At 73.9% G+C, this 53,329-nt stretch carries 43 protein-coding genes and 1 pseudogene; 15 read left to right on the top strand and 29 right to left on the bottom strand.

All coding sequences use genetic code 11. The annotated features are described in order from the left end of the window. Nucleotides 1-195: 195 nt before the first annotated feature. Together ACFHW0_RS28435 and ACFHW0_RS28430 are read right to left on the bottom strand one after the other, a co-directional pair. Nucleotides 196-2,097 carry a PucR family transcriptional regulator gene (locus ACFHW0_RS28435; protein WP_416612539.1) on the bottom strand — a complete coding sequence of 634 codons (1,902 nt, stop codon included), beginning with the start codon at nt 2,095-2,097 and terminating at the stop codon, nt 196-198. Between the two features lie 118 nt (nt 2,098-2,215). Next, nucleotides 2,216-2,638 carry a MarR family winged helix-turn-helix transcriptional regulator gene (locus ACFHW0_RS28430; protein ID WP_416612537.1) on the bottom strand — a complete coding sequence of 141 codons (423 nt, stop codon included), beginning with the start codon at nt 2,636-2,638 and terminating at the stop codon, nt 2,216-2,218. Between the two features lie 87 nt (nt 2,639-2,725). On the opposite strand from ACFHW0_RS28430, the gene ACFHW0_RS28425 reads away from it, so the two are divergent. Further along, nucleotides 2,726-3,724 carry a quinone oxidoreductase family protein gene (locus tag ACFHW0_RS28425; protein ID WP_416612535.1) on the top strand — a complete coding sequence of 333 codons (999 nt, stop codon included), beginning with the start codon at nt 2,726-2,728 and terminating at the stop codon, nt 3,722-3,724. Between the two features lie 121 nt (nt 3,725-3,845). On the opposite strand, the gene argG is transcribed toward ACFHW0_RS28425, so the two are convergent. Together argG and ACFHW0_RS28415 are read right to left on the bottom strand one after the other, a co-directional pair. Beyond that, nucleotides 3,846-5,297 carry an argininosuccinate synthase gene (gene argG / locus ACFHW0_RS28420; RefSeq protein WP_416612533.1) on the bottom strand — a complete coding sequence of 484 codons (1,452 nt, stop codon included), beginning with the start codon at nt 5,295-5,297 and terminating at the stop codon, nt 3,846-3,848. Nucleotides 5,298-5,347: 50 nt separating this feature from the next. Continuing rightward, nucleotides 5,348-6,350: pseudogene (locus ACFHW0_RS28415) on the bottom strand (TrmH family RNA methyltransferase). On the opposite strand from ACFHW0_RS28415, the gene ACFHW0_RS28410 reads away from it, so the two are divergent. Beyond that, nucleotides 6,325-8,196, top strand: a complete 1,872-nt coding sequence (locus ACFHW0_RS28410; protein ID WP_416612543.1) for a thiamine pyrophosphate-requiring protein — start codon at nt 6,325-6,327, stop codon at nt 8,194-8,196. The pseudogene ACFHW0_RS28415 and the gene ACFHW0_RS28410 overlap by 26 nt on opposite strands. Before the next feature lie 17 nt (nt 8,197-8,213). On the opposite strand, the gene ACFHW0_RS28405 is transcribed toward ACFHW0_RS28410, so the two are convergent. The 5 genes from ACFHW0_RS28405 to ACFHW0_RS28385 all read right to left on the bottom strand — a co-directional run bounded on the left by ACFHW0_RS28405 (nt 8,214) and on the right by ACFHW0_RS28385 (nt 14,004). Then, nucleotides 8,214-8,777, bottom strand: a complete 564-nt coding sequence (locus tag ACFHW0_RS28405) for a dihydrofolate reductase family protein (RefSeq protein ID WP_416612531.1) — start codon at nt 8,775-8,777, stop codon at nt 8,214-8,216. 277 nt (nt 8,778-9,054) lie between these two features. Further along, entirely contained in the window at nt 9,055-11,271 is a 2,217-nt protein-coding gene (locus ACFHW0_RS28400) for a transglycosylase domain-containing protein (RefSeq protein WP_416612529.1), read from the bottom strand. 205 nt (nt 11,272-11,476) lie between these two features. Beyond that, nucleotides 11,477-12,271, bottom strand: coding sequence for a hypothetical protein (locus tag ACFHW0_RS28395; RefSeq protein WP_416612527.1), 795 nt, complete (start codon nt 12,269-12,271; stop codon nt 11,477-11,479). A 148-nt stretch (nt 12,272-12,419) separates the two neighbouring features. Beyond that, nucleotides 12,420-13,526: an SPFH domain-containing protein gene (locus ACFHW0_RS28390; RefSeq protein WP_358121672.1), complete on the bottom strand. Its 1,107-nt coding sequence runs from the start codon at nt 13,524-13,526 to the stop codon at nt 12,420-12,422. Nucleotides 13,527-13,530: 4 nt separating this feature from the next. Continuing rightward, entirely contained in the window at nt 13,531-14,004 is a 474-nt protein-coding gene (locus ACFHW0_RS28385) for an NfeD family protein (RefSeq protein WP_088999430.1), read from the bottom strand. Between the two features lie 111 nt (nt 14,005-14,115). On the opposite strand from ACFHW0_RS28385, the gene ACFHW0_RS28380 reads away from it, so the two are divergent. Continuing rightward, nucleotides 14,116-15,432 carry a serine hydrolase domain-containing protein gene (locus tag ACFHW0_RS28380; protein ID WP_416612524.1) on the top strand — a complete coding sequence of 439 codons (1,317 nt, stop codon included), beginning with the start codon at nt 14,116-14,118 and terminating at the stop codon, nt 15,430-15,432. 192 nt (nt 15,433-15,624) lie between these two features. Here the strand turns inward: ACFHW0_RS28380 and ACFHW0_RS28375 are convergent, their stop codons facing one another. Further along, nucleotides 15,625-16,434, bottom strand: a complete 810-nt coding sequence (locus ACFHW0_RS28375; protein ID WP_416612522.1) for a DUF3097 domain-containing protein — start codon at nt 16,432-16,434, stop codon at nt 15,625-15,627. A 249-nt stretch (nt 16,435-16,683) separates the two neighbouring features. On the opposite strand from ACFHW0_RS28375, the gene ACFHW0_RS28370 reads away from it, so the two are divergent. Beyond that, complete coding sequence (locus ACFHW0_RS28370) at nt 16,684-17,478, top strand: hypothetical protein (RefSeq protein WP_416612520.1); 795 nt, start codon at nt 16,684-16,686, stop codon at nt 17,476-17,478. A 90-nt stretch (nt 17,479-17,568) separates the two neighbouring features. Here ACFHW0_RS28370 and ACFHW0_RS28365 read toward each other — a convergent pair whose 3' ends face one another. From ACFHW0_RS28365 to ACFHW0_RS28320, 10 genes are all read right to left on the bottom strand, one after another. Continuing rightward, nucleotides 17,569-18,195 (bottom strand): hypothetical protein, encoded by a 627-nt coding sequence (locus ACFHW0_RS28365; protein ID WP_416612519.1) that lies wholly within the window; start codon nt 18,193-18,195, stop codon nt 17,569-17,571. Continuing rightward, complete coding sequence (locus ACFHW0_RS28360) at nt 18,192-19,418, bottom strand: MAB_1171c family putative transporter (RefSeq protein ID WP_416612517.1); 1,227 nt, start codon at nt 19,416-19,418, stop codon at nt 18,192-18,194. Before ACFHW0_RS28360 ends, ACFHW0_RS28365 begins: the two co-directional genes overlap by 4 nt. A 16-nt stretch (nt 19,419-19,434) precedes the next feature. Further along, nucleotides 19,435-19,992 (bottom strand): hypothetical protein, encoded by a 558-nt coding sequence (locus tag ACFHW0_RS28355; protein WP_416612515.1) that lies wholly within the window; start codon nt 19,990-19,992, stop codon nt 19,435-19,437. Continuing rightward, on the bottom strand, nt 19,985-20,527 hold the full coding sequence (locus tag ACFHW0_RS28350) for a hypothetical protein (protein WP_416612513.1): 543 nt from the start codon (nt 20,525-20,527) through the stop codon (nt 19,985-19,987). Before ACFHW0_RS28350 ends, ACFHW0_RS28355 begins: the two co-directional genes overlap by 8 nt. Nucleotides 20,528-20,714: 187 nt before the next feature. Continuing rightward, nucleotides 20,715-21,779, bottom strand: a complete 1,065-nt coding sequence (locus ACFHW0_RS28345) for a ferrochelatase (RefSeq protein ID WP_416612511.1) — start codon at nt 21,777-21,779, stop codon at nt 20,715-20,717. A 99-nt stretch (nt 21,780-21,878) separates the two neighbouring features. Next, a complete protein-coding gene (gene fabI, locus ACFHW0_RS28340; RefSeq protein WP_366642687.1) occupies nt 21,879-22,646 on the bottom strand; it encodes an enoyl-ACP reductase FabI in 768 nt (255 codons plus the stop codon). Between the two features lie 55 nt (nt 22,647-22,701). After that, a complete protein-coding gene (gene fabG, locus ACFHW0_RS28335; RefSeq protein WP_416612510.1) occupies nt 22,702-23,406 on the bottom strand; it encodes a 3-oxoacyl-ACP reductase FabG in 705 nt (234 codons plus the stop codon). 646 nt (nt 23,407-24,052) lie between these two features. Next, nucleotides 24,053-25,003 carry a VWA domain-containing protein gene (locus ACFHW0_RS28330; RefSeq protein ID WP_121400748.1) on the bottom strand — a complete coding sequence of 317 codons (951 nt, stop codon included), beginning with the start codon at nt 25,001-25,003 and terminating at the stop codon, nt 24,053-24,055. After that, nucleotides 25,000-26,004 carry a DUF58 domain-containing protein gene (locus ACFHW0_RS28325; RefSeq protein WP_416612507.1) on the bottom strand — a complete coding sequence of 335 codons (1,005 nt, stop codon included), beginning with the start codon at nt 26,002-26,004 and terminating at the stop codon, nt 25,000-25,002. The genes ACFHW0_RS28330 and ACFHW0_RS28325 overlap by 4 nt, the downstream gene beginning before the upstream one ends. Next, nucleotides 25,983-27,089 (bottom strand): AAA family ATPase, encoded by a 1,107-nt coding sequence (locus tag ACFHW0_RS28320; RefSeq protein ID WP_416612505.1) that lies wholly within the window; start codon nt 27,087-27,089, stop codon nt 25,983-25,985. The genes ACFHW0_RS28325 and ACFHW0_RS28320 overlap by 22 nt, the downstream gene beginning before the upstream one ends. Nucleotides 27,090-27,363: 274 nt before the next feature. Here ACFHW0_RS28320 and ACFHW0_RS28315 point away from each other — a divergent pair, with 274 nt between their 5' ends. The 3 genes from ACFHW0_RS28315 to ACFHW0_RS28305 are packed head-to-tail and all read left to right on the top strand — an operon-like array spanning nt 27,364 to nt 29,673. Then, entirely contained in the window at nt 27,364-27,594 is a 231-nt protein-coding gene (locus ACFHW0_RS28315) for a hypothetical protein (protein ID WP_416612503.1), read from the top strand. Nucleotides 27,595-27,616: 22 nt separating this feature from the next. Further along, nucleotides 27,617-28,156 carry a PH domain-containing protein gene (locus ACFHW0_RS28310; protein WP_416612501.1) on the top strand — a complete coding sequence of 180 codons (540 nt, stop codon included), beginning with the start codon at nt 27,617-27,619 and terminating at the stop codon, nt 28,154-28,156. After that, the gene (locus ACFHW0_RS28305; RefSeq protein ID WP_416612499.1) at nt 28,153-29,673 is read left to right on the top strand and encodes a PH domain-containing protein; all 1,521 of its coding nucleotides are present in this window, start codon (nt 28,153-28,155) and stop codon (nt 29,671-29,673) included. The genes ACFHW0_RS28310 and ACFHW0_RS28305 overlap by 4 nt, the downstream gene beginning before the upstream one ends. Before the next feature lie 15 nt (nt 29,674-29,688). On the opposite strand, the gene ACFHW0_RS28300 is transcribed toward ACFHW0_RS28305, so the two are convergent. After that, the gene (locus ACFHW0_RS28300; RefSeq protein WP_416612497.1) at nt 29,689-30,723 is read right to left on the bottom strand and encodes a phosphatase PAP2 family protein; all 1,035 of its coding nucleotides are present in this window, start codon (nt 30,721-30,723) and stop codon (nt 29,689-29,691) included. A 94-nt stretch (nt 30,724-30,817) separates the two neighbouring features. Here ACFHW0_RS28300 and ACFHW0_RS28295 point away from each other — a divergent pair, with 94 nt between their 5' ends. Together ACFHW0_RS28295 and ACFHW0_RS28290 are read left to right on the top strand one after the other, a co-directional pair. Further along, nucleotides 30,818-31,228, top strand: coding sequence for a thioesterase family protein (locus ACFHW0_RS28295; RefSeq protein ID WP_416612541.1), 411 nt, complete (start codon nt 30,818-30,820; stop codon nt 31,226-31,228). Next, the gene (locus ACFHW0_RS28290) at nt 31,225-32,052 is read left to right on the top strand and encodes an MBL fold metallo-hydrolase (RefSeq protein ID WP_416612495.1); all 828 of its coding nucleotides are present in this window, start codon (nt 31,225-31,227) and stop codon (nt 32,050-32,052) included. The genes ACFHW0_RS28295 and ACFHW0_RS28290 overlap by 4 nt, the downstream gene beginning before the upstream one ends. 25 nt (nt 32,053-32,077) lie before the next feature. Here ACFHW0_RS28290 and ACFHW0_RS28285 read toward each other — a convergent pair whose 3' ends face one another. Then, entirely contained in the window at nt 32,078-33,013 is a 936-nt protein-coding gene (locus ACFHW0_RS28285) for a PfkB family carbohydrate kinase (RefSeq protein WP_416612493.1), read from the bottom strand. Nucleotides 33,014-33,078: 65 nt separating this feature from the next. Here ACFHW0_RS28285 and ACFHW0_RS28280 point away from each other — a divergent pair, with 65 nt between their 5' ends. Continuing rightward, complete coding sequence (locus ACFHW0_RS28280) at nt 33,079-33,453, top strand: nuclear transport factor 2 family protein (protein ID WP_416612491.1); 375 nt, start codon at nt 33,079-33,081, stop codon at nt 33,451-33,453. A gap of 270 nt (nt 33,454-33,723) precedes the next feature. Next, nucleotides 33,724-34,842, top strand: coding sequence for a lytic polysaccharide monooxygenase (locus ACFHW0_RS28275; RefSeq protein ID WP_416612490.1), 1,119 nt, complete (start codon nt 33,724-33,726; stop codon nt 34,840-34,842). Between the two features lie 179 nt (nt 34,843-35,021). On the opposite strand, the gene asnB is transcribed toward ACFHW0_RS28275, so the two are convergent. Beyond that, nucleotides 35,022-36,983, bottom strand: coding sequence for an asparagine synthase (glutamine-hydrolyzing) (gene asnB, locus ACFHW0_RS28270; RefSeq protein WP_416612488.1), 1,962 nt, complete (start codon nt 36,981-36,983; stop codon nt 35,022-35,024). Nucleotides 36,984-37,209: 226 nt separating this feature from the next. Between asnB and ACFHW0_RS28265 the strand changes: the two genes are divergently transcribed. From ACFHW0_RS28265 to ACFHW0_RS28255, 3 genes are all read left to right on the top strand, one after another. Further along, nucleotides 37,210-38,691: an aminopeptidase P family protein gene (locus tag ACFHW0_RS28265; RefSeq protein WP_416612486.1), complete on the top strand. Its 1,482-nt coding sequence runs from the start codon at nt 37,210-37,212 to the stop codon at nt 38,689-38,691. A gap of 299 nt (nt 38,692-38,990) precedes the next feature. After that, nucleotides 38,991-40,688, top strand: a complete 1,698-nt coding sequence (locus tag ACFHW0_RS28260) for a right-handed parallel beta-helix repeat-containing protein (protein ID WP_416612484.1) — start codon at nt 38,991-38,993, stop codon at nt 40,686-40,688. Between the two features lie 307 nt (nt 40,689-40,995). Continuing rightward, entirely contained in the window at nt 40,996-42,639 is a 1,644-nt protein-coding gene (locus ACFHW0_RS28255; protein ID WP_416612482.1) for a hypothetical protein, read from the top strand. A gap of 114 nt (nt 42,640-42,753) precedes the next feature. Here ACFHW0_RS28255 and pulA read toward each other — a convergent pair whose 3' ends face one another. From pulA to ACFHW0_RS28235, 4 genes are all read right to left on the bottom strand, one after another. Next, nucleotides 42,754-48,252 carry a pullulanase-type alpha-1,6-glucosidase gene (gene pulA / locus ACFHW0_RS28250; RefSeq protein ID WP_416612480.1) on the bottom strand — a complete coding sequence of 1,833 codons (5,499 nt, stop codon included), beginning with the start codon at nt 48,250-48,252 and terminating at the stop codon, nt 42,754-42,756. Between the two features lie 150 nt (nt 48,253-48,402). Continuing rightward, entirely contained in the window at nt 48,403-49,095 is a 693-nt protein-coding gene (locus ACFHW0_RS28245; protein ID WP_416612478.1) for a cellulose binding domain-containing protein, read from the bottom strand. A gap of 133 nt (nt 49,096-49,228) precedes the next feature. Then, a complete protein-coding gene (locus ACFHW0_RS28240) occupies nt 49,229-49,618 on the bottom strand; it encodes a hypothetical protein (RefSeq protein WP_416612476.1) in 390 nt (129 codons plus the stop codon). Between the two features lie 37 nt (nt 49,619-49,655). Continuing rightward, on the bottom strand, nt 49,656-50,372 hold the full coding sequence (locus ACFHW0_RS28235) for a hypothetical protein (protein ID WP_416612475.1): 717 nt from the start codon (nt 50,370-50,372) through the stop codon (nt 49,656-49,658). A gap of 19 nt (nt 50,373-50,391) precedes the next feature. Here ACFHW0_RS28235 and ACFHW0_RS28230 point away from each other — a divergent pair, with 19 nt between their 5' ends. Continuing rightward, a complete protein-coding gene (locus ACFHW0_RS28230; RefSeq protein WP_416612473.1) occupies nt 50,392-50,574 on the top strand; it encodes a hypothetical protein in 183 nt (60 codons plus the stop codon). Nucleotides 50,575-50,586: 12 nt separating this feature from the next. Here the strand turns inward: ACFHW0_RS28230 and ACFHW0_RS28225 are convergent, their stop codons facing one another. Next, the gene (locus tag ACFHW0_RS28225; protein ID WP_416612471.1) at nt 50,587-52,257 is read right to left on the bottom strand and encodes a right-handed parallel beta-helix repeat-containing protein; all 1,671 of its coding nucleotides are present in this window, start codon (nt 52,255-52,257) and stop codon (nt 50,587-50,589) included. Nucleotides 52,258-52,331: 74 nt separating this feature from the next. Further along, a complete protein-coding gene (locus ACFHW0_RS28220) occupies nt 52,332-52,769 on the bottom strand; it encodes an ArsC/Spx/MgsR family protein (RefSeq protein WP_416612469.1) in 438 nt (145 codons plus the stop codon). Nucleotides 52,770-53,329: the final 560 nt, after the last annotated feature.

Genomic DNA, 53,329 nt, shown 5'->3' with positions numbered 1-53,329 from the left:
CGTCGCCCGAGACCTCTACCGACGCCTCGAAAACCCACCCCAGCCACTTGACGCGCCATAGGAGCGTCCCCCCACCACCCCACCCCCACCCACTCTGGCGTCGATCATGAGGTTGGCGGCGCGGTTCGGGCGATACCTCCCCGCCAACCTCATGATCGACAGCGGGCAGGAGCTGGCGGCGGGGGGCTGGCGGGGTCAGGGGGTGCGGATGGCGTCGAGGGCCAGCAGTGCGACGTGCAGGGAGAGGCAGGCCTCCACGGAGTCGAGGTCCACGTCCAGGACGCGGCGGATCCGGGCCAGCCGCTCGTAGAAGGCCGGTCGGGACAGGTGTGCCGCCCCGGCCGCCGCCGACTTGTTGCGGCCCTGCTCCAGGTACGCCCGCAGGGTGCCCAGCAGCTGCTCCCGCGGGTGCTGCGCGTCGTGGGTCAGCAGGGCGCCGAGTTCCCGCTCGACGAAGGTCTGCAACCGGGGCTCGTCGCGCAGCAGGTGCAGCAGTCCCGCCAGCCCGACGTGTGGCAGCCGGAAGACCGGCAGATCCCGCCGGTCCCGCCGGGCGGCGTCGGCGACCTGCCGGGCCTCGATCAGCGACCGACGCGCCTCCCGCAGGCCGGGCACGCCGGAACCGGCCGCGACGAGCAGTCCGCCGCCTGCCGGCCGGGCCACGCCGTTCGTCCGGCCGTTGGACCGGGCCGCTCCGTCACCGCGGACGGGGCCGCCCGGGCGGACCTGGCCGTCGGGACGCGCGGAGCCGCCCAGGCGGGGATGACCGTCCGGGCGGAGATGGCCGTCCGGACGGGCGGGGGTGTCCGGGCGGGTGCGGTGCAGCGCGGTGGCGAACGCGGCCAGCGACCGCTCCTCGGCCGCCGGCTCCGGCAGGGCGAGCAGCACGCCGACGGCGTGGTCGTCGATGGCGCTGGACAGCCCGGTCAGCTTCGCCTCGTGCAACGCCTGCCCGACCGCCTCGGCGAGATCACGCAGCCGTGCCGGGCCGGCCTCCGGACCGCCCGGGTGCCCCTGGTCCGGGGCCGGGCCGCCCTCCCCCGCCGGGTCGTCGGCCCGGTGCCGGACCACCACCCCGACCAGGTGCCGGCGCTCCAGCACCACGCCGAGCGCCCGGGCCCGCAGGGCGACCTCGTCCACCGGCAGGGAGTGGTCGAGCAGGGCGGTGAGCAGCGTCCGGTGGATCTGCCGCTCCAGACCCTCGGCGTCGCGCCGGATCAGCCGGCCCAGGGCCAGCGTCGAGGCGGCCCGCTCGACGAGGATGGTCAGCCGGGTGGGCGGGACCACGGGCGGCGCGGCGACGCCGACGGGCGCGCCGCCCTCCTCGGCGGGGTCGAACACGCGCCGGCCCGCCGCCAGGTCGCCCCCGCCGGGCCAGCGCAGCAGCAGCCGCCCCCAGTCCTGCCCCCGGGCGCCCACCGTGGTCACCAGCCACCCGTTGTCGCCGTCGTACGCGGTCCGCCCCGCCGGCCGGATCCGCCGCGAGTGCTGCTCCCAGCAGTCCAGCAGCAGCTCGGCGCTCTCCCCCGCCGGGTCGTACGCGAGCACCTGCCGGGAGAGGTTCTCCAGCACCACCGGACAGCCGGAGAGGTCGGCGGCCTGCCGCACCACCTCGCCGGGGCCGGCGCCCTCCACCGACAGCTCCGTGAAGCGCTGGTGGATCTCCTCTGTGGCCCGCAGCTCGGTCAGCTGGGCGTCGACGATCAGCGCGTGCACGGCCTCGGTGATCCGGACGAACGGGGTGGCCCGCCGCAGCTCGACCAGGGGCAGCCCGCGCCGCTCGGCGGCGGCGGCCATCACCCGGGGCACCCCGCTGACGTACCGGCGGCCCAGCTCGACGACCAGGCCGGAGACGCCCACGTCCGCCAGGTCGCCGATGAAGGCGCGCAGCCCGGCGTCGTCGGCGGGCAGCCCGATCCCGGTGGTGAGCACCAGCTCGCCACCGCCGAGCAGGGGGGCGATGTCGGGTACCTCGGTCACGTGCACCCAGCGCACCGGACGGTCGAGGCCGGCGTCCCCGGCGACCAGGCGGGGAGCGCCGTGGCGGACCGGGTCCAGCGCGAGAACCTCACGGACGGTAGGGAACACGGGCGACACGCTACCGTCCGTGACGTCGTTTCCGCACGGGCAGCCGCCCCGGTCCCAGTCCGGAGCGGGTGGCGCGCCCGCGTGAAGCGTTGTCTCCAGCGTGACGGGGTGCAGCCGGGGGTGCGGGTCAGCCCAGCGCCTTGCGCAGTAGCGCCGTCAACTGGTCCTGCTCGTCGGGTGAGAGTCGTCCGACCGCCGTGCGGGCGAAGGTGAAGGCCGCGGCGAACCGTTGGTTGACCTCGTCTCCCCGGGGGGTTCTCCCGACGAGTCGGGCGCGGCGGTCCCGGGGATCCGGCTCGCGGGCCACGAGGCCGAGCGCTTCGAGACGCACGACGATCTGGGTGATGTTGGAGGCATCGCAGCCCAGCTCCTCGGCCAGGGCGCCCATGCCCCGTCGCTCGTCGAGCCGCCCGAGCAGACATGCCTGCGCCGGGCTGAGCGACAGCTCGGCTGCCGCCGCCTCGTAGGCGCGGTCGTACACGTCGACCAGGTCGAACAGGACGGCCTCGGCCTCGGACGAGGTGGTCACGGGTCCGCTGGGCAGCGCCATGTTCCCCAGCCTAGATGATTTAGTTGATTCACTCAAATACCTGTGGTCCAATGATCCTTGATGCACTCAAGTAAACGAGGGGGACCGATGGAGAGCAGAGTCGAGCGCACCACGGGCGGCGCGATCGTGGCGTCGGAGATGAACGCGGTCGTCCTCGACCGGTTCGGCGGAGTCGACGAACTCTCGTCACGCCGGATACCGCTACCGCGGGTCGGCGACGACGACGTCCTCATCCGGGTGGAGTTCGCCGGGGTCGGGTCCTGGGACGCGGGCGAGCGGGAGGGGGAGTACGACGGCGTCTTCGGTGCCGCGTCGACCTTCCCCTATGTCCTCGGCTGGGACGCGGCGGGCACGGTGGCCGCGGTCGGCCGCAACGTCACGCGGTTCGGCGTGGGCGAGCGGGTCTACGCCGCGACGATGCCGGTGCCGCGTGGTGGCTCCTACGCCGAGTACGCCGTCGTCGAGGCGGAGTTCGTGGCTCGCGTGCCCGACCGGCTGCCGACCGGACAGGCCGGCGCGATGGCCTGGGACGCCCTGACCGCACTGAGCGGTCTCGATCTGCTCGGCCTGCGGCCGGACGAGACGCTCATGGTCTTCGGAGCCAGCGGGGGTATCGGGCACATGGCCGTGCAGCTGGCGCGACACAGCGGCATCCGGGTGCTGGCCGTGGCCTCCGGTGCCGACGGAGTCGCCCTGGCCCGGCGGCTGGGCGCCGATCACGCCGTCGACGGTCGCAGGGACGACGTGTTGGCTGCGGCGTCCGAGTTCGCACCGGGCGGGCTCGACGCTGCTCTGGTCACCGTGGGCGGCGAGGTCGCCGAACGTTCTCTGCGCGCGATCAGGAAGTCGGGACGGATCGCCTGGCCGAACGGTGTGCTGCCCGCGCCGGTGACGTCGCCGGGCGCGACGCTGTCCCACTACGACGGGGATCGGAGCCGCACCACCACCGATCGGCTGAACGCGATCATCGAGGCGAGCCCCTTCGAGGTCCACGTCGCCCGGACCTTCCCGTTGAAGCGGGCCGGGGACGCGCATCGCGCCCTGAACGATCACTACGTCGGGAAGCTGGCCCTCAGGGTCGGGTAGGACGCGAGCGACGCGGCCCGAGGGCCCCTTCCCGCCGAGGGGCCCTCGCGCCGCGTGACGCTCACCTGCCGGCGTCGCGGGGCCCTCCCGCCGAGGGCCCTCGGGCAACGTCCGGCGACGCTCAGTCGACGCCGAACTCCATCGCGGCGCGGTCGAGGGCCTCGTCGTCGGCGGAGGAGACGCCCCGGGAGGCGATGGCTTCCGCGCCGCCCTGCGGCATCGCACCGATCAGCCCGGTCGAGGCGGCCTGCGCGGCGCCGACCATCCGCTGCGGGGCCGCGCCGCCGACCATGCCGAGGGTCGCGTACTGCTCCAGCTTCGCCCGCGAGTCGGCGATGTCCAGGTTGCGCATGGTGAGCTGGCCGATCCGGTCCGACGGGCCGAACGCGGAGTCCTCCGTACGCTCCATCGACAGCTTGTCGGGGTGGTAGCTGAACGCCGGGCCGGTGGTGTCCAGGATCGAGTAGTCCTCGCCCCGACGCAGCCGCAACGTCACCTCGCCGGTGACCGCCGTGCCCACCCACCGCTGCAACGACTCGCGCAGCATCAGCGCCTGCGGGTCCAGCCAGCGCCCCTCGTACATCAGGCGGCCGAGGCGGCGGCCCTCGCTGTGGTAGTTCGCCAGGGTGTCCTCGTTGTGGATGGCGTTGACCAGCCGCTCGTACGCGGCGTGCAGCAGCGCCATGCCGGGCGCCTCGTAGATGCCCCGGCTCTTGGCCTCGATGATCCGGTTCTCGATCTGGTCCGACATGCCCAGGCCGTGCCGGCCGCCGATGGCGTTGGCCTCCAGCACCAGGTCGACCGGGCTGCCGAACTCCTTGCCGTTGATCGTCACCGGGCGGCCCTGGTCGAAGCCGATCGAGACGTCCTCGGTCGGGATCTCCACCGACGGGTCCCAGAACCGGACTCCCATGATCGGGTTGACCGTCTCGATGCCGGTGTCGAGGTGCTCGAGGGTCTTCGCCTCGTGCGTGGCGCCCCAGATGTTGGCGTCGGTGGAGTACGCCTTCTCGGTGCTGTCCCGGTAGGGCAGGCCGCGTTCGAGCAGCCACTCCGACATCTCCTTGCGCCCACCGAGTTCGGTGACGAAGTCGGTGTCGAGCCACGGCTTGTAGATGCGCAGCTGCGGGTTGGCCAGCAGGCCGTACCGGTAGAACCGCTCGATGTCGTTGCCCTTGAAGGTCGAGCCGTCGCCCCAGATCTGGACGTCGTCGGAGATCATCGCCCGGACCAGCAGGGTCCCGGTCACGGCCCGGCCCAGCGGGGTGGTGTTGAAGTACGCCCGCCCGCCCGAACGGATGTGGAAGGCCCCGCAGGTCAACGCCGCCAGGCCCTCCTCGACCAGGGCGGCGCGGCAGTCGACCAGCCGGGCGACCTCGGCGCCGTAGCTGAGCGCGCGACCGGGCACCGAGGCGATGTCCGGCTCGTCGTACTGGCCGATGTCGGCGGTGTAGGCGCAGGGAACGGCGCCCTTGTCGCGCATCCACGCGACCGCGACCGAGGTGTCGAGGCCGCCGGAGAAGGCGATGCCGACACGTTCGCCGATGGGCAGGGAGGTGAGAACCTTGGACACGGGGAAGATTATGCACCTGGCCGCATGGCCATGCAAATGGAACCCGCCCGTCACCACCTTCCCGGGCAGGACGCCTGGGCCGGGTCGTCGCGGCCCAGCTCCCAGCAGGCCACGGCGGTGGCGGCGGCGACGTTGAGCGAGTCGACGCCGCGGCGCATCGGGATCACCACGCGGACGTCGCTGGCGTCCATCGCCGCCCGGGTCAGGCCGGCGCCCTCGGCCCCCATGAGCAGCGCCGCGCGGGCCCGCTGCGCCGCGTCGAGCCGCTGGATCGGCACCGCGTCCGGGGCCGGGGTCATCGCCAGCACGGTGAAGCCGGCCGCGCGGACCTCGCCGAGCGCGTCCGGCCAGGGCTCCAGCTTCGCGTACGGGATCGCGAAGACCTCGCCCATGCTGACCCGGACGCTGCGCCGGTAGAGCGGGTCGGCGCAGGTCGGCGAGAGCAGCACGGCGTCCACGCCGAGCGCGGCCACCGCCCGGAAGATGGCCCCCAGGTTCGTGTGGTTGTTCACGTCCTCGAGGATCACCACCCGCCGCGCGGCGGCCAGCACCTCGGCGGCGGCCGGCAGCGGCTTGCGCCGGAACGACGCCAGCACGCCCCGGTGCACGTGGAAGCCCGTGGCCCGTTGCAGCACGTCCTGGGTGGCGGCGTAGACGGGGGCGTCGCCGGTGTCCAGGTCGGCGAGCTGGTCGACCCGCTTGGCGTCCACCAGGTACGACCGGGCCGGGTAGCCGGCGCGCAGCGCCCGGCGCAGCACCAGCTCGCCCTCGGCGATGAACAGGCCGTGCGGCGGTTCCCAGCGCGTACGCAGCTCGACGTCGGTCAGCGCGCGGTAGTCGGCGATCCGGTCGTCGTCGGGGTCGGTGATCGGGTGGATGGGCACCCGCCCGATTCTGCCGGACGTGCCGCAGCCGCCCCGGGCCGCCCGACGGCGGAGCGCCACGTGGCGTTTTGTCCGGGTGAGACGGGGAATGGCGGGCCGAAGCGGCGGACCGACGGAAGGACAGCCAGGTGAACGCACATCCCATGGGCACGCCGGGGCCGGCCCGCATCGACCACCCGGACGGACGGCGCGTCGACCTGGGCCCCCTGCCACGCGACGCCACCGTCGCGGACCACATCGTGCACCGGTTGGCCGGCTGGGGCGTCCGTCGCTACTTCGGCTATCCCGGCGACGGCATCAACGGCCTGACCTCGGCGCTGCAACGCACCGGGGAGCGGGCGCAGTTCGTCCAGGTCCGGCACGAGGAGACCGCCGGCTTCGCGGCCTCGGCGCACGTCAAGTACGGCGGCGGGCCGCTCGGCTGCGCGCTGGTGACCAGCGGTCCCGGCGCGATCCACCTGCTCAACGGCCTGTACGACGCCAAGCTGGACCACCAGCCGGTGATCGCCCTGGTCGGTCACACCGCGCTCACCGCCGAGGGCGGCGGCTACTACCAGGAGGTGGACCTGCTCGCCCTCTACAAGGACGTCGCGGCCGCCTTCCTGGCCCAGCTCGACCACCCCAGCCAGGTCCGCCACCTGGTCGACCGGGCCTGCCGCACGGCGCTGGCCCGGCGTACGGTCACGGCGCTGGTGCTGCCGTCCGACATCCAGGACGCGCCGGCCGTGCCGGAGCCACCGCACGCGCACGGCTACTACCGCACCAGCGACGTGCCCAGCAACGGCCCGACCGTGCCGACGGAGGCGGACCTGCGCCGGGCCGCCGAGGTGCTGGGCGGCGGCGAGCGGGTCGCCATGCTGGTGGGGCAGGGCGCGCTCGGCGCGGTGGACGAGGTCCGCGCGGTCGCCGACCGGCTCGGCGCGGGGGTGGCGGCGGCGCTGCTCGGGTTCGCCGCGGTGGACCACCGGGAGCCGTGGGTGACCGGCGCGATCGGCCTGCTCGGCACCCGGCCCAGCTGGCAGCTGATGAACGAGTGCGACCGGCTGCTGATCGTGGGCAGCAACATGCCGTACTCGGAGTTCTACCCGCCGCCGGGGCAGGCGCGGGCGGTACAGATCGACCGGGACGGCACGCAGTTGGGGCTGCGGTACCCGACCGAGGTGAACCTGACCGGGGACGCCGCCCCCACCCTGCGGGCCCTGCTGCGCGAGCTCGGCCCCGGCCCGGGACCGACCCGCTGGCGGGCCACGATCGGGAAGGCCACCACCGCCTGGCGCCGTACCCAGCGGGAACTGGCCGGGCAGGCCGCCGACCCGGTCAACCCGCAGCTGCTCTTCGCCACCCTCAGCGACCGGCTCCCCGACGACGTGATGATCTCGGTCGACTGCGGCACCACGACCGCCTGGTACGCCCGGCACCTCCAGGTCCGCCCCGGCATGCTGGCCAGCCTCTCCGGCACCCTGCTCTCGATGGGCGGCGCGATGCCGTACGCGCTGGCCGCCAAGTTCGCCCACCCGGACCGCCCGCTGGTGGCCCTGATCGGCGACGGCGCGATGCAGATGAACGGGGTCAACGAGCTGATCACGGTGGCCAAGTACTGGCGGAGCTGGTCGGACCCCCGCTTCGTGGTGCTCGTGCTCAACAACCGGGACCTGGCCTTCGTCAGCTGGGAGCAGCGCTCCAGCGAGGGGACGCCGATGTTCCCGGACAGCCAGCAGCTGCCCGACATCGGCTACCACCGGTGGGCGGAGGTGCTGGGCCTGCACGGCGAGCTGGTCGACGCGCCGGAGCAGGTGCCGGGCGTCTGGGAGCGGGCGCTGAGCGCGGACCGGCCCGTGGTCGTCAACGCGCTGGTCGACCCGGCCGAGCTGATGCTGCCGCCGCACTTCACCGCCGAGCAGGCCCGCAACACCGCCGCCGCCGTGCTGCGTGGCGACACCGACTGGGCGGGCATCATCCGGCGGGGCCTGCCCACGGCGGTCGCCACCCTCCGGCCGGGGCGCGGCCGGGACTGAGCCACGCCCGCCGGGGCTCAGTCCGCACGGCGGTAGCGCAGCAGCACCGACCTGCCGTCGAAGGTCCGCGACTCGACCAGGTGCAGCTTGATCCGCCCCGGGACCGAGAAGACCGGCTTGCCGCCGCCGAGCACCACCGGGTGGACGAAGATCTGGTACTCGTCGATCAGGCCGAGGTCGGTCAGCGCGCCGGCGGCCCCGGCACCGCCGTTGAGCAGCAGATCGCCGCCCGGCTGCTCCTTGAGCGCGGTGACCTCCTTGCCGAGGTCACCGCCGCCGACCACCTGCGCGCCGTGCTCGGCGGCGGTGAGGGTGCGCGAGACCACCACCTTCGGCGTACGCCGCCAGATGGGCGCGAACGCGAGGTCGTGCGGGTGATCGGAGATCGACTCGGCCTGCGGCCAGTAGGCGGCCATGAACTCCCAGACCCGGCGACCGTAGAGGAACGCGCCGGCCCGGTCGCACTGCGCCAGCGAGTACGCGGACAGCTCCGGGCCCATCTCCGGCCAGTCGAACTCGCCGTTCGGCCCCTCGATGAACCCGTCGAGCGACTGGTGCACTCCGTAGATGATCTTCCGCATGCCGCTGCTCCTCCTGGCCTCGCTCGCCCCTCGCCGGCGTTCTCGCCAAGTGGTCGGAGCGGCGTCGCCGGATCCGACAGCCCGGGACGACTTTCTCCGGCTCTGTTCCACGGCTTTCCCCCGGTGGTGCCGGCCGGATACATCCCCCGATCGTCCGCCGGGCGGTCCCATGGGTGGGGCAGCTCGACAGCGCGCGCTGGTCATCCCCGGAAGAGCGCCGGAAGCCGACGACCGCACCGGAGTGCGGGTCGACGGCCAGCGGCGGGGACGCCGGCGGTCAGCCGCGGCGCTCCAGCCAGCGTCGCAGGTCGGACAGGCGCTGGTCGTCCGCGGGCGACGGCCGCCGCTCCTCGGACGGGCGGCGCTGTTCGACCGGCGGACGCTCCACCGGGCGGCGCGGGTCGCCGACCAGTTCGCGGCTCGGCGCGGCGAAGGCCTTCTCCGGCTCGCCGGCGACGGCGGTGCCGATGACCCGGGCGACCGCGTCGATCACCCTCGCCTGCACCGCCGCGCCCACCGAGTCGGTCGGGTCGTCCGGGTTGGCGGCGATGCCGGCGACCGCCACCTGCGGGGTGAAGCCGACGAAGGTCTCGGTGGCGTTCTTCTCCGAGCTACCGGTCTTGCCGGCCACCGGCCGGCCGTCGAGGATCCGGTTCACCGAGGTGGCCGTGCCTCCGTTGCACTGCCCGGACGCGGACTGCTGGCCGACCGGGCAGCGGGCCGCGTCGGTGGCGGCCCGGGCCACGTCGACGTCGAGCACCCGGCGGCAGGACGGGTCGCCGACCGGCACCCGCTGGCCGTCGGCGGCGGTCACCGAGACCACCGGCAGCGGCGCGCAGTACGTGCCCTCGGCGGCCACCGTGGCGTACGCGTTGGCCAGGTCGAGCGGGGTGGTGGCGGTCACGCCCAGGGTGAACGAGCCCCAGTCGGCGGCGTCGTTCTCGGCGAAGGTGGCGTCGGCGTCGGCCCGGAAGGTGATGCCGAGACGCTTCGCCATCTCGACCACCTTCTCCTGCCCGACCTGTTCGGCCAGCCAGACGAAGTAGGTGTTCACCGAGCGGCCGAAGCCGTCCCACATCATCCGGTAGCCGTCCATCCACTCCGGGTTGGCGTTGGCCGGGCACCACCGGCCGTCGCAGCTGCCCTCCCCCTCGGCGGCGTACCGGGTGGGTAGCCGGCTGGGCGCGTCGAAGCCGGTGGCGAGGGGCTTGCCGGCCTCCAGGGCGGCGAGCATGGTGAAGAGCTTGAACGTCGAACCGGCCTGGTAGCCGTCCACGCTGTCGCCGCCGGAGACCAGCGGGTTGACGGTGTTGGGGCGGTTGGCCTGCCCGTCGGGGTTGGCGTCGAGGCTGTAGTGCCGGTTGACCGCCATCGCCAGCACCCGGCCGGTGCCCGGTTCGACGGCCGCGATCGGCAGGGCGCGCTCGTTGTCGTAGGAGTAGACGCCGGTGGCCTGCTTCTGCGCGGTGGCCTGGATCTGCGGGTCGAGCGAGGTCACCACCGAGTAGCCGCCGCGGCGCAGCGCCTGCTCGCGCTCCTCGACGGTGGCCCCGAACTCGGGCTGCGCGAGCCACCACTGCCGCAGGTAGTCGCAGAAGAAGCCCCAGTCGTCGTGGCCCTGGGCGACGGCGGTGCAGCCGTTGGGCTGGGCGGTGGGGCGCAGCGTGAGCTTCTCGGCCCTGGCCCGCGCGGCCTCCGCGGCGCCGATCGCGCCGGTGGCGACCATCGAGTCCAGCACGTAGCCCCGGCGCTCCAGCGCGGCCTCCGCGTCGCCGTCGATCGGGCTGTACGCCTCCGGCGACTGCACCAGGCCGGCGAGCAGGGCCGCCTCGCCGAGGGTCAGCTCCGCCGGGGACTTGGCGAAGTAGCGCTGGCTGGCCGCCGCGATGCCGTACGCCCCGGAGCCGAAGTACGCGATGTTCAGGTACCGGTTGAGGATCTCGTCCTTGCTCAGGCGCTGCTCCAGCGCCGTGGCGTACCGGATCTCCTGGATCTTGCGCCCGACGGTCTGCTCGGTGGCCGCGGCGCGCTCCTCGGCGGTGCGGCCGGGATCGGTCTTGAGCACGTTGCGGACGTACTGCATGGTCAGCGTGGAGCCGCCCTGCTGCCCGCCGCCGGAGACGTTCGACACCACGGCCCGCAGCAGCCCGCGCAGGTCGGCGCCGCCATGGTCGTAGAAGCGCCGGTCCTCGGCCGCCACGATCGCCTGCCGCATCACCGGGGCGATCTCGTCGAGCGGCACGTCGGTGCGGTTGACGTCGTAGAACGTGGTGATCAGCGTCTTGCCGTCGTTGGCGTAGAGGTAGGAGCGTTGCGGCGTGACCGGCGTGCGCAGCGCCTCGGGCAGCGCGGCGTACGACCCGACCGCGGCCTTCGCGGCGAACCCGAGCAGCAGGTTTCCCGGTAGCGCGGCGACCGCCAGGACGAGGCCGGCGAGCACGCCGGCGAGCAGCACGGTGAACAGCCGCGACAGCGGTGGGCGGGGTGGGGCCATGGTCCCCAGGGTTGCCACGCGACGGGCCGATCGACCACTCCCGTAGCCCGGTTGTCAGCAATTTCACCGCCCGTGACCAGCGACTTCCCATCCCACCCGCCCCCTCGGCCACCGCCCGCCCCGTGGGTACCACCCGCCCCGACCGCGTCCGCCCGGTCCGGCGGCGCCCGCCGGTTCCGGTGGCCGTCGGAGGCGGTGCGGCGGGTCAGGTGGGCAGTGGGCCGTTCGGGCCGGGAGCGGACGGGGCGGCGGCGAGGCTCGCGCTGGCGGCGTCGCGGGCGACGTCCCGGGGCACCAGGCGGCCCGAGCGGTAGCCGATGCCGAATCCGGCGATCAACACGAAGATCGCGCCGAAGGTCTGCAACGAGCCGATCAGCGCGCCGCCGACGCCCAGCAGCGGGGCGGCGATCATCAGCATGGCGCCGTCGCCGATGCTGAACGTGCCGGACCGGGCCACCGACCAGCCGGTCAGCAGCCAGCCCAGGCTGTAGCAGCTGGCGCCGACCAGCACGAGGGTCCGGGCGGTGGTGCCGAAGACCGGGGTCTGCTCCGCCAGCCCCGCGAAGGGAAGCATGAGCACCGTGCCGGCGATGGAGACGAGCAGGCCGGCGACGGCCGCCCGGCGGCTGCGGGTCGCCGCCAGCAGCCCGGTCAGCGCCAGCAGGGCGAGCAGCCCGAGCCACACCGCCGCCACCCAGCCCACCAGGTAGAGGGGCCGGCCGTCGGCCGGGTACGGGTCGTTGCCCACCCCGCCGTCGCTGCCCATCGCCACGACGGCGTAGAGGATGGCGTACGCGGGGAGCAGCCACACCGCGCCCCGGGCGAGCCGGCGCAGCGACCAGGCCCAGGTGGCGTTCGTGGCCGGCCCGATCGGCGTCGGCTCGACGAAGGGCAGCACCCCGAACCCCCCGCCGGTACGCCGGCTGCCGAGCGGCCCGGCGGGATCGTGCGCACCGGGCACCGGGGCCGAGGACCGTACCCGCTTCGCCGGATCCTTCATGCGTCACCTCGCTCGTCCGACGAGCGGTGCGGGACGCGCCGGGGCGCCCCGATGCCTGCTCACCGCCCGTCCTAGGACCGATGGTGGCAGGCGGCGGAGCGCCCCATGAGTGGTTCTCGCATTTCCGGGCGGTCGCGCCCGGCGCCGGTCAGCCCCGTTGGCGCTGGTCGGCCGGGTCGTTCAGCAGGCTCGTCGGGGAGACCGGCTCCGGTGCCGGCAGCCCCTGCGGCCTGCCGCCGGTGGCCTGCGCCTCGGCGACGCGTACCTCGTCGTGGATCTGCTGCGCGGCGGCCGCCGCGGCCTGCGCGGCCTCGGCCGCCTCGCGCTCCACCTCGCTCGCGCTACCGGCCGCCTCCGGCGCCGGCTCGTCGCCGACCATCCGGCTCAGCCCGCCCAGCGCGCCGCCCATGCCCTCCAGCGCCTTGGTCAGCTCGGCCGGCACGATCCAGACCTTGTTCGCGGTGCCGTTGGCGATCTGCGGCAGGGCCTGGAGGTACTGGTAGGCGAGCACCTTCTGGCTCGGGTTCGCCTGGTGGATCGCGTCGAACACCGTCTTGATCGCCTTCGCCTGACCCTCGGCCTGGAGGATCCGGGCCTGCCGGTCACCGTCGGCGCGCAGCACCGCGGACTGCTTCTCACCCTCGGCCGTGAGGATCTGCGACTGCTTGTGCCCCTCGGCGTTCAGGATCGCCGCCCGGCGGTCCCGCTCGGCGCGCATCTGCTTCTCCATCGAGTCGCGGATGCTCGCCGGCGGCTCGATCGCCTTGAGCTCCACCCGGGTGACCTTGATGCCCCAGCGGCCGGTCGTCTCGTCCAGCACGCCCGACAGATGACGGTTGATCTGGTCGCGGCTGGTCAGTGCCCGCTCCAGGTCCAGCGAGCCGATCACGTTACGCAGCGTGGTGACGGTGAGCTGCTCGATTGCCTGGAGGAAGTTCGAGATCTCGTAGGTGGCCCGGACCGAGTCGACGACCTTGAAGTAGAGGACCGTGTCGATCGAGACGACCAGGTTGTCGGAGGTGATCACCGGCTGCGGCGGGAAGCTGACCACCTGCTCACGCATGTCGACCTTGGTACGCACCGCGTCGACGAACGGGACCAGGATGTTCAGCCCCGGGTTGAGCGTGCGCTTGTACTTGCCGAGCCGCTCGACCACGTCCTGACGCTGCTGCGGCACGATCCGCACCGCCTTGGCCAGGGTGATCACCCCGATCAGCGCGATGGCGATCAGTAGGACCGGGATCACAAGTTCCATGTACTCACCTTTTCGCTTCGGGTAGCTCGCCGGAAGGGGAAACGTCGTCCCGCCACACCAGGGCGGTAGCGCCCCGCACCTGGATCACCTGCACCCGGTCGCCAGGGGCGAAGTGCTGGCTCGCGTCGTAGGAGCGGGCCTGCCAGAGCTCGCCGTCGATCTTCACCATGCCCTGCCCGGCGTCGACCTGCTCCAGCACCAGCGCCGTGCTGCCCTCGATCGCCTCCACGCCGAAGGGCTGCTCGCCGCTCTCGAGCGCGGAGCGGCGGTGCCTGCGCAGCGTCGGGCGTACGCCCAACACCGTCAGCGCCGACACGCCGGCGAAGACGATCGCCTGCACCTCGACCGGGGCGCCGAGCGCCGCCGCTCCCGCGGCGGCCAGGGCCCCGACCGCGAACATGATCAGAAACAGCGTCGTCGTGAAGATCTCAGCGACCGCCAGAACGACACCCAGCACGATCCACAGCACGGCGTCCACCCCCCGATCGTGACACGTCAAAGCACGTGGAGCCCACTCGCGAAGATCAGTAGGCTCGGCGGCACGCCGGCGGCCCACCCCGACGGCACCGGAATCCCCAGAGGAGAGCCCGTGTCCCTGTTGCCCGAGACCACCCGCCAGGTCGATGCCCTCGTCGCCGGGGCGCAGTCCGCCGGCCGTACGCCGTCGCTGCTGATCGGCGTGGTGCGGGACGGCGCGCTGACCCACCTCGCCACCGCCGGCGAGCACCCGCGCCCCGACGCCGACCTCCAGTACCGCCTCGGGTCGATCAGCAAGACCATGACCGCCACCCTGGTCATGCAGGAGCGCGACGCCGGCCGGCTGGCCCTGGACGACCCGCTGGAGAAGCACCTGCCCGGCACCGGTGTGGGCACGCTCACGCTGCGGCAGCTGCTCGGCCACGCCAGCGGCCTGCGCCGCGAGCCGGACGGGCAGTGGTGGGAGCGCGCCGAGGTCGGGGACCTGACCACCCTGCTGGCCGGGGTGAGCGCCGAGAAGATCGCCTATCCCCCGCACCGCTCGTACCACTACTCCAACCTGGCGTACGGGCTGCTCGGCGGCGTGCTGGAGCGGATCACCGGCACCCCCTGGGCCGAGCTGCTGCGCCAGCGCGTGCTGGAGCCGCTCGGCATGCGCCGCACCACGTACGCGGCGACCGAGCCGTTCGCCCGCGGCTACGTGGTGCACCCCTGGCACGACACGCTGCGGGAGGAGCCGCGTACCGACACCGGGGCGATGGCCCCGGCCGGGCAGCTCTGGTCCACCGCCGAGGACCTGGCCCGGTGGGCGGCCTTCCTGGCCGACCCGGCGCCGGAGGTGCTGGCGGCGGAGACGCTGACCGAGATGTGCGTCCCGGTGTCGATCAACGACGTCGACTCGTGGACCGGCGGGCACGGCCTCGGGCTGGAGCTCTACCGGCAGGGCGAGCGGGTGTACGTCGGGCACGGCGGCTCGATGCCCGGCTACGTGGCCGCCCTGGCGGTGCACCGCCCGTCGCGCACCGGCGTGATCGGCTTCGCCAACTCGTACGGCTTCCGCACCGGCGGGATCGCCCGGCTCGCGCTACGGATCCTCACCACCGTCCTGGACGCCGAGCCGGCGTTCCCGCGCCCCTGGCGACCGGCCGCCGCTCCCCCGCCCGCCGAGGTCGACGAGGTGACCGGTCGGTGGTGGTGGATGGGGGCGTCGCTCGACGTCGTCTGGGACGCGGCCGCGGGCGAGCTGGTCGCGTACGTGCGCGGCGATCGGGTGAGCGTGTTCGTCCCGGCGGGGCCGGACCGCTGGCGGGGCCGCTCCGGCCCGGAGAACGGCGAGATCCTGTCGGTGCTGCGCGACGGGTCGGGGCGGGCGGTGGCGCTCGACATCGCCACCTTCGTCTTCACCCGCACCCCCGACCAGGAGCCCTGACCGCCCACGTTCCGCCCCGCGGCAGGCGACGACCCTGACGCGGGGCGGGCCCGGCGGCCCGGCGCTCCGGCTTTGGCCTTGGCTCCGGCTGCCGCTCCGGCTCCCGGCTCCCGGCTCCCGGCTCCCGGCTCCCGGCTCCGGCTCCGGCTCCGGCTCCGGCTCCGGCTCCGGCTCCGGCTCCGGGAACGGTGCTCAGGCCGGTTCGGTGACGAAGTCGATCAGTCGTTCCATCGCGTTGATCAGCGGGGTCTCCACGTCGGCGAAGCTGTCGACCCGGGACAGGATGTGCCGCCACATGTCCGCCGGCTCGGCGACCCCGAGCGCGGCGCAGACGCCCTCCTTCCACGGCTGCCCCGGCGGCACCACGGGCCACGCCGGGATGCCCAGCGCCGCCGGCTTCACCGCCTGCCACACGTCGACGTACGGGTGCCCGGTGACCAGCACGTGCGGGGAGGTCACCCTCGCGACGATCCGGCTCTCCTTGGAGCCGGCGACCAGGTGGTCGACGAGCACGCCCAGGCGCCGGCCGGGGCCGGGGGCGAAGTCGCGCACCTCGGCGTCGAGCGCGTCGATGCCGTCCAGCGGCTCCACCACCACGCCCTCGATGCGCAGGTCGTCGCCCCAGATCCGCTCGACCAGGGCGGCGTCGTGGATCCCCTCCACCCAGATCCGGCTGGCCTTGGCGACCTGGGCGCGTACGCCGTCGACGGCGATCGAGCCGGAGGCGGTGCGGCGGCGGGCGGCCGGCACCGGGGCGCGGGTCGGCCGGCGCAGCGTCACGGGCCGCCCGTCGAGCAGGAACGCCGCCGGCAGCAGCGGGAAGTTGCGCCGGCGTCCGTGCCGGTCCTCCAGCACCACCGCGCCGGCCTCGAAGCCGACCACCGCCCCGCAGAAGCCGGAGTCGGCGTCCTCGACCACGAGGTCCGGCTCGGCGTCCACCTCGGGCGTGACCTTCCGCCGCCGCCAGTCCCCCGCCAGCACATCGTCCGCGTACCGCCCCATGCCGATCAAGCTAACCTCCCACCCCGCCCCCCGCACCCGACACGCCGCCCACCCCGCCCACCCCGCCCTCCCCGCCCCCACCCGTCGCGGCGATCATGCAGTTGTGGTGCCCCGCAAAAGGGGCAGAGATCGACGATCCGCCCGCCACAACTGCATGATCGACGGGGTGGGGGGCGGGGCGGGGCGGGGCGGCGGACAGTCGGAGCGGCAGTCGAGACAGGGGCGGCGGTGACCACGTACCCTTTCGGCATGTCCACCCCCGCAGCGGGCGCGGCCACTCTCACACCGCGCCGGTCGAGCCGGTTCGTTGCCTGGGTACGCGCGTGGCGTGCCGGGCTGGTGCCCTTCGACGAGGTCGCCGACGCCATCGCCGGCGACGAGGAGCACCTGGTCGCCGACGCGCCCGGCACCTGGACCGACGTTCCCCTGCCCCAGGCGCTGCCCACCCTCGCGAAGCTCTCGCCCGACGAGATCCGGCTCGTGCTGCCGGCGCCCGGCGATCCGCGCGGGCTGCCCGGCCCGGGCGACTTCGCCGGCGCGGCGCTGGTCGCCGGTGAGGCGGTCGTCGCCGGGGGTCTCGGGTTGATCCCGCACGTGCGCACGCACACGTCCGGCTCCGGCGACACCTTCGAGACGGTGCTCTGGCGGGTCTACCCGCTGCCGGCCGATGCCCCGGCCGCCTCCCTCGTGTTGCCCGGCGCGGCCGAGGCCGAGGCGGAGCTGGCGGTGGCCCTGGCCGACACGACCGCCGCGCTGACCCGGTTGGACGTCGCCCAGTGGCGGCCCGAGCTGGCCGGGGCGTTGGAGGCGCTGCGCCGGCCGGACGGCGCCACCGACCTGCCGCCCGGGTTCGACCCGCGCGCCCGGCGGCTCTTCGCCCGGGCCGCCGTGCTCGACCGGGTGCTCGCGCTGGCCGGGCACGCCGCGCCGGGCGGCGCGATCAACAACTACGAGGCCCAGCAGCGCGACGCCGCGCTGCGCCCGCTGACCACCGCCTGCCGGCAGGCGCTGGTGGCCGCCTGCAACGCCCCGCTGCGGCCCTGAGCGCGAGCGGCGGCACGAAACCCGGCCCCCCGATTCGGCGTCACGCCGCACCGTGCGGCCCGGGCGGGAGGTCACCGCCTGCCGCGCCGGTCAGGCGAGCAGCGGCCACGCCCCGGCACCGACGGCCACGCCGAGGGCCACCCCGACGACCACCTGGGGCAGGGTGTGCGCGCGCAACTCCAGCCGCGACCAGCCGAGCGCGAGCACCACGGCGAGGCCGCCCGCCGCCCACGGCCCCCACAGCGCGATCAGGAACAGCGCGGTCGCCGCGGCGACGGAGGAGTGGATGGAGACCTGCCACCACACGGTCACCACCATGGAGGGCACCAGTGTGGCCGCCGTCAGCAGGAACAGCGCGGCGACGGGCCCGGCATCCATCGCCGCCAGGAGGCCGGCGCCGGCGAGGACGCACGCGAGGGACACGGCCAGGGGTAGGTGACGCTGCCGTCGGACCTGGGTGATGTGGTGGTCGGTGAGGCCGCCGCGGCGTACGGCCGTGAGGATCCACGCCATCGGCAGTACGCCGCCGAACAGCAGGGCCGTGGCGCCGGCCAGCACTGCGCGCGGCGGGGTCGTCGCGGTCTCCACGGCGACCACGACGCCGGTGACGGCCAGCAGGATGGGCGGCGAGAGCACCTCGGACAGTGCCCGGGCGACGAGGCGGGCCCTCGTGGGCTCGGGCCCGGCGGCCCGGGGTGCGGTGGGCGCCGCGGTCACCGTGCGGCCGCCGTCTCCGTGCTACTGGCCCGCGGGGTCGCCGTGGCGTGGCGGCGGTATGCCGTGGCGACCAGGTCGAGCCACCTGATCTCGTCGGCCAGCGTGGTCGCGTCGGCCAGGTCGAGGACGGCGGGGGTGGCGGGCCGGCGGCCGGTGCGTACGGCGTCGAGGGCGTCCCTGATGCACGCCGCGGCGATCTCGGCCCGGGCCTCGTCCCCGGTCAGGCCGGCCCTGGCCGCGCTGGCTTCGGCGGTGGCTTGCACGGCCGGATCGTAGTAGGCGGCGAGACGCAGCATCCCGTCGGGGATCTCGATGGCGCGACGTTCCACGAGTTTCGCCAGCCGGCCCGGCCGAAGGCCCGGCCGGGCAGGAGGCACCGGGCCGAACAGGATCTCGGGTTCGACGTCGTAGAGGGGCCGCCACAGCTGGTAGAGGTTGCGGTAGGTGCGGCGCAGGCCGATCCCGGTCCAGCCCGCTCTCAGGGCGGGCAGCCAGGACGGCAACGTGAGCCCGATGACCATGATGAGGGCGCCGGGCGTGGCCAGCAGCGGCGACACCAGGTCTTCGCGATCGAGCCACGCCAGCGGCCCGGGCATCGTGACACCGAGGGCCGACCAGGCGACGTACGCGGCCTTGTAGACGGCGTAGGCGCAGCCGAGGCTCGCGCCGATCGCGGTGAAGCGCATGCCGGTACGGAGAGGGCCCGCGGGCAGGAACTTCGCGGTGCGGTGGGACAGCCGGGCGATCTCGAAGATGGCGCTGCCGAACGTCAGCAGGTAGACCATGAGGTAGAGCCGCACGATCGGCTCGTCGCCGTAGTGGATGGTCCAGTCGACGCGGTCCTCGTCGACGGGCGCCGCCACGAACAGGACCGCCATGGTGGCGCCGGCGGCGATGTAGGCGATGAGCCTGCGGCGGGCTCTCGGTGTCGCCTCCTCGGCGGGGTACGCCACGTACAGTCGCATGACCGTGATGGCCACGCTGAACGCGATCATGCCGAGGTGGGTGGTGACCCGCAGCAGGTTCGGGATGCCGATGGCGTGGTTGACGGGCGTGTAGACGACCGGCGCCGCCGTCGCGATCGAGACGCCGAGGACGAACAGGCCCGAGACCAGCGCCTGCAAGCTCGGGTTGTGTGGGTCCGAGCGCAGGCCACGCGCCCTGTACACGGCTGCGACGATCGACGCCGACGCGGCGACGATCATCACGACGCTGACGAGCATGACGTTGCCTCCGGTGCTAGTGGTGCTCGAGCGTCCTGCTCAGTCGGTCCGCGATCGCCTGCTGGTCCCGCGTCAGCCGGTTGCCCTGTTCCTGCTCGGCCGTGGACTGGCGTTCCCGTACGCGCTCCAGCAGCAGCTCGGCGAAGATCTCGGCCCTGCGCTCCACGCGGTTGCCGTAGCCCCGCCGCCCCAGCAGGGCCTTGACGAGCTCGGGCGGGATGTCGGGGAACAGCGAGCGGGCGTACTCCGGGTCGATGACCGAGCCCTCGTCGGAGGCGTGCTCGTCGGGGCTCGGCTCCAGGTCGAACAGCATGTGGGCGATCTCGTGGGCGAGGACGTGATCGCGGTGGTAGGGGTTGGTGCGCGCGGGGACGACGAGGGTGTCGACGGCGCCGACGGCCAGGTACAGACCGCAGGGCGCGCCGGGGTCGGTCTCGACGGTGCGGATGACGATGGTGCGCCCGCGTGCCTGCCCGAGCCGGCGAAGGAACTCCTCCGCCTCCCACGGGACGGGGATCAGGGCCTCGATCTCGGTGAGCCGTTCCGCGCACTCGGCCCGCAGGACGTCATCCATCGTGGACGGGTCCGTCGGGCCCCTCGTCCGCCGCCATCACCTCGGCGACGCGGAGCACCGCGTCAACCTCGTTCTCCGACAGCCGCCCCGCCGCCTGGATGAGGCGGGTGAGGGCGCGGCGACCGCGGTCGGTGAACTGGGTACCGCGCGCGCCGATCCGGGTGACTCCGACCTGCGCCATGGTCAGCAGCAGCTCGACCTGGTCGGCGAGCGCCGGGTTGTCCGCCACGAGCGCGCGCAGCTGGGCCTCGACGTCGCTGTCGCTCGCCGGGGTCGCGAGGAAGTAGGTGGCCGGTACGTCGAAGGCGCGGGCGATCGCCTCCACCAGGTTGAGCCGAGGTTCCGGGCCTTTCCCGTGGCGGAGATTGGACATATGGGCCTCGGTGACCGTGGCCAGGCCCGAGCCGTTGATCAACTGGACGACCCGCGCGTTGGTGTACGGCCTGCCGGTGGCGTCGCGTCGCTCGTCGTACAGCCGGTTGAGTCTCTCCCGGAAGTCGGGGCGGGGGGTCTGCGGCCCGTCAGGCGTCGGCATCGGCCACCTTTCGTCATCGCCCGGTAGCTTAACAGCGATGAAGAAGACCTGGCGGTACCGTAACTACTGTTGACATATCTTGCTGGCGTGACCCTAAGATCACTCGCCGCTGCAAGTTCACGGGGGCTTGCAGCGGCCCGTACCGCCCGTCCGGGCGCGTCGCGCGCACCGGCCTGGGCCGGTGCGGTCAGGAGCTCGGGTTCCCGGGCGCCGGAGTGGTGGCGGCGGGGCGGCGGGGCGGCACGCAGCACACCGTGGGGCAGGTGTCCCACATGGGCAGCTCGCCGAGGCGGCGGCGCAGGCCGATCCCGTCCGGGTCGGTCCGCTCCCGGACCAGCTCGCGGACCATCGCCACGAACCGGGGGTCGGTGCCGGGCGTGCCCGCCCGGACGAAGTCCAGCCCGAGCTGCCGGGCCGTGTCCCGCGCCTCGGTGTCCAGGTCCCACACCACCTCCAGGTGGTCGGAGACGAACCCGATCGGGCTGACCACCACGGCGGTGGTGCCGGCCTCGGCCAGCGTACGCAGGTGGTCGTTGACGTCCGGCTCCAGCCACGGCACCTGCGGCGGGCCGGAGCGGCTCTGCCAGACCAGGTCCCAGGGCAGGTCGGGGGCGGCCGCGGCGTGGACCAGCCGGGCGACCTCGGCGAGCTGCGCCTCGTACCGGCCGCCGTGCGGGCCGGCGTTCGCGGCCATCGAGTTCGGCACCGAGTGCGCGGTGAACACCAGCCGGGTGCCGTCCCGCCTGGTCGGGTCGAGCCGGCCGAGCGCCGCCCGCACCGCGTCGGCGTGCGGCTCGACGAAGCCGGGGTGGTCCCAGAACTGGCGGAGCTTGTCGATCAGCGGGGCGTCGGGGCCGACCGCCGCGCGGGCGGCGGCGACGTCCTCCTGGTACTGCCGGCAGGAGGAGTAGCCGCCGAAGGCGCTGGTCACGAACGCCAGGGCGTGGGTGACACCGTCGTCGCGCATCTGCGCCACGGTGTCGGCGAGCATCGGGTCCCAGTTCCGGTTGCCCCAGTAGACGGGCAGGTCGACGCCGTTGGCGGCGAAGTCCTCCCGGACCGCCGCGAGCAGCTCCCGGCACTGCTGGTTGATCGGCGAGACGCCGCCGAAGTGCTGGTAGTGCTCGGCGACCTCCGCCAGCCGCTCCGGCGGCACGCCCCGCCCCCGGGTCACGTTCTGCAGGAAGGGCATCACGTCCTCGGGCCGTTCCGGTCCGCCGAAGGACACCAGGACCACCGCGTCGTACGCCATGGCCCCATTCTCCCCGGTCGCCGTGCCCGCCGGGCGGGCCCCCCTGATGCCGCCCGTCCGCGACGGCGCGCGGTGGGCGATCGGAGGGGCCCCTACCCCTCAGGCGCCGATGGCGTGGTAACCGCCGTCGACGTGCACGATCTCGCCGGTGGTGGCCGGGAACCAGTCGGACAGCAGCGCCAGGCAGGCCCGCGCGGCCGGCTCCTGGTCGGTGAGGCTCCAACCCAGCGGGGCGCGCTCGGCCCAGGCCTGTTCGAACTGGTCGAAGCCGGGAATCGACTTGGCGGCGATGGTGCGCAGCGGCCCGGCGGCGACCAGGTTGCTGCGGATGCCCTGCTTGCCCAGGTGCAGCGCCAGGTAGCGGGAGGCGGACTCCAGCCCGGCCTTGGCCACGCCCATCCAGTCGTAGACGGGCCACGCCTTCGTGGCGTCGAAGGTCAGGCCGACCACCGCGCCGCCGGCGGACATCAGCGGCAGTGCCGCCATGGCCAGGGACTTGTAGGAGTACGTGGAGACGTGCAGCGCGGTCGCCACGTCCTCCCAGGGGGCGTCGAGGAAGCCGCCGCCGAGGCAGCTCTGCGGGGCGAAGCCGATCGAGTGCACCACCCCGTCCAGGCCGTCGACGTGCTCGCGCACGCGGTCGCCGAGCCCGGCGAGGTGGTCGGCGTCGGTCACGTCCAGCTCGATCACCGGGGCCGGCTCCGGCAGTCGCCGGGCGATCCGCTCCACCAGGGAGAGCCGGCCGTAGCCGGTGAGCACGACCTGCGCCCCGTTCTCCTGGGCGAGCTTCGCCACCGAGAAGGCGATCGAGGCGTCGGTGATGACGCCGGTGACCAGCAGCCGCTTACCGGCGAGCAGTCCGGACATGCAGGGATACCTCCGTAGTTCTCAGTGACCGCTTGTCAGTGGCCGGTGCCGCTTGTCAGTGGCCCATGCCGAGGCCGCCGTCGACCGGGATGACGGCGCCGGAGACGTAGCCGGCGGCGTCGCCGGCCAGCCAGGCGACCACGCCCGCGATCTCGTCCGGCTGGGCGAACCGGTTGGCGGGGATGGCCTTGCGGTACTCGGTCCTGCGGTCCTCGGGCAGGCCCGCGGTCATGTCGGTCTCCACGTAGCCGGGGGCGACCACGTTCGCCGTGATGTTGCGGCTGCCCAGCTCGCGGGTGATCGAGCGGGCCACGCCCACCAGGCCGGCCTTGCTCGCCGCGTAGTTGACCTGGCCGGGGCCGCCGTAGAGGCCGACCACCGAGGAGATGAAGATCATCCGGCCCCACTTCGCGCGCAGCATCTTGCCCGAGGCGCGCTTGGCGCACCGGAACGCGCCCGTCAGGTTGGTGTCCAGCACGCGGGTGAACTGCTCCTCCGACATGCGCAGCAGCAGCGTGTCGTCGGTGATCCCGGCGTTGGCGACGAGCACCTCCACCGGCCCCAGCTCGGCCTCGACCGCGCTGAACGCCGCGTCGACCGACGCGGAGTCGGTCACGTCGCAGCGGACCCCGAACAGCCCCTCGGGGGCATCGCCGCTGCGGTGGGTCACCGCCACCCGGTCGCCCTGCTTCGCGAAGGCCTGCGCGATGGCCAGGCCGATCCCCCGGTTGCCGCCGGTCACCAGGACGGTACGGGCCACGGTTCCCCCTGTAGTTCAGTGATCTCCGGTCGGTCGGAGCCTAGGCGTTACCGGCAGGTAAGCGCTAACGGCGGGCACGTCCGGGCCGGCGCGGCGTCGCCCGGCGCCGGCCCGCGCCCCGCCCCGCCGGCCGCGCGGCGGGCCGGCCGGACGAGGCCCGTCCGGCCGCTCGGCCGAGTGCGGCGACGACGACCGGCGGGTGTACGATGATCCGCGTTTGCGGGCCGTGCGGTCCGCTTCCGGGCCCCGCCGACCGCAGGAGGTGATCGCTGTGCGAGATAGCGATCCTCCCAGTCGTGGCCGGGCCGAACGTCAGCCCCGCTGAGCCACGACTCAGCAGGTGAGCTGACCCAGCTCCGCTCCCCGCCTCCGCCCGGTCACCGGCCCCGCGCCGGACGACCGCGCCGCGCCGCCCGTCGCCCGGGCGGTCGCCGGGAGCCGCCCGGTCACGACTTCGTGTGCGCGTCCTGATCCACCCCCTGCGGTCCGCCCCCGCACGCGCGGACCGTCCAGCCGCCACCCGGAGCCGTCCATGAGCCGCTACGTCGCCCCGCTGGGCTTCACCCTCGCCGCCGTCTGGGTGGCCGTCGTCTTCGTCCTGGCCGGCGGCGGCGCGCACTGACCGCCGCCGGCCCCGTCTCGCGGGTCAGAGCATCCGCGAGGACCACAGCAGGTTGAGAGCGCCGGCGCAGAGCGCCAGCAGCAGGGCCACCCCCGCGTACCACTGGGTGACCTCGCGGGGTTCCGTGCGGAACCCGATCGAGCTGCCCATGTCCTGGTAGACCTGCTTCAGCTCGGTCACCGACGCCGCCTCGTAGAAGTAGCCCTCGGTGGCCTCGGCCAGGTCGGCCAGGGCCAGCCGGTCCACCGGCACCCGTTGCAGCTGACCGCCGATGTCCACCTGCCCCGAGTCGGTGCCGAAGGCGATGGTCGAGACCGGCACGTTCGCCGCCTGCGCGGCCGCGGCCGCCTCCTCCACCGACCGGCCCGAGGTCCGGTACCCGTCGGAGAGCAGCACGATGCGGGCCGGCGGGATCCCCGCCGCGCCGTCGGCCGGCACCGACCGGATCGCCTCCAGGCAGGTGAAGACCGCCTCCCCCGTCGCCGTCGCCTCCGCCAGCACCAGCCCGTCGATCGCGCTGGTCACCGCGTCGCGGTCCTTGCCGGGTGGCACCAGCACGTTCGCCGACTTGGCGAACGAGACCAGCCCCAGGTTGTAGCTCTCCGGCAGCTCCCCGACGAACTGCTTGGCCGCCTCCTGCGCCGCCTCCAGCCGGTTCGGCGCCACGTCGTCGGCCTGCATGGACAGCGACACGTCGATGGCGAGCATCACGGTGGCCCGCTCCAGCGGCTCCCGGGTGTCGACCGACGGCCGGGCCAGCGCGGTCGCCAGCACCAGCAGGCAGAGCAGGAACGCCGTGGCGGGCACGTGCCGCCGCCAGCCCAGCCCCTTCGGCGCCAGGGTGCGCAGCAGGTCCACGTTGGTGAACCGCATCGCGTACGCCCGGCGGTGCAGCTGCCGCCAGACGTAGAGCGCGGCGAGGGCGAGCACCGGCAGCACGGCCAGCAGCCACCACGGTTGCAGAAAGCGGATCATCGTGTCGTCCCCCTGGTGCGGGCGTGCCGCTGCGCGGCCACGAAACGCACCATGTCGAGCAGCCAGTCTCGGTCCGTACGCAGTCGCAGGTGGGCCGCGCCCGCGCCGCGCAGCGCCGCGGAGATCTCCGCCCGCTGGGCGGCCGCCGCCTCGGCGTAGCGGTGGCGCAGCCGCGGGTCGGCGGTCTGCACCTCGTGCAGCTCGCCGGTCTCCGGGTCGACCACCGGCAGCACCCCGACGTCGGGCAGCTCCAGCTCCCGGGGATCGACCACCTCGATCGCCACCACGTCGTGCCGGACGCGCAGCTTACGCAGCGGCCGGGCCCACCGGTCCGGCGGGGCGAGGAAGTCGGAGATGACCACCGCCACGCCCCGCCGCCGGGGCGGCCGGTTCAGCATGTCGACAAGCGTGCCCAGGTCGCTGCGCCCGGGGCGGATCTCGGTGCCGGCGATCGCCCGCAGCAGCGCGTGGGCCTCCTTGCGCCCGGAGCGCGCGGGCAGCCGGGTGTAGACGTCCGGGTTGGCGACCGGCGGCGCGGCGCGCCACCGGCGGGCCGGCGCGCTCACGCCGCCGCCGCTGCCGATCACCGCGCCGATCCGGTTGCCGCCCCGGACGGTCAGGTGGGCCAGCGCCGCCGCGGCGGCCACCACCACGTCGCGCTTGAGCCACCGGCCGGTGCCGAAGTCCAGGCTCGCCGAGAGGTCCACCGCCAGCCACGTCTCCAGCTCCCGGTCGGCCACCGTACGCCGGACGTGCGGCATCGTCGTGCGGGCGGTGACCGGCCAGTCCATCCGGCGCACGTCGTCGCCGGGGCGGTACTCCCGGGACTCCCCCGCCTCGCTGCCCGGTCCGGGCAGCAGGCCGGCGTAGTCGCCCTGGAGCAGGCCGTCGAGTTTGCGGGTGACCATCAGTTGCAGCCGCGACAGGACGGCTTCGGTGCGGTCGGAGGGGACGTCGGCAGGCCGACGGGCGGGTGAGGTCACGGGCGCTGCCCGGGCCAACCGGCGCCCGGCGGCGCGGTGGTCGGCGTGGGGCTGGCCTGCTGCCGGGGCGCGACCGAGGGCAACGGGATGGTGGACATCACCCGCTGCACCACGTGGTCGGCGGGCACGTCGTCGGCGAGCGCGTCGTAGCTGAGCACGAGCCGGTGGCGCAGGATGTCCGGCGCGATGTCCTGCACGTCCTGCGGCAGGGCGTAGTCCCGGCCGCGCAGCAGCGCCAGCGCGCGGGTGGCCCGGACCAGGCCGAGCGAGGCGCGGGGGCTGGCCCCGTACTGGATGAGCTGGGCGACGTCCGGCATCCCGTGCTCCGCCGGGGCACGGGTGGCCAGCACCAGCCGGACCGCGTAGTCGACCAGGGCGTTGTGCACGAAGACCTGGTCCGCCTTGCGTTGCAGGGCGATCAGGTCGGGGGTGGTGAAGACCGGCGCCGGCTGCGGCGGGGCGACCCCCATCCGGTAGACGATCTCCCGCTCCTCGGCGTCGGTCGGGTAGCCGACGACGATCTTCATGAGGAAGCGGTCCCGCTGGGCCTCGGGCAGCGGGTAGACCCCTTCCTGCTCGATCGGGTTCTGCGTCGCCATCACCAGGAACGGGTCGGGCACCCGGTGGGTCTCGCCGCCGATGGAGACCTGCCGCTCGCTCATCACCTCCAGCAGCGCCGACTGCACCTTGGCCGGCGCCCGGTTGATCTCGTCGGCGAGCAGGAAGTTGACGAACACCGGGCCCAGCTCGACGTCGAACTTCTCGCTCGACTGCCGGTAGATGCGGGTGCCCATGATGTCGGCGGGCACCAGGTCGGGGGTGAACTGCACCCGGGCGAAGGAGCCGCCGACCACCCTCGCGAGGGTCTCCACCGCGAGGGTCTTCGCCACCCCCGGCACGCCCTCCAGCAGGCAGTGGCCCCGCGCGAGCAACGCGACGAACATCCGCTCCACCATCCGGTCCTGCCCGACGATCACCCGCTTGATCTCGAACAGCGCCCGCTCGAGCAGGGTCGCGTCCTCGGCCGGCGTGGTCACCGGCTCGGGTGTCTCCGGGCCCGTCCCGTTCGGCGTCGGGGCGTCGGGCGTGGTCGGCTGGGCCACCGGTCCTCCACAGCATGATCGGTTGTCGCGCGGCGTGGTGCGTATCAAGACTCGCATGCCCGGCTGAGTGCCGAGGTGGGGAGAAGCCGATTCTCGCCGCCCCGTCCCCGATGCCGTGTCCCGGGTCCGCCACGCCGTCGCGCGACACGGAATCGCCGCTCACGGGTGGACAGGGACGGGCCCGGCGCGTGTACCATTCACCCGTCGCCGGGCGGCTCCCCCCGTGGCCGCCCGGCGCTCACACCTCCGGTGCCGCCGCCCTAGACTGGCCCGGATGAGCAGCCCCCTCCCCGCCGACGAGCCGCTGGTCTGCTCGTCCCGCGGCTGTCGTGCCCCCGCCCACTGGGCGCTGAGGTGGAACAATCCCCGGCTGCACGACCCCGACCGGCGCAAGACCTGGCTCGCGTGCGCCGCGCACCGCGACACCCTCGGTGACTTCCTCGACGCCCGTGGCTTCCTCCGGGAGGTCGTACCGGCGCCCGGATCGCCTACGCTCGAAGGGTGAGCGCGCACAACGGATCTCCCCGGTGAGCGGTGACGGGTCCGCCGGCCCGCCGCCGGCGCCACCCCTTCCGCCGGCGGGCCCCCTGGAGCCGTGGCCGGACACCGTCCGCTGGCAGTCGATCTCGGCCGACCTGATCTGGGTGGAGCTGATCCGCCTGGCGATGGTGCTGGTCGTCCTCGCCCTCGGGCTGGGCGTCGGCTGGGCGGTCAGCGGCAGCGGTTTCCTCGGCGCGGCACTCGGCGTGGTGCTGCTGTTCGGCGTCCTGCGGGCCGTGACGATCGTCCGCGCCGTACGGGCCTGGGGCTACGCGGAGCGAGAGGACGACCTGCTGGTCCGGCACGGGCTGCTGGTGCGTCGGCTCTCCATCGTGCCGTACTCGCGGATGCAGTTCGTCGACGTCAGCGCGGGGCCGCTGGAGCGCGCGTTCAAGCTCGCCACCGTGCAGTTGCACACGGCCGCGGCGGCGAGCGACGCCCGGGTGCCCGGGCTGCGCCCGGCGGAGGCGTCCCGGCTGCGCGACCGGCTCACCGCGCTGGGCGAGGACCGGGCGGAGGGCCTGTGAGCGACCCGGCCGCCCGGGGCACGGACCGCCCCGGGCCGATGCCGGCGGAGCCCGGTGCCCCACCGGAGCCGACCGGGCACCTCGCGCAGCCCAACATGCCGCCGGAGCACGCCGGGCACCTAGCGGAAGCCGGCGTGCCGCCGGAGCCGGCCGGGCACGTCGCGGCGGCGGGGCCTGCCGGGCCGGCGGGGGGTGCCGAGCCGCGACAGCGGCTGCACCCGCTCAGCCCCGCCCTGCACGGCGCCAAGTCCCTGGTCGTGGTGATCGCCGGCCTGTCGTGGTCGACGCTGTCGCGGGTCGGCTTCGGCTGGTTCGCCCTGATGGCGGTGGTGCTGGCCCTGGGCGCCACGGTGCTGGCCGTGGTGAGCTGGTACTACACCGGCTACCACGTGGTGGGCCGCGAGCTGCGGGTGTACGAGGGGCTCCTCTGGCGGCGTACCCGGGCGATCCCGCTGGAGCGGCTCCAGGCCGTCGAGGTGGTCCGCCCGCTGCTCGCCCAGCTCACCGGCCTGGCCGAGCTGCGGCTTGAGGTGGTGGGTGGGGGCAAGACGGAGGCGCCGCTGGCCTACCTGAGCGTCGCCGAGGCGACCGCGCTGCGCCAGCGGCTGCTCGCGATCGCCGGGCGGGTCGCGGCCGAGACGAGCGCGCCGCCGCCCGGGGCGACCGCGGGTCCGCCGGGCACGCCGGGCACGCCGGCGCCACCGCCCGGCCGGCCGCTGCACGCCGTGCGCAACAACGACCTGCTGGTCAGCCAGCTGCTGACCCCGCAGGCGTTCATGATCCCGTTCGGCGTCGCGTTCGTGGTGGCGCAGTTCCTCTCCGAGGACTCCTGGTCGTTCATCGCGGTGGCGAGCACCCTCACCGCCATGGCCGGGGTGCTGCTGCAACCGGTGCGGCGGGTGCTCGACGACTGGAACTTCCGGCTCGGCCGGGACGAGGGCACGCTGCGGGTCCGCAACGGGCTGCTGGAGACCCGCGCGCAGACCGTGCCGCTGGACCGGGTGCAGGCCGTCGGGGTGACCTGGCCGCTGCTGTGGCGGGTCCGGGGCTGGCTGCGGCTGCGCCTGGAGGTGGCCGGCTACTCCGCCGGCGAGGCCGACGAGCGCAACCGGCCGGACCGCCTGCTCCCCGTCGGTGACCTGGCGACCGGCGAGGCGATCGTGGCCGAGGTGCTGCCCGGGGTGCGGCTGGCCGCGCTGCCGCTGAGCCCGCCGCCGACGCGGGCACGCTGGCTCAACCCGTTGAGCCGGGGCGTGCTCGGCGCCGGGCTCGACGCCCGGGTCTTCGCCGTCCGCTCCGGCCTGCTCACCCGGCAGCTGGCGCTCGTGCCGTACGCCCGGATCCAGAGCGTGCGGGTGGTGCAGGGGCCGGCGCAGCGGCGGCTTCGGCTGGCCACGGTGCACGCCGACACCGCCGGCGGCGCCGGCGCGGCCGCCCGGGACCGGGACGTCGCCGAGGCGTGGGCCCTGGCGGCGGAGCTGACGGCCCGCGCGCACGCCGCCCGCCGGGCGGGCTGAGCCCGCCCGGACCGGTCAGCGGGCCGCCGTCACCGGCGGCGGCCCGGCCGACGCCGGCGGATCGGTCGGCGCGGCGTCGGACTCCTCCGCCGGGGCCCGGCGCGCCCGGCGGGCCGCCCACCAGCGCTCGGCCAGGCCGACCGCGAGGAAGGTCATCCCGACGTACGCCCAGCCGACCAGCACGTCGATGACGTAGTGCTCGCCCGAGTAGACCAGGGTGAACGTCATCGCCAGCGGGTACGCCAGCAGCAGCGGCCACCAGCGGCGGCGGGTCTGCCGCAGGAAGAACAGCACCACGAACAGCGCGAACGCGGTGTGCAGCGAGGGCATCGCGGCCACCGGGTTGGAGGCGATCTGCCCGGCGTTGAGCAGGTTGCCGGCGCCGTGCATGCCGAACGCCTTCCACCCGCGCGTGGAGATCCGGGCGACCTCCTCCAGCAGCCCGTTCTGCGCCGCCCACCAGGGCGGGGCGGCCGGGTAGAGGAAGTAGGTGATCAGACCGGTCGCGCACAGGAAGCCCCAGCGGCGCATGAAGGCCGCCCACCGCCCCCGGTCCCGCAGCCAGAGCACCGCCGCGGCGGCCAGCGCCACCACGAAGTGGGAGAAGTAGACCCAGCTGACGGCGACGTCCCACCAGTGCACCTCGGGCCGGTAGAGGTGCTCCTGGAGCCAGGTCGTCGGCACCTGCCCGCCCGTCGCCCAGCCGAACATCACCCGGTCGGCGACGATCAGCTCGTACGCGTGCGGGGTGGCGCCGTTGTCGGCGAAGCCCCGGGACAGGTTGTAGACGGCCAGCAGCAGCACCACCGGCACCCAGTCCCGCGCGAAGCGCAGGTGGCTGCGCCACGGCCGGCTGCTGTTCCAGGCGACCGTCGCCGCCCAGATCCACAGGAACGCGTACGCCGGGTCGGTCGGCAGGCCGATGCCGAGCCAGCCGGCGACGAAGGCGACCCCCCACACCGTCATCGCGACCACACGGCGACGCCCGCCGTCGGGCGAGGCGGGCGGCTCGGTCCGGGCGGGGGGCTGGGGGTCGGTCGCGACAGACATCGCGGTCAAGGTTAACGGCGCGGACGGCATCGACCGACGCCGACCACCGGTCCCTCGCCGGCCGCCCGCCGCCCGGTGCCGTCTCGTCTAGGCTCTGACCATGCAGGAGCAGCCGGAGCCCGCGCTGACCCCGGGCCTGACCGCCCGGGTGGAGCTGACCGTCACCGACACCGACACCGCCGAGGCGGTCGGCTCGGGGGACGTGCCCGTCCTGGGCACGCCCCGCGTGCTCGCCCTCGCCGAGGCGGCCACGGTGGCGGCCACCGCCGACCGGATGCCCGGCGGGTCGACGACCGTCGGCACCCGGGTCGAGCTCGACCACCGGGCCGCCACCCCCGTGGGGCGCACGGTGGTGGCGCAGGCGCGGCTGGCCGCGGTCGACGGGCGGCGGCTGCACTTCGAGGTGAGCGTCAGCGACGGCGACGAGACCGTCGCCGAGGGCCGGGTGGAGCGGGTGCTGGTCGACCGGCAGCGCTTCGTGGAACGCGCCGCGCGGTCGTCGTGACCGCCCGCTTCGTGGCGGTCGCCGACGGGGTGCACGTGCTGCGCGAGCCGTTGCTGCACGTCAACGTCACCCTCGTCGTCGGCGACGGGGCCGCGCTGCTGGTCGACACGCTCTCCACCGCCGGGCAGGCCGCCGCGCTGGCCGACGCGGCCCGGGCGGTCACCACCGCCCCGTGGACGGTGGTGAACACCCACCACCACTTCGACCACTGCTTCGGCAACGCCACCCTCGCCGCCGACCCGCCCCGCCCGGTCTACGCGCACGAAATCGCCGCCGAGGCGATGCGCGAGCCGGACCGGCTGCTCCGGGAGGCGTACGAGGAGCTGCGCGACGAGCATCCCGCGCTGGCCGAGGAGGTGGCCGGGACCGCGCTGCTGGCGCCGACGCACACCGTGCACGGCGAGGCCGTGCTCGACGTGGGCGGCCGACGGGTGGTGCTGCGCCACCCCGGTCGGGGGCACACCGCCGGCGACCTGGTGGTGCACGTGCCGGACGCCGACGTGCTGGTCGCCGGGGACCTGGTGGAGCAGAGCGGGCCGCCCGCCTTCGAGGAGTCGTACCCGTTGCAGTGGCCCGACACGGTGGCGGAGCTGCTGCGGATGACCACCCCGGCCACCGTGGTGGTGCCGGGGCACGGCGATCCGGTGGACGCCGAGTTCGTCCGCGCCCAGCACGCCCAGCTCGTCGAGCTTGCCTGGCTCATCCGCGCCGGGCACACCGGCGGCGCACCGCCCGAGCGGGTCGCCGCCGAGGCGCCCTTCGGCGCCCGTCCCGCCCTGTACGCCGCCCGCCGCGGCTACGCCGAACTCGACGGCACCGCCTGACGCGCGTGGTCGCGGCGGGGGCGGGTCAGCGGGCGAAGCGGGCGAGGACCTCGGCGCGGGTGGGCATGGCCGTCGCGCCGCCCGGCGACTCGCAGACCAGGCCGGCGACCCGCAGCGCGAACGCCACCCGCCCGGGCCAGGCCGCCGGGTCGGCGGGCTCGCCGTCGACCAGCAGGTCCGCGATGAGCGCGCCCATCACCGCGTCGCCGGCGCCGGTGGCGTCGACCGCGTCGACCTTCGGCGCGGGTACGCGTACCGGATCGGCACCGGCGGCGGCGAGCACCGCGCCGGCGGCGCCGAGGGTGACCACCACGGTGCCGGCGCCGAGTTCCCGCAGGTACGCGGCCACGCCCTCCTCGGGTTCGCCGGGGTAGAGCAGCTTCGCGTCGGCGGCGCTCAGCTTGACGAGGTGGGCGCCGGCGGCGAACTCGGCCACCACCTCGCGCAGCCCGGCCAGGGCGGCCGGCCCGTCGAGCAGCCGGGGGCGCACGTTCGGGTCGAAGACCCGCAGCCCGGAGGCGAGCCCCCAGGCCCGGCGCGCGGCGGCCAGCACCGGTGGCTGGAGCAGCACGATCGACCCGCAGTAGACGACGCCGGCGCCCCCGACCAGCTCGGCGTCGAGGTCGTCGGGGCCGAGCAGGCCGTAGGAGGGCGGCTCGCCGTAGAACCGGAAGTCGGGTTCGGGACCGGCGAAGGTGGCCACCGCCAGCGCGGTCGGCGCGGGGACGGTGACCGCCCCGGCCAGGCCGACGCCCGCACGGGTCAGGAAGCCGCGGATCCGCCCGGCCAGGAGGTCGTCGCCGAGCGACCCGACGAACTGCACCGCGCCGCCGAGCCGGGCGACGGCGACCGCGACGTTCAGCGGCCCGCCCCCGACGGCCTGCCGGTAGACCGGCTCGCCGTCGCGCTCGCTGTCGAGCAGGTCGACCAGTGCCTCGCCGAGCACCACCGCGTATCCCATTCCGGTCCTCCGTCCACGGCGCGCGCCGACCGATCTTGTCGCACCAGGCTGGCACAGTACGGGCCGTGACGAGCGCTGAAGCCACCGTATTGGCCTACTGGGCGGCGTGCGAGGCGCGGGACTGGGCGGCCTTCGGCCGGCTGCTCGCCGACGACGTCGTCTACCACCTGCCGCAGACCCGCGAGCGGATCACCGGCCGCTCCGCGGTGGTGCGGTTCAACCGGGAGTACCCCGACGGCTGGCACCTCACGGTGATCCGGTCGGTCGGCGCGGGCCGGCACGCCGCGACCTGGATCACCTGCGCCCACGAGGGCGCGCAGCTCGGGGCCACCAGCTTCTTCGACCTCGACGAGGCCGGTCTGGTCCGTGAGGTCACCGAGTTCTGGCCCGAGCCCTACGAGCCGCCGGCCGGCCGCGAGCACCTCGCCGAGCGTTACTGACACATCGAGCAACGGCTATTGCGTGCCGTCGTCGTCCGTGGTGGGATGGCGCTTGCCGGGCGGTGCGGGGGCTGCCGCGCCGCCGGCGCCGGGTTCACATCCACGCGAGGGCACCGGCCCGCCAGTCGGGCCGCCGACGGCGCACGTACGCCGGCCATCCGCGCCGGGCACGTCCGCCGCGACCGTCTTACCCGCGTCGCAGCGGGGCGGCCGGAGCCGCCCCCGCGCGTTGCCCGTGGGACGCCCGCGTCCCGCGAGTGAGGAGTACCCGTGTCCCACCGATCGCGTACGGCCGCGTTGCTCACCGCGGCCGCGACCCTTCTCGCGGGTGCCGTCGTCCTGACGGCGGGGCCTGACCCCGCCGCCGCGCACGGCACCCCGATGGCCCCCGGCAGCCGCACCTACCTCTGCTGGAAGGACGGCCTCACCAGCACCGGCGAGATCAAGCCGAACAACCCCGCCTGCTCCGCCGCCGTGGCCCAGAGCGGGGCCAACTCGCTCTACAACTGGTTCAGCGTGCTGCGCTCCGACGCCGGCGGCCGGACCGTCGGCTTCATCCCGGACGGCAAGCTGTGCAGCGGCGGCAACCCGGGCTTCGCCGGCTACGACCTGGCCCGCACCGACTGGCCGCTGACCCACCTGACGGCCGGGGCCCGGATGGATTTCCGCTACAGCAACTGGGCCCACCACCCGGGCACGTTCTACTTCTACGTCACGAAGGACGGCTGGAGCCCGGACCGGCCGCTGGCCTGGAGCGACCTGGAGGAGCCGTTCCTGACGGTGACCAACCCGCCGCAGCGCGGCTCGAGCGGCACCAACGACGGGCACTACTACTTCAGCGGCAACCTGCCCACCAACAAGAGCGGCCGGCACCTCATCTACTCCCGGTGGGTCCGCTCCGACAGCCAGGAGAACTTCTTCGGCTGCTCGGACGTCACCTTCGACGGCGGCAACGGCGAGGTCACCGGCGTCGGGCCGGGCGGCACGCCGCCGCCGAACCCGACGACCCCGCCGCCCAACCCGAGCACGCCGCCGCCCAACCCGACGACCCCGCCGCCGAACCCGACCACGCCGCCGCCGCACAGCGGTGACTGCATGGCGGTCTTCAAGGTGACCGGCTCCTGGTCGGGCGGCTTCCAGGGCGAGGTCATGATCATGAACCACAGCGCGTCGACCTGGTCGGGGTGGACCGCCAACTGGACGTGGCCCAGCGGACAGACCATCAACAGCCTGTGGAGCGGCACGCTGAGCGGATCCGGCTCCTCGGTCACCGTGACCAACGCGCCGTACAACGGCACGATAGCCCCGGAGGGCACCACGACCTTCGGTTTCGTCGCCACCACCAACGGCACCAACACCCTGCCCACGGTCACCTGTTCCGGCCGCTGACACGCTGCCCACCCGGGTCCGGGTCCCGGTCCCGGTCCCGGTCCCGGTCCCCTGAGATGATCAAGAGGTTTGCGTCCTCCGGAACACCTCCGGGGACGCAAACCTCTTGATCGACGGCGAGACCGCCGGCCGGGGCCGGGCCCAGGGGATTGGGGCCCGGGGCCGGGCGGGGGCCGGGGTCAGCGGACCATGGAGCCGACCACGGGCTTGGTGAGCAGGGCGGACTGGTTGCGCTGGATGCCCGGGTCAAGGGTCTTGGCGACGAAGATGGCGTGCCAGATGCAGAAGATCAGCACCGTCCACACCTTGCGGGAGTGGTCGGCCTCCTCCCGCTTGTGCTCCTCCAGCAGCCGCATCGCGTACGACAGGTCGAGCAGGTCGCCGGCGCCGGAGGTGGACAGCACGTGCCGGGCCCACTCGTACATCTCGCCGCGCAGCCAGACCCGGGTGGGGGTCGGGAAGCCGAGCTTCTTGCGGTTGACGATGGCCGGCGGCACCACGCCCTGCAACGCCTGGCGCATCGCGTACTTGGTGGCGTCGGAGCGGGGCGGGAGCTTGAGGTCCACCGGGATCCTCGACGCCACGTCGAAGACCGCCCGGTCCAGGAAGGGCACCCGCACCTCGAGCGAGTGCGCCATCGAGATCCGGTCCGCCTTGACCAGGATGTCGCCGCGCAGCCAGGTGTAGAGGTCGACGTACTGCATCTTGGTGACGTCGTCGAGCTCCGTGCACTCGGCGTAGATGGGCGCGGTGACGTCGGTGTAGCGGACCGAGGGGTCGTAGCGGCGCAGCAGGTGCTGCTTCTCCTCCTCGGTGAACATCCGGGCGTTGCCGTAGTAGCGCTGCTCGATCGCGGTGGTGCCGCGCTCCAGGAAGCTCTTGCCCTTAACCCCCTGCGGGATGGCCTTGGAGACCGCCCGCAGCCCCTTTTGCACCCCGTCCGGCAGCCCGTTGACCGAGCTCAACGACAGCGGCTCGCGGTAGATGGTGTAGCCGCCGAAGAACTCGTCGGCGCCCTCGCCGGAGAGCACCACGGTGACGTGCTCGGCGGCCTTCTTCGCCACGAAGTAGAGGGGCACCAGGGCCGGGTCGGCCACCGGGTCGTCCAGGTGCCAGACGATCTTCGGCAGCGCCTCGATCATGTCGTACGGCCCGATCTTGGTCGGGATGGTCGTCACGTCGAGGTGCCGGGCCGAGTCCTGGGCGACGTCGATCTCCGAGTAGCCCGGCACGTCGTAGCCGACGGTGAAGGTGAGGATGTTCGGGTTGAACTCCCGGGCGAGGGCGACCACGGCGGTCGAGTCGATGCCGCTGGAGAGGAACGAGCCGACCGGCACGTCGGAGCGCATGTGCATCCGGACGCTCTCGCGCAGCGTCTCCCGGATCTCGTGGTAGAGCCGCTGCTCGTCGTCGACCGGGGTGGGCCGGAACACCGGCCGGTACCACCGGCGCACGTCGATGCGCCCGCCCGGGGTCCAGGTCAGGTACTCGCCGGAGCCGATCCGGCTGATGCCCTTGTGCAGGGTGCCGGGCTCGGGCACGTACTGAAGGGTCAGGTAGTGGCTGAGGTTGGCCGTGTCGATGCCGGCGTCGCCCTGGTAGTTGGAGTGGGCGAAGGGCAGCAGCGCCTTCTTCTCCGAGGCCAGGTAGAGGCCGTCGGCGGTCTCCAGGTAGTGCAGCGGCTTGATGCCGAAGTAGTCCCGGCCGCCGAACGCGCGGCGCTCCTGCCGGTCCCAGATGACGAAGGCGAACATGCCGCGCAGCCGAGTGAGCACCTGCTCGCCCCAGAAGTGGTAGCCGGCGACGATCACCTCGCCGTCACCGGCGGTGGCGAACTGCGCGCCGAAGGTCCGGATCAGCTCCTCGCGCAGCTCGATGTAGTTGTAGATCTCACCGTTGAAGGTGAGCAGGTAGCGCCCGTTCGCGTAGGACAGGGGCTCTTGGCTGGAGGCCACGTCGATGATCGCCAACCGCTTGTGCGCGAACACCCCGTCCGCGTACCGGCCGGAGGCGTCGCCGACCACTTCGACACCGGTCTCGTCCGGTCCGCGGTGGTGCAGGCATTCCAACGCCCCGGCGATGTTGTCGCGGTGGGCGGCGGCGTCGCCGCGCGCGCTGAAGAAGGCCAGGAGTCCGCACATGGTCGTCATCTTTCCACGCGGCCCGAGCGGCCGTCGCGGCACCGCTGGGCTCTCCCCCGCCGCGACGCCGCGTGGCCGGGCGGGGACCGCGTCCGGAGCCGCCGGGGCGGCGGGCGGCGCGTACGGGTGGCATCCGTCGCGTACGACACCCGCCACCGTCGGGGCCCGGCCGGGCCCCGGCGGCGCGCGGTACCGTCTGACCTGCGACGACGCGGAGGGAGCAGGCATGACCGAGGGACGTACCGACAGCCGGCCGGCGGACGGCACCGAGTCGCACGACCCGGACTTCCCCGAGGCGTTCCTGGCGTTCATGCGGCGGGGCTGGCGGGACACCACCCTGCCGGTCGGCCCGCGACCCGAGGTGCCGAACCACGCCAAGCGGCGGGCCGCGCTCTCGGCGGCCTTCCCGGGCGAGACCCTGGTGATCCCCACCGGTGGCGAGAAGGTACGCGCCAACGACACCGACCACCCGTTCCGGCCGGGCAGCGACTTCGCCTACCTGACCGGCGACCACGACCCGGACGGCGTGCTCGTGCTGCGGCCGAACGGGTCGGGTCACGACGCCACCCTGTACATGCGGCCCCGCTCGTCGCGGCGGACCGACGAGTTCTTCCGCAGCCGGCACGGAGAGCTGTGGGTCGGCCGGCGGCACACCCTGGCCGAGAAGTCCACCGAGCTGGGCCTGCCCACGGCGGACCTGACCGAGCTGGACGCGACGCTGGCCGACCTGGCGCCGGGGCGTACCCGGGTGCTGCGCGGTTTCGACACGCGGGTGGACGCGGCCGTGCGCCCGTACGACGGCCACCGCGCCGAGGGCCAGCCGGCCCGCGACCGGGAGCTGGCGATCGCCATCTCGGAGCTGAAGCTGGTCAAGGACGAGTGGGAGATCGCCCAGCTCCAGGACGCGGTCGACGCGACCGTCCGGGGTTTCGAGGACGTGGCCCGGGCGCTGCCGGCGGACCGGAGCGTGTCGGAGCGGCTGCTGGAGGGGATCTTCGCGCTGCGCGCCCGGCACGACGGCAACGACGTCGGCTACGGCTCGATCGTCGGCGCGGGCGAGCACGCCACGATCCTGCACTGGGTGCACAACCACGGCACCACGCGGCCGGGCGAGCTGCTGCTGATGGACATGGGCGTGGAGAACCGCAACCTCTACACCGCCGACGTCACGCGGGTGCTGCCGGTCGACGGCCGGTTCACCCCGCTTCAGCGCCAGGTCTACGACGCCGTGCACGCCGCGCAGCAGGCCGGCATCGACGCCATCCGGCCCGGCGTGGCGTTCCGGGAGGTCCACCTGGCCTCGATGCGGGTGCTCGCCGAGGCGCTGTCCGACCTGGGTCTGCTGCCGGGGAGCGTCGACGAGGCCATGGACGGCAGGTCGACGGTGTACCGGCGCTGGACGTTGCACGGCACCAGCCACATGCTCGGCATCGACGTGCACGACTGCGCGAACGCCCGCAAGGAGAAGTACCGGGACGGCACGCTGGGCGAGGGCTACGTGCTCACCGTCGAGCCCGGGCTCTACTTCCAGCCGGAGGACGAGCTGGTTCCCGAGGAGCTGCGCGGGATCGGCGTCCGGATCGAGGACGACGTCCTGGTCACCGCTACCGGCGCGGTGAACCTCTCCGCCGGGCTGCCGCGCGCCGCCGACGAGGTGGAGACCTGGCTGGCGGAGCAGCGCGAGGCCGGTCCGCGCCTGCCGGGCTGACCCGCGGGTTCCGCACCGCACGACGGGTCCCGCCGTCGGCGCGCGACGTGTCGGACGTCGACCGCGCCGGCGGCGGGGCCCGTCGCCGTGCTCGCGGTCACCCGCTTCCTGCCCGGGGCCGCCGGGTTGCCCCGTTCAATGCCCGATGCGAGCGGAATGCGGGGTTTTCTCGGATAAGTCCCCGTCGCGAGGATCCTTCTCATACGGTGGGCGTCAGAGGCTGCAACCGATTTGTAGCTGGTCACGCCGCCTCGCGCGGTGCGGCCCCGTCTGGTAGCAGGAAAGGGCGGAAGGCTCTGATGTCCAATGACGTAACGACGCCCGACGGCGACGCCCCCGGGGGCACGCCGACGAAAGTGCGGCGGAAACTCTGGGTCGCCGCCGGCGTCGCCGGGTTGACCGGCATCGTCGGCCTGGCGGCCATGGGCGGGCTGGCCGCCCGCGACGACAAGGCCGACGCGGACCGCCTGTCGGACGCCCGCTCGTCCAGGCCGAAGCAGAACGTCAGCGACGCCGGCAAGGTCGACGAGCAGGCGGAGCACGGCGGCGACACCGACAGGGGCGCCGAGGACGAAGAGGCCCCGGCCGGCGGCGCCTGGGGCGGCCGGGAGACCGGCGGGTGGAGCGGGGGCGAGGAACGCGACCACCAGGGCCCGACCAGCAAGGTGCCGTGCGACTCCGACAAACTGATCCAGGCCATCGTCCACGCCAACGACTCCCGCGGTGGCCTGCTGGAACTGGCCGAGGGGTGCACCTACCGGCTGACCCGCGCCGACGGGGGCAACGGGCTGCCGGTGATCACCCAGCCGATCACGCTCAAGGGCGAGCGGACCGCCATCGTCCGCGACGCCACCGCCGCACACTTCCGGATCCTCAACGTCGGCAGCGGCGGGCACCTGACCCTGAAGGGTCTGACCGTCAAGGGCGGCCAGACCCTCGACACGCCGGCCACCGTGGCGCCGGGGGCGGTCTGGTCGCGGTACTCGACCTCCGCCACCGCCACGGCCGCGGCGGCCGGGTCCACGGCCCCGGCGAAACCGGCGCCGCCGGCCACCGGGAGCGTGAAGATGGCGACCGGGGCCGACGCGCGGGCCGACGCGGGCGGCCTACGGACCCTGGCACAGCCGGGCGTCAACGACGGCGCCGGCATCCTGGTGCAGCCGGGCGGCAGCGCCGACATCCTGCACAGCGAGATCACCCACAACCAGGCCGGTGCCAGCGGGGGCGGCCTGGCCAACTACGGCCACACCCGAATGAGCAGGAGCACCGTCGCGGACAACACCGCCCTCCGCTACGGCGGCGGCATCCTCAACGCCGGCGTACTCCAGATCGACGAGTCGAAGGTGAAGGACGACAACGCCGGGATCGGCGGTGGCGGCATCGCCAACGGCGCCCCGGGGGTCCTCTCCGACGACGTCGACGGCGGCTCGGTCTGGGTCTACAAGAGCGAGGTCACCGGCAACGACACGGTCGGCTTCGGCGGCGGCATCCTCGACGTCGAGGGCACCACCACCGTCCACGAGTCCAAGGTCACCGGCAACCGGGCGCTGCTCGCCGGGGGCGGCATCGCGGTGGCGGACGAGAGCCAGCTCACCCTGACGCACGCCACGGTCGCCAGGAACGTCACCGCGGGGGTGGGCGGCGGGCTCGCGGTGGCGGACGACAGCACCGCCACCATCGAGCGCAGCGCGGTACGGGAGAACACCGCCGGATTCTTCGGCGGCGGCATCTTCACCGAGGACAGCGATGTCACGCTGCGCCACAGCGAGGTCGTCGGCAACCGGGCAGTCGGCCCGTTCGGCCGGGGCGGCGGCATCCACAACACCGACGGGGGCACCGTGACCCTGGACGACACCAGGATGGCGCACAACTTCGCCACCCGCCCGCCCGGGGGCATCTTCAACGCGCCCGGCAGCACGGTCACGCTGGACGACGAGTCCGCGGTGACGGGCAACCGGCCCACCAACTGCGTCAACGTTCCCGGCTGTTTCGCCTGACCGGCAAGCGGCTGATCCACATAGCGGACGGCTCCTCCCCACCACTGGCGGGGAGGAGCCTCCCGTTTCGCCCGCCTTGCGGCGTCCCGGCCCGTCGCGGCCCGTCGCAGCCCGTCACACTCCGTAACGGACACGCAGTCCCGGCAGGGGCGCAAGGTACCTAATGCGGGGTTATTTCGGATATGGCCGCGAGGCGAGGAAGATTCTCATAATGTCTGGTTCGGGAGCTACAACCGATTTGTAGCAGGGGACGCTCGCCTGTGGCGCCGCGACCCTGTCTGGTACGAGGAGAGGGCAGAGAGCTCCGATGTCCAACTACCTAACGAACAACGACTCCGAGCGGCCGGCGGCGCCCAAGCGTCGCCGCAAGCTCTGGCTCGCCAGCGGTGTGGCCGGGTTGACCGGCGTGGTCAGCCTCGCTGCCGTGGGCGTGGCCACCGGCGCCGGCGCGGTCGGCGTGGACGGCCTGAAGTGGTCCACCGCGCAGCAGGTCGGCAAGGACGGCGACCGGGGCGCGGACCGTGAGGAGAAGGGCCGCGAGGGCGACCAGGGCCGAGAGGGCAAGGACCGGGACCGGAACGACAAGGACCGGAACCACAAGGATCGCGGGAAGGAGGTGCCCTGCGACTCCGACAAGCTGATCCAGGCGATCGTGTACGCCAACGCCAACCACGGCGGCGTGTTCGAGCTGGCCAAGGACTGCACGTACACCTTGACCCGGCACGACGAATACGGCAACGGCCTGCCGGTGATCACGCAGTCGGTGACGCTCAAGGGCCACGACACCAAGATCGTGCGGGACGCCACCGCCGAGCAGTTCCGGATCTTCAACGTCGGCAGCGGCGGGCACCTCACCCTCAAGGGTCTGACCATCAAGAACGGCCAGACGGTCGAGGTGGACACGCCCCAGCCGGTGACGCCGGAATCCGTGTGGTCGCGGTACTCCAACTCGGTCGAGGCGACGGCGGCGGCGAAGGCCGGCAAGCCGTACCTGCCCCTGCTCCAGGCCGCGCCGAAGGGCGCGGCGGCGGCCAAGGCGGCGGCGAAGGCCGACGTCGGCGTGCTGCAGGAGCCGGAGCCCAACGACGGCGCGGGCATCCTGGTGCAGCCGGGAGGCTCGGCCGACATCGAGAAGAGCCACATCGTGGAGAACCAGGCCGGCGGCAGTGGCGGCGGCATCGCCAACTTCGGCAAGACCAGCCTGCGCCACACCACGGTCGCCGACAACACCGCCTTCTTCTTCGGCGGCGGCATCCTGAACGCCGGGGTGCTCAAGGTCGACGAGTCCCACGTCAAGCACAACAACTCGGGCATCGGCGGCGGCGGCATCGCCAACGGCGCACCGGGCATCTTCCGCGACGACGTCCCCGGCGGGACCGCCTGGATCGAGAAGAGCGAGATCAGCGGCAACGACACGATCGGCTTCGGCGGCGGCATCCTCGACATCGAGGGCCACACCACGGTCAAGTACTCCAGGATCACCGACAACAACGCGGTGATCGCGGGCGGCGGCATCGCCGCGGCCGACGACAGCCAGCTCCACCTGCACAAGGTCACGGTCGCCAAGAACACCACCGTGGGTGTCGGCGGCGGCATCGCCCTGGCCTTCGGCGCCACGGTCACGGCGGAGAAGACCGAGGTCAAGGAGAACGTCGCCGGCTTCTTCGGCGGCGGCGTGTTCAACCTCGCCAGCGAGGTCACGTTCCGCGACAGCGAGATCGTCGGGAACCGGGCCGTCGGCCCGATCGGCATCGGCGGCGGCATCTTCAACGCCTTCGGCGAGGTCAACCTGCAGGACACGAAGGTGGCGAACAACTTCTCCACCATCCGGCCGGGCGGGGTGTTCAACTTCGGCGGCGAGGTGAACGTGGACGACAAGACCGCGATCAAGGGCAACAAGCCGACGAACTGCCAGGGCAGCCCCTCCCCCGTGGAGAACTGCTTCGGCTGAACCATCCTCGGGTGACGTGCGGCCGGTGCCACCGGCACCGGCCGCATGAACCGGGCGAACAGCGAACCGGCCCCCTTCCGCACGACGCGGAAGGGGGCCGGTCCACGTCGCGCGTCAGCTCTGCACGAAGACCGCCACGCTGCGGGCCGGCACGGTGAACGTGCCGCTGGCCCGGTCGAACGAGGCCGTCCGCAGCGCCTCGTCGGCCGAGGTCCGCAGCACCGGGTGCAGCGCGACGTCGGCCCCGCGCAGGCCGGTAAGCCGCTGCGTCGCCGTCTCGCCGGTGGCGTTGAAGACCACCGTCACCGACGTCCACCGCCCGTCGAGGCCCCGACCGTCCAGCGTCATCGTGAGCACGCCGGGGGTCTCCCCCGCCCCGGAGAGCGGGAAGGCGACCCGCTTCTGCACCTGCTCCGCCGTCGTCAGCCCGAAGACCGGCGAGGAGGCCCGGATCTTCAGCAGTTCGGCGTAGCGGGCGTCGGCCAGGTCGATCGCCGCGCAGTCCGGCACCAGCGCCGGGTCGGCCAGCAGCGGCTTGGCGTACGGCCACTTGTCCCGGTTGTCCTGCTCGGGCGGCAGGCCGGCGCCGAAGCCGTTGCCCTGGGCGCAGTCGCAGTCCCAGCGGATCTGGTTGAACCAGTCACCCGAGTTGTACGAGTTGCGGTCCAGCGACTTCGAGCGCAGCCGCTCGGTGCCGGTGGTGACGAAGCCCGGCCCCTGCCCCATCACCACCGTGCCCAGCGCCAGCACCTGCATCCGGGCCCGGTCCGCCGCCGGGGTGTCCTGCGGCAGCTTGTACGCCAGCGCGTCGTACAGGATCTCGTTGTCGTGCGCGTCGACATAGGTCACCGCCTCCCCCGGCGCGGCGGTGTAGCCGGCGGGCGAGCCGTTGTAGTCGACCTGCGCTCCGGTCACCTGCCGGCCCGACGAGTCGGTGAACCGGTATCCGCGCAGGTTGCCGGTGAGCCCCACCTTGATCAGGTCGTGCTGGTGCAGCAGGCGGGCCCGCTGCTCGGCCGTGGACCCGTTCACGTCGTCGCCGTTGGGGTCGGTGAACAGGCCGGAGGCGAAGCCCTGCACCCGCGGGTTGGCGTCGAACGGCCCGCCACCGCGTACCGCGTCGCGCAGCCGGTCGTTGAACGTGCCGATCCCGGTGCCGGCCATGTTGGCCTGGGTGGCCTGCACGAACCGGGCGTCGTCGGCGACCTCGCCGAAGTTCCAGCCCTCGCCGTAGAGCAGGATCTTCTTGCCGTCCACGCCGTCGCGGGCGACGGTCAGCCCGTCGAGCGCCTCGCGGACGGCCAGGATGTTCGCCTTCGGGTGGTGGCCCATCAGGTCGAACCGGAAACCGTCCACCTTGTACGCCCTGGCCCAGGTGACCAGCGAGTCCACCACGAGCTTGCCCATCATGGCGTGCTCGGGGGCGGTGTTGGCGCAGCAGGTCGAGTTGGCGACGCTGCCGTCGTCCAGCAACCGGTGGTAGTAGCCGGGCACGATCTGGTCGAGCACCGACTTCGGGTCGGCGCCGGCCGCCGAGGTGTGGTTGTAGACGACGTCCATCACCACGCGCAGCCCGGCGCCGTTGACGCCGGCCACCATCCGCCGGAACTCGGTGGTGCGCCTCGCGCCGGCCGGGTCGACGGCGTAGCCGCCCTCCGGCACCGTGTAGTGCAGCGGGTCGTACCCCCAGTTGTAGCCGTCGGTGTCGGCCACGGCCGCGACGCACCTCTGCTGCTGCTCGGAGTCCGGCGGCAGCGCGGCCAGGTCGCAGGCCGGCTGCCGCTGGTCGGCGCGGCGCTCGGGGATCGTGGCGAAGTCGAACGCGGGCAGCAGGTGCAGGTGGGTCACCCCGGCTTCGCCGAGCGCCTTGAGGTGCTTCATGCCGGCGGTGCCCGGGTCGGTGAAGGCGAGGTAGGTGCCCCGCCGCTCCGCCGGCACGGTGCTGTCGGCGATCGAGAAGTCCCGCACGGACAGCTCGGAGATCTGCACCTTCGTCGACGGCACCGCCGCCGGCTTGCGCAGCGCGGCCCATCCGGCCGGTGCGAGCGCCGGGTCGGCCAGGTCCACGATCTGGCTGTGCGTGGAGTCCGGCGCCAGCGCCACCGAGTACGGGTCGGTCACGGCGGCGGTGGCCATCTTCTGCGTCGCCGGCTGCCATGCCTGCACCTGGTACCGGTAGTACCTGCCGGTCCAGTCGCGGGCGCCGCGCACGGACCAGACGCCGGTGCGGTCGTCCCGGCGCATCGCCACGGTCCTCGGCGGCGCGGTCGGCGAGTCGAAGAGCTGGAGCGAGACCGTGCGGGCGGTGGGTGCCCAGACGGCCAGCGTCGGCACCCCGCCGGCGAAGGTCGGCCCGAGCCTCGCGCCGGTGGCCCGGGCGTAGACGTCGTCGAGCACGCCGGGGATCTGCACGCCGGTCGCGGCGAGCAGGGCGCCCTCGGCGTCCCGCTCGGTCACCAGGAGCTGCCCGCGCAGGGCAGCCGGGACCTTCGCCAGGTCCCGCCGGTCGAGCGTGAAGGCGCCGTGCGCCCACAGGTGCGGGAAGGCCGCGCGCTGGGCCTCGGTGAGCCCGTTGCGCTGCGCGGTCAACCGCAGCGTGGTGTACGTGCCGACCAGCTCGCCGTCGGCGACGCTCACCCCGCCGGCCGGGGCGGCGACCAGGGCGTACGTCCTGCCGTCGGTGGGCCCGGCCCGCCAGGCGACGGTCGAGCGGTCGATCCAGTGCGCCTTCTGCTTCGTGACGTCGACGTCGCCTGCGGCGCCGGAGGCGGTGGACGGCAGCAGCCGCCCGGGCGTGCCGGCGAGCAGCCACACCTCCCGCCCGGCGTCGGCGAAGTCGAGCCGCTGGTCGGTCGGCAGGTCCTTCTCGTCCCCGGAGTGGATGATGTAGCTCAGCCCGGTCGCCCCGGCGGCCAGCGGCACCCGGAAGACCGCGCCGAAGGCGTCGGTCCGGGCCGGGGCGAGCGGGGCGGCCCAGTCCGTCGGATTGGCGGCGCCGTCCCACAGGTGCAGGCCCCAGCCGTCGTAGTTGCCGTCGGCACGGCGGTAGTGGATGAGGGCGGTGCCGTCCTCCACCGGCGGGTCGGGTTCGCCGGTGGCGGCCTGCCGGCTCGGGTACGTCGCCGGGTCGCCCTGCTTGACCCAGACCTCGCCGGTCTTCGTCACGTCGATCGTCCGATCCTGTTCCACGTCCTTGTTCCCGGACTTGTCGACCACCAGGAAGCCGACGGACTTCGCGCCCGGCTTGAGCTTCACCCAGGCGAACCGGCCGTAGGAGTCCTCGCCGGCGAACGGCTGTCCCTTGGGCCACTCGGTGGCGTACGCGGGGTCGATGTCGCCCCAGGCGTAGAGGCCCCAGTCGTCGTAGCCGCCGGCCGGGCGCTGGTAGTGCACCACGGCCCACTCCCGGGAGGCGGACTGCGCCGGGGTGCCCACGGTCGCGGTGGACCGGGCGGTCGCGGTGCGGCCCTTCCCGTCGCGGACGACGGCCTTGTACTCGACCTTCGTGCCGCCGGCCAGCCCGGTCAGGTCGTGGTGCACCGTGTACGGGGCCCGGTCGGCGCTGCCGAGCAGCGTCCACCTGCCGCCGGCGACGCGGGCGGCGACGGTGACGGTGGCGAGCGGGTCGCCGGTGACCTGCGCGGTGACGGCGGCCTTGGTGGCGACGGGCTCGACGGGCGCCGGGGCGGTGATCGTGATCCGGGGCGCGGCGTCGGGCGACGCGATCGGGGTGCCGGCGCGGTGCACCACGGCCGACAGCGGCGGCACGGTCAGCGTGAGTTTGCCGTCCGCGCCGGCGACCGGGGCGGCCGTTGCGCCGTAGACGCCGGTGAAGGTGACGCCGGCCGACCAGGTGTCCACGGTGACAGTCTGCGCCGTCGCGGCGTTGTTCACCGCGACGACGTACTCGGTGCGCTGCTTCGCGTCGATCCGGGAGAACGCGAAGACGCCGGGGCCGTCGGCGGCGTACCGGCCGACCTGCACGCCGTCGCGCAGCGCCGGGTGCGCCTGGCGCAACGCGCCCAGCTCGGCGATGGCCCGGTAGAGCGGGTGGGTGCGGTCGAACTGGTCGCTGGCGTGCGTACGGTCGGTGCCGAGCAGGTCGTCGTCGAGGTAGTCGGGGGTCTTCGAGGCGAACATGTCCTGCCGGGCGTCCTTGTCGCCGCCCGGGCCGGTGAAGCCCTGCTCGTCGCCGGAGTAGACCACCGGCTGGCCGCGGGTGAGGAACATCAACTCGTGGGCGAGCCGGTCGCGGCGCAGGTGGGTGGCCGGGTCGGTGCCGCCGCCGGCGATGAACGAGCCGATCCGGCCCATGTCGTGGTTGCCGAGGAAGGTGGTCAGCCGGCCCGCGTCGGTGTCCCGGGCGCGGTAGAGGTCGTCGCGGGCGTACACGTCGGCGAGCGCCCTGGCGGAGCCGTCGCCGGCGGTGTAGCCGCGCGCCGCCTCCTGGAAGGCGAAGTCGAGCGTGGCCGGCAGGCCGCCGCGCCGCACGTACGTCGAGGTGACCTCCGGGTCGGCGCTGTAGACCTCGCCGAACATGAAGAAGTCCTTCTTGCCGGCGCGGGCGGCGGCGCGCTCGACGCCCTGGCTGAACTGCGGCCAGAATTCGAGGTTGGCGTGCTTGACGGTGTCCAGTCGGAAGCCATCGACGCCGGTGGAGGCCACCCAGTCGGAGTAGACCCTGGTCAGGCCGCGCACCACCTCGGGGCGTTCGGTCCACAGGTCGTCGAGGCCGAAGAAGTCGCCGTACTCGCTGTTCTCCCCGGCGAAGGTGGAGTCGCCCCGGTTGTGGTACATCGTCGGGTCGTTGAGCCACGCCGGGACCTTGACCTTCGCGTCGGCCGGGTTCGCGAACGTCGGGGTGTACGGGAACGACGTGGTGTCCACCTTCGGGAAGCCCCGGCTGCCGTCGGCGTAGTTGCGGTCCTCGAAGGGACGCCCCTGCGCGTCGGTGTACGGGGAGGTGGCCTTGTCCACGTAGTCGTACTTGTCCTCGGCGTACTTGATCACGTCGGCGGTGTGGTTGACGATGACGTCGAGGTAGACCTTGATCCCCCGCCGGTGCGCCAGCGCGACCAGCCGCTTCAGGTCCTCTTTGGTGCCGAAGTGCGGGTCGACCTGGGTGAAGTCGGTGATCCAGTAGCCGTGGTAGCCGGCGGAGACGTCTGCTCCGGCGCCCTGCACCGGGCGGTTCTTGAAGATGGGCGCGAGCCAGATGGCCGTCGTGCCGAGCCCCTCGATGTAGTCGAGCCGGTCCATGACGCCCTTGAGATCGCCGCCGTGGTAGAAGCCCTTGTCCTTTGGATCGAGGCCGGTGGTGAGGCGGTCCCCGGTGAGGCCGCCGGTGTCGTTGCGGCGGTCGCCGTTGGCGAAGCGGTCCGGCAGGACGAAGTAGAACTGCTCGGCGCGGGCCTGGCGGCTGCCGGCGGCGAGCAGCGCCTCCGCCGAGGGTTCGGTGCGCCACTGCGCGGCGCCGGTGGTGACCAGCGGGCCGGTGCCGTCGGGGGCGTCGGCGCCGAGCTGGCGCACGGCCAGCGGGGTGCCGACGAGGGTGAGGGTGAGCAGGGAGACGAGGGCGAGCAGGGCCTTGCGCGGTATCGGCGGGGGTTTCATCGACGCCTTCCTCTGGTCGCTGACTGGCCCGCACGCTAGCTCTTGCCGAAACGTTCTGCAATACCTTGCAAACAAAGTCGTAACACGGCAGGACCCTTGCAAGAGGAACGGCCCGGCGGGTCCGCGCCGGGCCGTACGCAAGGAGGGTGGCTAGAGGCGGCAGGCGCCGCCGTCGACCGTGCAGCTCGCCGGGCGGCTCTGGGTGCCCTGGACGTAGAACCGCAGCGTGGCCGAAGCGCCCCCGGGCAGGTCGCCGCCGCTGCGGTAGGTGAAGCCGTCGTCGATCCGCTGCGCCGTCCCCTGTGGCGCGCCCTCGATCCACGCGCTGCCCAGCCGCGCTCCCGGGAAGGTCAGCCGCGCCGTCCAGCCCCGGCCGGTCGACGACGCGTTGCTGACCAGCACCTCCCCGACGAACCCGTCCGCGTACGACTCCACCACCCGGTACCGGCCCGTCAGCGCGGACGCCGACGACGACGGCGGCGCCACCAGCGACGTCTCCTCGCTCCCGCTGGGGGTCGGGGACGGCGGGGCGCTGCTGCGGGCGGGCGTGGACCGCGTCGGGGTGGGCCGGACGGTGGAGCGGCCGGACGACGTGGCCGGCGCCCGGGGCGAGCGCGTGGCCGTCGGGCTGGTCGCCGACGGCTCCGGGTCGGCCAGGCCGACGGTCGGCAGCGGCGGGCCGGGCTGCGCGTCGAACGCGGGGCCACGCCCCCGGTAGGTGCCGAGCGCGATGGCCAGCAGGACCACCATCACCGCGACGCCGACGGACACCACGATCCACGGCGAGGACGCGATGGCGGTCGTGCCGTAGGACTTGCTCGATGTTCGGCGCGTGCCGGACATGCCCCTCCTCCCGCGGTCCTCCGGGGCAGCGTAGCGGTCCGTGGCGACCTGGTGCGACCGTCCGCGCGCGGCGCGTACCGGCACCGTGTGGGCGGGACCGCCGTCGTCGGACGTGCCGCGGTCCCGCCGGCGGTCAGGCGGTCCGCAGGACCGTGCAGATGACCGGGCCGGCGTCGGTGGACCGCAGCAGGTAGCGGTAGCGCTCGCCGGGGACCGCCCGGCCCTGGCTGTCCAGGAACTCCCACTCCACGGCCACCATGGTCAGCAGCGCCGACACCGGGTGCACGTCCTCGATGGCCGCGTGCGCCGCGACCAGCTCGCGCTCCTGGTAGTCGGGGGCCGCGCCCACGAAGGACAGCGCCACCGCCGCCGGTGAGGTGAACGAGAAGCTGTACGTGTCGGCCACCACCATCCCGGGCAGGGCGTAACAGCCGGCGATGGCGGGCACGTCGCCGGTGGTCAGTGCCACGCCGTACCGGTCGAAGAAGTCGGTCAGCGTGTCCAGATCGGTGGAGGCTCTCACGGGGACAGCAATTGCCGGCCGGACGGCGGGCCAAACCTCAGCGCGGCGGGATGCGCACCTCGATCTCCGCCCCGAGCCGGGCGCCGCCCGCGAGGCCGAGGTCGTCGCCGCTCCAGAACCGGCCCGGGTCGTACCAGTTGGGACGCCGCCCGGCCGGCAGCAGTCCCATCGCCTCGTAGGTCACCGCGACCACCTCCGCGCAGTACGCCGTCTCCAGTGCACGGTCGCGCCCGGCGACACCGGCGCGGTCGGGCGCGGCCGCCCCGACGCGGTCGGGCGTCGGGCCGCCGGGGTGGTCCCCCGCCCGGCCGGGCAGGGCCGGCAACCGCACCGCCGGGACCCGGCCCCGCAGCCAGCGCCAGGCGAGCTGGGCGGTGGACGGGAACGGGGTGCCGTCCAGGCGCGCGACGGTGCGCAGCACCGCCTTCTCCATCTCCGCGTCGGCCGGCGGGTCGAGCTGGCGCAGCCAGCCCCGCTGGCCGTACCGGTTGGCCCAGACGCAGACCGCGTCGCGCAGGTCGTGCAGCTGCACGCCGCGCTGGTGGGTGCCCGTCCACATGTCGGGCAGCGACCTGCCCAGCTCGGCGTGCCACATGAGGGGCGGCATGTCGTCCAGCACGACCGCCATGCCGACGTGGTTCACCGGGCTGTTGGTGGTGAACTGGATGGCCCGGTCCGGCACGCTGCGGCCCCGGAACACCCACACGTCGCCGGTACGGGTCAGGTCCACGGCCTCGTCCAGGCTGATGCTCATGGGGGTCTACCCTAGGCCGATGCGGCAACGGATGCGGTGGTGGAAGGTGCTCGGGCTGGCGGGCCTCGCCGGCGTGGCGGCGTCGGGCGTGGTCATCGCCCGGGCCGAACGGCGGCGCCGGGCGTACACCCCGGAGCAGATCCGGGCCCGGCTGCGCGACCGGCACGCGGAGGCGACGACGCCCGCCGACGACGCGCGCTGAGCGCCGCCTGCGTCAGTCGACGTCGTGGTGGTTGCGGTCCCAGCGCCCGCCGACGGGCGGGGTGTCGAGCCGCACGGCCCCGGCGGCGTTGCCGGCGAGGTCGTTGTCCTCGATGCGGCAGGACACGCAGCTGCCGGCCGAGGTGATCCAGAGCCCGTAGGTCTGGGTCTGCCCGTCGCGGTGGTCCCAGATCCGGTTGCCGCGCACGGTGGCCGAGTCGAACGGCGCGTTGACGGTGATGCCGGCCCGGATCGGCGGGGCCGCCGGCAGCTCGTACGACGCCCCGGGCGGCGGCGTGTCCTCGTTCCAACCGGTGGGGGAATCCGCCCGCACCTCGGCGAGGGTGAGGGCGGTGTCGGTGTTGGACACCACCACCGCCGTGCGTGACCCGACCCGCACCGTCTTGCCCCGGTGCCCGTCGTGCGGCCAGTGCGCCCTCAGGTCGGTGACGGACCGGTGGTGGTAGCGCACCGACTCGCCACTGCCGGTGGCGGCCGGGGCGCACCGCCGGCCGTTGTTGCGGATCCGGTTGTTCACCACGATCGCGTCGGTCATGGGCCGGTCGATCCGGATCGCGTCCAGGCCGTTGTCCCAGAACTCGTTGCCGTCGACGACCACGTCCGCCGCCGCGCCCCGGTAGCCGTGCCCCAGGTCGTGCTCGTGGTAGCCGTGCGCCCCGTTGGCGCTGATCCGGTTCCCGCGCACCGTGTACGGGCCGGGCGTGTTGCCCATGCTGATCCCGTCGCGGACGTTGCGGTCGATGACGCAGTCGCTGACGATGCCGCCCCGGCCGGCGACGCCCGCCGTGCCGTTGCCGGAGACGTCGAAGCCCGCCTCCAGGTTGCCGGTCAGGGTGCAGGCGGAGACGATCAGGCCGTCGGCGCCCCAGTCGGAGATGCCGAAGCGGTTCGCCTGGCTGTGGCAGCCGATGATGCGGTAGCCGCGCGGTGGCGTCCAGTAGTCCTTCTGGAGTTCGAGGAAGATCCCGTTGGTGCCGTTGCCGACGGCGGTGCAGTCGGCGATCGTGAGACGCTCCACGTCGCCCCACCCGCCGATGCCGACGCCGATGCCCGCGCCGCCCATCTCCTCGCCGTTGTCCAGCCGCCCGCAACCGACCACGACGACGCCGTCGATCAGGCTGTCCTGGAGGAAGTCGCAGCCGAGGCCGGTGGCGCCGGTGTGGTGGATGTAGAGGTTGCGGAAGACGCCGCGCACCACGTACTGGAGGCCGAGCCCCTTGGCGAGGTAGCTGTACTGGACCATCGCCACGCCGGAGCCGTCGATCTCGAAGTCCGCGAAGGTGCAGTCGGCGATGTGCCGGTCGCGGCTCGCACCGTGCTGCACCGTCGTCCAGAACGCCAGCGGCGTCGGGTCCGCCCGGTTCCCCTCGTTGCTGAGCAGGAACCGCGTCGTCCCCGGTCCCGCGCCGATCAGCGACACCCCGCTGCGCCACACCGTGCCGGCGTCCCGGATCGAGTAGATCCCCGGCGGGCAGTAGATGACCCGGGCCCGCCCGTCGGCGGCGTAGCCCTCGCCGAGGCGGTCGACCAGGGCCGACAGCGCCGGTTGGTCGTTCGTCACGCCGTCGCCGCGCAGCCCGAACTCCCGCGCGTCGCACCACAGGGGCGCGCCGGCGACCGGGGTGAGCCGCTGCGCGGCGGTGGACAGGCCCTGACGCGGCATCCGACCCCTCCTCTGCGACGTACGGTCGTTCGCCTGGGACCGGCGCATTCCCGCCGCACCCGTCCGGAAACGCGCTACCCGGCCGGCGTGGGCCGGTCCGACGACGCGGTCGCCGAAGGGCCGGGGTCCGCGCCGGTGCCGGCCGTCGCGCCGCTGCGGCGCACCGCCTCCGCCAGCGCCCCGGCGGTACGCCCCACGAGTGCGCTGCCGTCGTCGAGCAGCAGCAGGGGCCGCTGGATCAACTCGGGGGCGGCCACCATCGCCTCGATCCAGCGCGGCGCGGCCGCCTCGTCGCGCGGCCAGTCGGCCATGCCGAGGGCCACCGCGGCGGGCTCCTGCGTACGGCAGACGTCCCAGGGGCGCGCGTCGAGCCGGCGCAGCACCTCGGTCAGCTCCGCCGCGCTCGGCGGCCGGTCCAGGTACGGGCGCAGCGCGTAGCCGACCCCTGCCTCGTCGAGCGCGGTACGGGCGGCGGCGCACTTCGAGCAGGACGGGTTGTTCCAGATCTCCATGCCGGCCATGGTCGCAGCCGCCCCGCCCCGCCTCCGTCCGCCCTGTCCCACCACGCTCCGCCAACGTGATCAGGACGCCATGGACCTCAAGGCGGTCGGATGAGGTCCATGGGGCCCTGATCACGATGCGCTCGCATCTCGCGCTTGTCCCCGCGGCGTTCGGCTGCGCTGTCCGTGGCGTCGTGCCGGCCTCTGGGCGCCCGGCCGGCTGTGCGCGGTCACCCGGCGGATGTGCGGTCCGGCGGGTGATGTCCGGTTCGGGGCAGCCCGTTCGGGACACCTGTCCGGTTTGTTGGGGTCTGCGGTGGCGGGCGCCACGGGCCCGGCCGGCATGGGTCGGGGGCCCGGGTCGTTGTAACCATCGTGAACGCGTAACCCCCCGGGGCCCCGGCGGTCGGGGCGACGGTCGGAATGCCGGCCGGGCCCGCGTCGTTACATCCCCCGGACGCGCCCAGCCCCCATCGAGGGCGCACCCCTGATCTCGACCTCTCCTTTCCCGTGGCGCACCCGCCCCCCTTGGTGTGTGTCGCGTGCCCCCGATCGAAAGGTGCAGACGAATC

Origin of the sequence: Micromonospora sp. LOL_025, from assembly GCF_048060285.1 — a bacterium.
GTDB lineage: Bacteria > Actinomycetota > Actinomycetes > Mycobacteriales > Micromonosporaceae > Micromonospora.
Note: the sequence above shows the minus strand (reverse complement) of the source record. Positions and strands in the feature narration are given on the sequence as shown.

Bases quoted from the DNA above. Each gene is read 5' to 3' on its own strand.
- ACFHW0_RS28405 (WP_416612531.1), bottom strand. From the start codon at position 8,777: ATGCGGAAGATCATCTACGGAGTGCACCAGTCGCTCGACGGGTTCATC.
- ACFHW0_RS28375 (WP_416612522.1), bottom strand. From the start codon at position 16,434: ATGGGGCGGTACGCGGACGATGTGCTGGCGGGGGACTGGCGGCGGCGG.
- ACFHW0_RS28220 (WP_416612469.1), bottom strand. From the start codon at position 52,769: ATGGAGATCTGGAACAACCCGTCCTGCTCGAAGTGCGCCGCCGCCCGT.
- ACFHW0_RS28255 (WP_416612482.1), top strand. From the start codon at position 40,996: ATGTCCAACTACCTAACGAACAACGACTCCGAGCGGCCGGCGGCGCCC.
- ACFHW0_RS28260 (WP_416612484.1), top strand. From the start codon at position 38,991: ATGTCCAATGACGTAACGACGCCCGACGGCGACGCCCCCGGGGGCACG.
- pulA (WP_416612480.1), bottom strand. From the start codon at position 48,252: ATGAAACCCCCGCCGATACCGCGCAAGGCCCTGCTCGCCCTCGTCTCC.
- ACFHW0_RS28360 (WP_416612517.1), bottom strand. From the start codon at position 19,418: ATGCTCGTCAGCGTCGTGATGATCGTCGCCGCGTCGGCGTCGATCGTC.
- ACFHW0_RS28230 (WP_416612473.1), top strand. From the start codon at position 50,392: ATGCGGCAACGGATGCGGTGGTGGAAGGTGCTCGGGCTGGCGGGCCTC.
- asnB (WP_416612488.1), bottom strand. From the start codon at position 36,983: ATGTGCGGACTCCTGGCCTTCTTCAGCGCGCGCGGCGACGCCGCCGCC.
- ACFHW0_RS28315 (WP_416612503.1), top strand. From the start codon at position 27,364: ATGAGCAGCCCCCTCCCCGCCGACGAGCCGCTGGTCTGCTCGTCCCGC.
- ACFHW0_RS28300 (WP_416612497.1), bottom strand. From the start codon at position 30,723: ATGTCTGTCGCGACCGACCCCCAGCCCCCCGCCCGGACCGAGCCGCCC.
- ACFHW0_RS28370 (WP_416612520.1), top strand. From the start codon at position 16,684: ATGTCCACCCCCGCAGCGGGCGCGGCCACTCTCACACCGCGCCGGTCG.
- ACFHW0_RS28350 (WP_416612513.1), bottom strand. From the start codon at position 20,527: ATGCCGACGCCTGACGGGCCGCAGACCCCCCGCCCCGACTTCCGGGAG.
- ACFHW0_RS28390 (WP_358121672.1), bottom strand. From the start codon at position 13,526: ATGGAACTTGTGATCCCGGTCCTACTGATCGCCATCGCGCTGATCGGG.
- ACFHW0_RS28225 (WP_416612471.1), bottom strand. From the start codon at position 52,257: ATGCCGCGTCAGGGCCTGTCCACCGCCGCGCAGCGGCTCACCCCGGTC.
- ACFHW0_RS28330 (WP_121400748.1), bottom strand. From the start codon at position 25,003: ATGATCCGCTTTCTGCAACCGTGGTGGCTGCTGGCCGTGCTGCCGGTG.
- ACFHW0_RS28235 (WP_416612475.1), bottom strand. From the start codon at position 50,372: ATGAGCATCAGCCTGGACGAGGCCGTGGACCTGACCCGTACCGGCGAC.
- ACFHW0_RS28410 (WP_416612543.1), top strand. From the start codon at position 6,325: ATGGGCACGCCGGGGCCGGCCCGCATCGACCACCCGGACGGACGGCGC.
- ACFHW0_RS28345 (WP_416612511.1), bottom strand. From the start codon at position 21,779: ATGGCGTACGACGCGGTGGTCCTGGTGTCCTTCGGCGGACCGGAACGG.
- fabI (WP_366642687.1), bottom strand. From the start codon at position 22,646: ATGTCCGGACTGCTCGCCGGTAAGCGGCTGCTGGTCACCGGCGTCATC.
- ACFHW0_RS28285 (WP_416612493.1), bottom strand. From the start codon at position 33,013: ATGGGATACGCGGTGGTGCTCGGCGAGGCACTGGTCGACCTGCTCGAC.
- ACFHW0_RS28265 (WP_416612486.1), top strand. From the start codon at position 37,210: ATGACCGAGGGACGTACCGACAGCCGGCCGGCGGACGGCACCGAGTCG.
- ACFHW0_RS28400 (WP_416612529.1), bottom strand. From the start codon at position 11,271: ATGGCCCCACCCCGCCCACCGCTGTCGCGGCTGTTCACCGTGCTGCTC.
- ACFHW0_RS28430 (WP_416612537.1), bottom strand. From the start codon at position 2,638: ATGGCGCTGCCCAGCGGACCCGTGACCACCTCGTCCGAGGCCGAGGCC.
- ACFHW0_RS28395 (WP_416612527.1), bottom strand. From the start codon at position 12,271: ATGAAGGATCCGGCGAAGCGGGTACGGTCCTCGGCCCCGGTGCCCGGT.
- ACFHW0_RS28245 (WP_416612478.1), bottom strand. From the start codon at position 49,095: ATGTCCGGCACGCGCCGAACATCGAGCAAGTCCTACGGCACGACCGCC.
- ACFHW0_RS28355 (WP_416612515.1), bottom strand. From the start codon at position 19,992: ATGGATGACGTCCTGCGGGCCGAGTGCGCGGAACGGCTCACCGAGATC.
- ACFHW0_RS28425 (WP_416612535.1), top strand. From the start codon at position 2,726: ATGGAGAGCAGAGTCGAGCGCACCACGGGCGGCGCGATCGTGGCGTCG.